The organism is Nocardia cyriacigeorgica, from assembly GCF_029868385.1.
Taxonomy (GTDB): Bacteria; Actinomycetota; Actinomycetes; order Mycobacteriales; family Mycobacteriaceae; genus Nocardia; species Nocardia cyriacigeorgica_F.
In genome coordinates this window covers 114,701-170,040 of sequence record NZ_JARWNX010000061.1, presented here as the reverse complement: position 1 = coordinate 170,040, position 55,340 = coordinate 114,701, and the positions used below count along the sequence as shown (strand labels likewise).

Below are 55,340 nucleotides of genomic sequence, written 5' to 3'. Positions count from 1 at the left end.
CCGTCGCGGCCGCGACGAGAGCGCAGACCAGCGCGAGGACCGTGCGGAATATGCCTGTCATGCCTTGCCTTTCCACGGGACGACGACGTCACCGACGACCTTCAGAATCGAATCGAGGACCAAGGCCGCGCACCCGATGACGATGATGCAGGCGATGGTCAACGGCGTATCGAGTTGCGTACCGGAGATATAGGCGAGCCCGCCGATGCCGGGAATGCCGTTGTTGAGTTCGGCGGCCACCACGGTGGTCCAGGCGAAGGCGGTGGCGATGCGGATCCCGCCGATCACCTCGGGCAAAGTCGCTGGCATCACCACCTGCGCGATGACCTGCACCCGACCGGCGCCCAGCGACCGCGCGGCATCGAGATAGTCCTGTTTCACCCCGGCCACACCGTTCAGCGTGGCAATGGCGATCGGTGGGAACGCCGCGAGGAACAGCAGCCAGATCTTCGACAGATCACCGATGCCGAACCATACGATCAGCAAACCGATATATCCCAGCGGCGGCAGGGAACGCAGAAAGTTCAGGATCGGCTCGGTGATCAGCCGCACCGGCGCCAGCATGCCCATCACGAACCCGACGAGTGGTCCGATCACGATGGCCGCCCCGACTCCGGCGCCGATGCGCTGCAAGCTGGCGACCAGATGCTCCCATAGGTAATAGTTCTGCTCACCGATCACGGTGCGATCGATCCCCGGCGCGATCTGGTGCCTGGTGTTGGCCCGTACGAACGCATCCCATACCGCGCGCGGCGACGGCAGATACAACGGGTCGACCAGCCCGCCCGCGGTGATCAGAATCCAGAGCGCGAGCACGAATGCGAGCGCGGTGACCCGTGTCAGCGCGGGACGCAACCGGCCACGGGCGTTCCGCCGCGCGGTCGGGACCGGATCTGTCAGCGCGGGCGCATCCGCCGTGTCGGTCGCCGCGGTCATCGGCCACCGCCTTCTCTCGGGCCAAGGTCGGCCACGACACTCTCCTCACCTCGGCCGTGCTGGGGTGATCGTGTGATCGGCCGGAGTGGCGAAGGTACCGAGACGTGCCAGCAGCGGGGAGAGTTCGGCGCGGCGTGATCGAAACTGCTGGCGCCGCGCGCCAGCACTCGACCAGGCGGCGGTGTCATCGATTGAACTCAGGCTGATCGTGACCCGCGACAGCGATCCGCCCGCGCTCCTACAGTGGCCTCACCATCCAGAGCGGCCGAGAGACCTGGCTCGACGAGACCGCAGCAACCCCCCGAACCCCTGGGTGCGGGTGCTACCGCCAGGACCGATGGAGGATCGAGCATTTCATGAGCACAGTCGCCGGGGTCGAGGCCGCCGACCCGGAACAGGCACGGATGGCCGAGCCCGATGACGATGCCCTGCCGGTGGCGCGGACCTGGCATCCGTTGCGCTGGGTGGTGGCCGCCGTCGCGTTGGTGCTGGTCGCGCAGTTCGTGCACGGGCTGGTCACCAATCCGGGTTGGGACTGGCCGACATTCGCCGACTATTTCACCGCCGACGCCGTCCTGAAAGCGCTGCGGGTGACCGTGGAACTGACCCTGTACGGGACGCTTGCCGGGTTCTTCCTCGGCATCTGGCTGGCGATCGGTCGACTGTCGCACAATCCGGTGCTGCAAGTGATCTCGTGGACCTACATCTGGGCGTTCCGCTCGATCCCACTGATCGTGCAGCTGCTGTTCTGGTTCAATATCGCCTACCTCTACCGCACCCTGACCCTCGGCATCCCGTTCGGTCCCGGCTTCATCAGCTTCGATGTCAACGGTGTGATCAGCGGATTCACCGCCGCGGTCATCGGATTGGCCCTGCATCAGGCTGCCTACGCGGCCGAGATCATCAGGGCGGGAATCATTTCCGTCGATCCCGGCCAGGTGGAGGCCGCCACATCGCTCGGACTCCCGTGGCACCGGCAGTTCTTCACGATCGTTGCGCCGCAGGCGATGCGCGGTATCCTGCCCAATGCGGTCAACGAGGTGATCAGCCTGTTCAAGGGCACCTCGATCGTATCGGTGATGGCGATCGCCGAGCTGTTCTATCAGGTGCAGGTGATCTTCGGCCGTAACGGCAGGGTGGTGCCGCTGCTGATGGTGGCGACGGTCTGGTACATCGTGCTCACCACGATTCTCACCGTCGCCCAGTACTACATCGAACGGCATTTCGCGAAGGGCAGTCAGCGAGAACTTCCCCCGACGCCGCTCCAACGCGTGCGCGGCACGATCGCCGAGATCACCAAGGAGCGCCGATGACCGAAACGGCAACCACCTCCGAATATGCCGTGGAACTACGCGGTATCCGCAAGGCCTATTCGGGCGTCGAGGTATTACGCGGTATCGATCTGGCGGTGCGGCCCGGCGAGGTCACCGTGATTCTCGGGCCGTCGGGATCGGGGAAATCCACCCTGCTGCGGGTGGTCAACCATCTGGAGAAGGTCGACGCGGGCACGGTGCGGGTGGGCGGTGAACTGGTCGGCTACCGGCGCAAGGGCGGCAAGCTGCACGAACTCCGGGAGCGGGAGATCCTGCGGCAGCGGTCCAGGATCGGTTTCGTCTTCCAGAACTTCAACCTGTTTCCGCATCTGACCGTGGCCGAGAATGTCGCACTGGCTCCGGTCGCGGCTCAGGGCAGGACCCGCGCCGAGGCGCGGACCCTCGCGCTGGAACTGCTCGATCGGGTCGGCCTGGCCGACAGAGCCGCCGCCTATCCACGTCAATTGTCGGGCGGCCAGCAGCAGCGAGTAGCGATCGCGCGGGCCCTGGCGCTGCGACCGAAGGTGATCCTCTTCGATGAACCCACCTCCGCCCTCGATCCCGAACTCGTCGGTGAGGTGCTCGACGTCATCCGAGGGCTCGCCCGCGACGGCGCCACCCTGGTGATCGTCACCCACGAAATGGGGTTCGCCCGCGAGATCGCCGACACCATCGTGCTGCTGGACGCGGGCCGCATCATCGAACAGGGCCCGCCGCACCAGGTCTTGGACAACCCCGTTCATCCCCGAACGAAAGCGTTTGTGGCACACGTTCGCTGAGTGCGCCATCGGTACCAGGAAGTAGAGGAATCACCCATGTCTGTCGCCCGAACCGGCCGCCGCGGCGTACTCGCCGCCGCGCTCACCGCTGTCGCGCTCCTGGTGGGCGCCTGCGGTGGCGGCGGCGATATCGATGACGAGGTGCGCACGGCCGACGGCCAGATCTTCGATCTGTCCCCGGAACAGTCGACGCGTGTCAGAACCGACAAAGTCGACGCGATCGCCGCCAAGGTGCCGCAGCCGATCCGGGACCGGGGCACGCTCGTGGTCACCGGTTCGGCCACCACCGGCCCGCCGCTGCGCTTCCACGCCACCGACGATCGGACCCTGGTCGGCTCCGAGGTCGACTTCGCCTATCTGGTCGCCGATATCCTCGGGCTACGAGTCGAACTCCAGGCCGCCGACTGGTCACAGAATTTCGTGCGCGTCGATTCCGGCGAGGTGGACGTATTCCTGTCCAACGTCACCGTCACCGAGGAACGCAAGGAGAAATACGACTTCGCCACCTACCGGCTCGACAATATCGCGTTGGAGGTTCACGAGGACGCCGACTGGGCGTTCACCGACCGGAAATCGTTGGCGGGCAAACGCATCGGCGTCGGCAGCGGCACCAATCAAGAACAGCTGCTGGTCGAATGGAACGACCGTAATGTCGCCGAGAGGCTACCGGCCATCGATATCGCCTACTACCAGCAGGCCACCGACTACTACCTGGCGCTGTCATCGCATCGGATCGACGGTTATCTCGGCCCGAATCCGGTGGCCGTGTACCACTCGGCCACCTCCGGTGACACCAAGATCGCCGCGACGCTGTCCGGTGCGGGCGAGGCGCTCCAGGCCGAGATCGCGGTGCTCACCAAGAAGGACAACGGCCTGATCGGTGCGATCCACGAGGCCTTGCAGCACGCCATCGGCAGCGGCACCTATCAGCAGGTGATCGCCCGCTGGGGGTTGCAGAGCGAGGCCGTACCGCAATCGCGGATCAACCCACCCGGACTGCCGAAGCAGCAGGGGTGAGCTGTGCGCCGTGTCTTCCAGGTCGAGCAGGATGATCCGCTGGCCGCGCCACTGCTCGCCGAGCTGGCGATCGAATACAGCACCCGCTACGGAGGTACCGCCGGTGCGGTACATCAGGATCTGCTGACCTATCCTGCCGCGGAGTTCGCCCCGCCGAGCGGTGCGCTGCTGGTCGTCGTCGAACACGGGGAACCGGTGGCCGGGGGCGCGTTCCGGCGCTACGACGCCGAGACCGCGGAACTGAAGCGCATCTGGACCGCGCGTGGGCACCGTCGGCGCGGACTCGGGCGTTTCGTCCTGACCGAACTGGAAGCCGAGATCACGCGGCGCGGCTACAGGCGCGTCTACCTCACCACCGGGCCACGCCAGCCCGAGGCCGTGGCGCTGTACGACGCGGCCGGTTACACCGCGCTGGAACGGACGGTTCGCCACGAGGCCGGATTGTTGCACCCGTTCGAGAAGTGGCTGACGGATGCGGCAGATGTGGGGACGGTATCCGGAGGCGAGGCCGAGGTGTACGCCTGAAACGAACTGTTGCGCCTCAATGGGTGAGCAGGACCTTGACGATCACCACGGTCGTCGCGACCACGGCCAGCAGGACCGCGGCGTAGATGGTCCCACGGGTCGGGCGCTGACCGTTGAGCCGCCCGATGACGAACACCACGCCACCGATGCGCAGCAGCACGGCCAGTTCCGCGACGATCTGCGAGGTGCGCGGCTCCAGCCACCCCAGCCATCCGGTCGCCAGGATGACGCACGGCAGGACCGCCGAACTGAGGATCGGCACGGAGTTACGCAGCTCGTGCAGCTGCTCCGACATGGTCAGCGTACTGCGCATACGCACGCTGCGTCCGACCGCTTCGGCGAACGCATGGGCGACGAAGGTGGATATCGTCGCCCCGAGCACCACCAGGATGCCCACGTACTTCTCCGCGGTGACGACCGGCACCAGCGCCGCGAGCACCAGCACATTGCCGTAGATATAGGCGCTGATGCGGCTGGCCGCATTGTCACGGTCCAGCGGCATACGGCGCGAGAACAAAGGGCCGTGCAACAGCGAATGCGGACCCTTGTCCATCACAGCTCCTCTCGGCAGGGCAGGACCAGATACTCGGATCGGCGGCGGCGCCGCGAGATCATCGGCCTCGCCGCCGGTTCGCCGACGACAACGCCAGCTCCCGCAGCCGCACCCAGTCCAGCGGCCGTCTGGCGGGGCGACGGCCCGGACGCTGACGCGGGACCCGCACCCGCAGCGCCTCGGGGATGATGGTGCACCGCACGGGCGTTCGGAGCATGAGCGCCTCGCCGTCGACGCCGACGGGAATCTCGGGTGCGTCGGCGTCGACGATCACCTCGCGCAGGGTGTGCCGGGTCAGGCCGCGCCGATGCGCGCGGCGTAGGAGACCGACCGCCTGCCGTGCACTGCTCACCGTGATGGTCAGAACGCCCAGAATGCCGCGATCCAATCGCGAGCGGTGCCCGAGGCCCGCGAGATCATGGGTTTCGTAGGGGCCGTTGCTCACCAGAACCGCCTGTGGCGCCGTGATCGTCGCCCCACCCAGGTGGGCGGCCAGCCCGGTGTCACGGTGGCCGTCGAGCATATCGGGGAGCATCCGCAGCACCGTGCGGGTCTTGTCCTGCCGGTACTCCGGGCGCTGCACCACCTGCGCGTAAACACCGAAGGAGGCGTTGTTGACGAAGGTGCGCCCGTTGACTTCGCCCAGGTCGACGCGCAGTTCGGTGCCGTCGGTGAGCGCGTCCAGACATCGGGACGGATCGGCGAGGTCCAGCCCGAGATCGGCGGCGAAATGGTTGCGGGTACCTGCGCTGATCACCAGGAAGGGCAGATCGTATTCGGCGGCGATACCCGCGACGAGCGCCTGCGTCCCGTCGCCACCCGCTACACCGAGGAGGTCGGCCCCGGCCGCCACCGCGTTCCGGGTCACCGCGTCGATATCGACCGTGCCGGGCCCTTCGAGCATGACCACCTCGGCGCCGAGTGCCTCGGCTCGGGCCTTCAGATCGAACCGCTCGACCTTCCCGCCACCCGAACGCGGATTCATCACCAGAAACGGCCGCCGCGGTGGCGGCGCGGGTATCTCCGGGATGGCCGTCTGCGCCCGGTCCGCGGCCAGTGCGGCCCGCGCGCAGACCACGGCGAGCACCGCCAGCCCGAACGCGAGTAGCACCACCCACAGCAGATGTGCGCGAACGAGGACGACGAGGACGACCAGCGGCGCCGTCACCACCACGCCGAGCGAAATCCACCGCGGCGCACCCCGGCTCGTCAGGAACCAGAACGCCGCCGCGATGCCGACGGCGAGCGCGCCGACGATCAGGAACAGCAACGCCACAGTGTGCAGCAGGCCCGCGAACACCACCGGAACCGCGACCGCTCCGAACGCGGCAAGGAATGCCGCCCGCGCCCACCAGCGCGCGCGGCCGTGCACGGATTCACCCGGACCGGACTCGTCGTGACGCGGCATTGCCCGTACCTCGCTGACCGAACTCAGGCGGACGAGTTCACCGGTGCGGCTCGAGAGGTCATCGGCCGATCGCGAGAAGAGGCCCGTCCGGTGCACATTCGCCGATCATTTCGCGGTGGTCTTACGCGGCCGCGCACGACGAGCGGGCTTGGCGCGCACCACGGTCTCCGTATCGGCGGGTGTGTCGGCGCCGGACGCGTCATCGCGCCAGCTGATCTCGATCTCTATCTCGGTTTCGTCACCATCGACCTCGATCTCGAGTTCCCAGCGCACCTCGTCGGCGACGACGATCGACAGCGAGTCGCCCTCGGCACCGAGTTCGACCTCGGAGCCGCCCGCGAGGGCATGCCCGAGCGCGATGAGCCGCTGCGACACTTCATCGCGGGTGAGCGCGGACGTTCTCTTCAGCTCCAATTTGGGCACGACGACTCCTGACCTCCGACGCGGTGGCTGCCACCGCGACTATCGCGATGTGGGCCTCAGCTCAGTGCTTTCGCCTTGAGTACGTCGAACTCGGCCTGGGTGATGGTGCCCGCGTCGAGCATGACCTTCGCGTCGGCGATCTGATCGGCGGGGGACTTACCGGCCACCTGCTGGATGTATCGGTCGGTGGCCTCCTTGGCCTCGGCCTGCGCTTCGAGTTGCCGTTCGGCCATACCGCGACCTCGGGCGATGAGGTAGACGAACACGGCGATGTAGGGCAGCACGATCAAGAAGATGATCCACAGGGTCTTGACGATTCCCGACATGCTGCGGTCACGGAAAAGGTCGGCGATGACGTGGAACAGGATGATCAGATAGGCGACGAACGCGAAAACGATCAGCGTGTACCACAGCAGTTCCCAAAATGAATCCAACATGGGGTGACCATCCTTCGATGCGGCAATCCATCATATGGGCTGCGGCGGTGCCGACCAGGTCGTATGCGCTGCTCACCCGGCCTACCTCCGCGTGGTCGAGTGTAGGATTTTCGCGCCGATGCGGTCTCACCCGCTGCGGGTGATACTGCGCCAGAATTCGTCGCGTTGCCGACGAAAAACCGGCCATTCCGCCGATATCACCCCTGCGTCGATATCAATCCGTGACCGTCCGGGCGGCCGTTGCCGTTTCGTGTGTTGATCTATCTCGGTCGTGCGACAGACGATGGATGAACGCGCCGGATCGGTCGCACATGTGCATCCGGCGCACCGTTCTCGCCGAGGGGTCAGCGCGTTCAGGAGGTGGCCGCGATGTCAGGGTGCCGCCGATGACCGAGGGGCCTGCGACCAGCGATCCCGCCGCGAAGCCGATGGGTAGCCAACGTGTGCTCGCGTTGCTGCTGGCGATGGCGATGTTCGTCCTCGTCGTCGACACATCCCTGATGAATGTCTCGATCTCGGCGGTGGTTCGCGATCTCGACACCACCGTGAGTGGAGTGCAGGCCGCGATCGCGCTCGAGGCGTTGGTGTCGGCGGCGTTCATCCTGATCGGCGGCAAGGTCGGTGATCTCATCGGCCGCAAGCACGCCTATGTGCTCGGCCTGCTCGGGTACGCGATCGGTGCGTCCGCGATGGCGGTGGCGCAGAGTCTGACCGCGATCATCATCTTCTGGGCGGTACTCGGCGGCATCGGCGCGTCACTGCTGCTTCCGGCCATGCAGTCGCTCATCCACGGCAATTTCGAAGGTGCGGCGCAGCAGAAGGTCTACGCGCTGGTCGGTGCGGCGGCCGCGATCGCCGCCGCCGTCGGCCCCCTGCTCGGCGGGTTCATCACCACCTATCTGTCCTGGCGCGTCGGATTCGTCCTCGAGGTGGTCGTCATCGCGATCGTGCTGTCCGGTATCCGGCTCGTCCGCGATGTGCCCTACGCCGGGCCCCGCGGCCTCGACGCGGTGGGCGCGGTGCTGTCGGTTCTCGGGATGGGCGGGATCGTGCTGGGCATTCTGGTGTGGCAGGAGGGCGGTGAATCGGTGGGTGCGCTCATGGCGGTCGGCGCGATCGCGCTCGGCGGTCTCGCCTACTGGCTGGTGCGGCGCAAACGGTCGGGCGAACCCGGTCTGCTGGACCCGGATCTGTTCCGCTCCAGGGCATTCCGGCTCGGCATTTCCGGGCAGATGCTTCAGCAGATCGCGCTCGGCGGCACGATGATCGCGCTGCCGATCTACTTGCAGATGGTGCTCGAATACAACGCGATGCAGGCGGGTCTTTCCCTCGCGCCGCTGTCGTTGAGCATGTTCGCGGTGGCGCTGCTCGCCGGCAAGAAGGCCGGTGATCGGCGGCCGAGCGGCATCATCCGGTGGGGATTCGTGCTCTTGACGATCGGGACGGCGGCGTTGATCCCGATCGTGCCCCTCGCCCAGTTCGGATGGGGTCTGCTGTTACCGCTGGTGATCGCGGGATCGGGCTTGGGGCTGTTGGTCTCGCAGCTCAACAACTACACGCTGGCCCCGATCGAAGAGGAGCGGATCAGCGAAGCCGCGGGCGTCAATTCGGCGGCGGGATCGTTCGGCTTGTCCTTCGGACTGGCGTTCGCCGGAGCGATCCTGCTGGCGACGCTGTCGTTCACCTTCACCACCATGGCGCAATCGAGCACGGTGCTCCCACCCGCCGAACAGCAGCAGGTGGCGCGGGTACTCGAAGACGACGCCGAGGTCATGAGCAACACCAGTCTCGAGCAATTGCTCGTCGATCAACCACCGGCGATCAAGGACGAGATCATCCGCATCAACACCGACGCCCGCCCGCCCGCCCTCCAGGTGGCGCTGTTGATTCCGCTGCTCGCCGGTCTCCTCGGTGTGCTCACCTCCGTTCGGATGGCGCGTGCTCCGGCGCGACAGCGGCCGGGTGACGAACCGGATGAGCCGCCCCCTTCGGGTATCTGATACGCCGATCGTCCCGTCCACCGGGACAGGGCGTACGCGAGACCCGGCCGGACCGGTTCAGTTGAACAGATCTGGACCGTGTCCCCGGATGCGGTTGTCCGACGGCGGATGGAGTGGACTGTGGGTGCGGAACGGATCGTGGTGGTCACCGGCGCGAGTCGCGGCGCGGGCAAGGGCATCGCCCTGGCACTCGGCGACACCGGTGCCAGGGTGTACGTCACCGGTAGGACGCGCACCGAAGGCGACGCACCGCTGCCGGGCACGGTATTCGCGACGGCCGAGGAGATCACCCGCCGCGGCGGGCACGGGGTGCCGGTGGTGCTCGACCACAGCGACGACTCACAGGTCGAGGACTTCTTCACCCGGCTGGGCGAGGAGCACGGACGTCTCGACATCCTGGTCAACAACGCGCTGACCGTACCGGATGGCCTGACCGACAAGGGCCCGTTCTGGGAGAAGCCGCTGGCGCTGCTGGATCTGCTCGAGGTCGGCATGCGCTCCAGCTACGTCTCCAGCTATTACGCCGCGCCGCTGCTGGTCGCCAATGGCTCGGGGCTGGTGGTGAACACCTCGTCGTTCGGCGGCGCCTGCTATATGCACGGCCCCGCCTACGGCGCGGGTAAGGCGGCGGTGGACAAGATGGCCCACGATATGGCCGTCGATTTCCGGCCGTACAACGTCGCGGTGGTCTCCATCTGGATGGGTCTGCTCAAGACCGAACGCACCCTCGCCGGTTTCGCCGCGAATCCCGGTGCCTACGAGGGTTTGGCCGCGACGGCCGAGTCGCCGGAATTCACCGGCCGCGTCATCGATGCCCTCACACGCGACCCGGAGTTGATGAAGCGCAGTGGGCAGGTGCTCATCGGCGCCGAGATCGCCCAGGAACTCGGCGTCGCCGACATCGAGGGGCAGCAGCCGCCGTCGCATCGGCCGTTCCTCGGCGATCCGCCGGCGTTCTCCGATGCGGTCATCGACTGATCCCGCGCCCTCGACCATCGGTAGGAGCATCATGAAATTCGGTCTGTCCCTGTTCACCAGCGATCGTGGAATCTCACCGGCCGACGCCGCGACCTCGGCCGAGGACAACGGGTTCGACACCTTCTACGTCCCCGAGCACACCCATATCCCGGTGGCGCGCACCTCCGACCATCCGGCCACCGGCGATGAGACCCTGCCCGACGACCGCTATATGCGCACCCTCGACCCGTGGGTCGCGCTCGGCGCGGCGGCGGCCGTCACCACTCGGATCGGGCTCGGTACCTCGGTCGCCCTTCCTCTCGAACACGACCCCATCACCCTCGCCAAGACGATCGCGACGCTCGACCACATGTCCGGCGGACGGGTCGTCTTCGGCGTCGGATACGGCTGGAACCTCGAAGAACTCGCCGATCACGGTGTGCCGCCGAACAAACGGCGCACCGTCCTGCGCGAATACCTCGAAGCCATGGGGGCACTGTGGACCAAGGAGGAGGCGGCCTACGACGGTGCGTACGTCCGGTTCGGCCCGAGCTGGGCCTGGCCGAAGCCGATCCAGCAGCCGCGCCCGCCGATCCTGGTGGGGGCGGGTGGTACCGAGAAGAATTTCGCGTGGATCGTGCGCTCGGCCGACGGCTGGATCACCACCCCCATCGAACAGCACATCGACGCAGGTATCCGGCGGTTGGAGAAGCTGTGGCGTGACGCGGGCCGCACCGGCGATCCGCGGGTCGTCGTGCTCGCCGATGAACCCGATCGCGAGAAACTCGCCCACTGGCGCGATATCGGGGTGGCGGAGGTGGTGTTCTCGCTGCCCGATGCGGACACCGATGAGGTCCGCGCCTTCATCGTGCGGCTCGCCGAACAACTCGACGGGCAGCGCTAGGCACGAGCCGACCTCCTGCGCTCCGGCCGATCTCGGGGGTCGGGCGGCGGTCCCGTTCCCGCACCGCCGAAGCTCCGCACTTGACCTTCACACTGTGACAAGGACTCGAATGGTCGACGAAGGAGGTGGTTGTCGTGAACACAACCAACCAGGAGGCCGCTCGCCTCGTCGACGCTCTCGCCGCTGCCGATGCCTCGGTCCGGCTGCGCACCGCGCTCTCGGCCGGTACGGCCGGGGATCCGGGCCTGGCGCCGGTCCTTGTCGCGCGGTGCGCGGTCGAACCGGACTTCTACGTCCGGGACATGCTGACCTGGGCGCTGTGCCGTCTCCCGGCCGAGGTCACGGTGCCGATGTTGCTCGCGGAACTGGGCTCCGGCACGCCGCAAGCCCGCAGTCAGGCGCTGCACACCCTGTCCAAGATCGGTGATGGCAGTGCCTGGCCCGCGGTGTCGGCACTGCTGCACGATGAGCACGACGAAGTCGCGCTCAGCGCGTGGCGGGCCGCCGCGGTGCTCGTTCCGGACGGAGCGGAGGGTGGCCTTGCCGAGGATCTGGCGACGGCGCTCGGCCGGGGTGACCACTCCATGCAGCGCAGTCTGAGCCGCGCCCTGGTGGCGCTGGGCGATTCCGTGGCCCCGGTGTTGGACACTGCGATGGCGCATCCCGATCCACGGGTGCGTGCACATGCGGAGGCCACCGAGCGGCTCCGCCTGGATCCAGACAGCGCGTTCACGGTGTCGGTCGAGCTGGCCAAGCGCGTCGCGGTGACCGGCCGAGACGCATAGCGGGAAGGGCGATGCGATGTTGATCGGTGAAGTCTCGCGGCGCTGCGGCGTCAGCACCCGGATGCTGCGCCACTACGACGCCTTGGGCCTGGTGACACCCTCGGTCCGTACCTCGGGCGGCTACCGCGAGTATTCCGCCGACGACATCCGTCGCCTCTTCCATGTCGAATCCCTGCGCACCCTCGGCCTGTCACTGAGCGAAACCAAACGCGCACTGGACGATCCAGGTTTCGCACCGGCCGATCTGGTGGGGCAGCTGATACGGCAGACGCGGGCGCGGATCGCCGCCGAGGAAGAACTGCTCGGAAGGCTCGAGCACATCGACGCGGCCGCCCCGGTGCAGTGGGGTGAGGTGATGAGCATCGTCACCCTGCTGCGGGCGCTGGAATCGGATTCGCTGGGCCGTCGCCAACAGGCGGTGCTGACCCATGACGAGGGTTCGCTACCCATCGATGCGCTGGTGGCGGCGGCGCTGTCGGAGGACGATCCGAACGTCGCGGGCGCGCTGCGCTGGGCGTTGGCGCGTGCGGCGGGCGAAGGCCTACCGGATCTGGCCGCCGGGCTGGATTCGCCGACGGTCGCGGTCCGGCGCCGCGCGACCGTCGCCATCGCGGCCGTGCCCACCGCGGAAGCGGCGGAGCTGCTGCGCAGAGCGCTCGACGACCATGACGTGACCGTGCGCGATCGCGCGGCGCTGGCCCTCGGGGCCCGCCGGGTGGGCGAGGCGATACCGGCACTGCTGGAGATGGTCGTCGAGGGCCGCTCCGATGTCGAAGCGGCCGAAACGCTCGGTGCGCTGGCCGAACCCGACGCCGCCGACGCCATCGTCGAAGCCCTGACCGAACGGCTCGGCGCCACCGACGACCCGCCGACGCGTCTGCGGATCACACAGGCGCTCGCCGAAATTCCCTGCGCCGCCGCACGAGAAACCCTGGCCGAGCTGACCGGCGATGCCGATCGGACGGTCGCGGGAACCGCCGCCGCGATTCTGCGGGAGTGACGGAGTCGGTGCCGCGCATCGTCGAGTTCGGCCATGAGCCGCGCGGCCACGTCCGGCTCCGAATCACAGCGGCTGGAGCGGACCGGGTGAATTCGGTTCACCCGAGGCGGCATTCCGGCAGTGACGATGGATGGTCGGGAAGAGTATGCCGACGCCCGGCCGCGTGCTGCTGTTCGGTCGGTGAACTCAGATCGCGGCCGGCTGGTCGGGGCGGGCGAGCACACAGGCGGTGCGGGTGAAGATCGACGGCATGCATTTGTTGCAGTGCGTGCACAGCGACGGCGTGTGCTCGTTCTCCTGGATGCGCAGCAGTAGATCGGGCTGGCGCAGCAGGGCGCGGGCCATCGCCACGAACTCGAACCCCTCGTCCATCGCCAGCCGCATCGTCTCGGCGGTGGTGATGCCGCCGAGCAGTACCAGCGGCATGGTCAGCTCGTAGCGGAACTGGCGGGCCATATCCAGCATGTACGCCTCGTGATAGGGGTATTCGCGCAGGAAGAAGCGCCCACCCAGACGCATGCCCCAGCTCATCGGGCCACTGAACGTCGCGGCGAAATCCTTGCGCGGGGCGTCGCCGTGGAACAGGTACATCGGATTCAGCAGGGAGCTGCCGATGGTGAGTTCCAGCGCGTCGAGGGTGCCGTCCTGCTCGAGCCAGCGCCCGATCTGCAAGCTCTCCTCCAGATGCAGACCGCCGACCACTCCGTCGTCCATACTCAGTTTCGCCAGCACCGCGATCCGGCCACCGACCGCCTCGCGCACCGCCTGCGCGACCTCGCGGGCCAGCCGCGCGCGATTGGCGAGACTGCCGCCGTAGCCGTCGCGGCGGTGATTCAGTAGCGGACTGAAGAACGCGCTGATCAGGTAGTTGTGCCCGAAATGCAGTTCGACGGCGTCGAATCCCGCCTCCTCGGCGGTGCGCGCCGCGTCGGCGAAGGCGCGCACCACCCGCTGCAATTCGGCCGCATCGGGCCGGACGGTGCGCGCCATCCCGAGCGGGCTGAACATCCGGCCAGGTGCGAGTGCGGGCAGCCGGTTCGACGCGGCGTTGGCGACCGGGCCCGCATGCCCGATCTGCGCGCTCGCGGCGGCGCCTTCGGCGTGGATGGCCTCGGTGAGCCGCCGCAGACCCGGCACTGCCTCCGGGCGCATCCAGATCTGGTGGCGATCGGTGCGTCCCTCCGGGGAGACGGCGCAGTAGGCCACGGTCGTCATGCCGACTCCGCCCGCGGCGGGGGCGCGGTGGTATTCGATCAAATCGTCGGTGACGAGTGCGTCGGGTGTGCGGCCCTCGAAGGTCGCGGCCTTGATCACGCGGTTGCGCAGTGTGATCGGCCCCAGCCGGGCGGGGGTGAATACCTTGTTCATCATGACTCCACGGGCGCGGACAAACCCGCGGTCACGAAGGCGTGCAGCGTCGTGACCGCGTGCGGGGACAGGACCCGGTCGTCGGCGAGCGGTGCGCCGAACTGACCGAGAATCAGGTCGAAGGCCAGCATCCAGCGCGTCCGCGCCTCGGGGCCCGCCAGGTCGGGATGCCGCCGGCGCAACAGGGCGACGAACGGATCGACGGTGAACCAGCGTGCGGTCCAACCGATATCGTGGCGGCCGAGCACGAGCCGTGACAGCAGCCGCAGGTGCAGCCGCCCGATCGGATCCTCGGCCAGCGTCACCAGCGGATCGATCACCGCCGAGACACATTCCGCGACGGAAGCGCCTCGGCCTTCGAGACCGTCCATCGACGATTCCCACAGCGGGCCGAGCCTGCTCTGGATCAGCGCGGCGACGAGCGCTTCCTTCGACCCGAAGTGGTAGTGCACGGCGGCCGGGTTCGCCTCCGCCGCGGCACAGACCGCGCGGATCGAGACCCGTTCGTACCCCGACTCGAGCAGCAAGCTCTCGGCGGCCGTCAACAACCGCTCCCGAGTGGTGTGTTCGGTCTGTCGCACACAGTCAGTAGAACACGATTCAATCAGTGATTCAATCGCTGATTCAACGCGACGGCGGCTCGTATCCCCGACGCCCGATCACGCCGTGTCGCCATCCGGGCATGCCACTGGCCGGAGCCGGCGGCACGGTGTGATCGTCTTGCGTCTCGAGCGTCCGCGACCTACCGCGCGGTGTTGTGTGCGGCAGGTCGGGTCGCGTCTGCGGCATCCTCGTCCGGACGGGCGGGCGGCAGTCCTCGTGGAACGGTGAACGTGGCGAGCACAGCCGCGATCGCGACGACGAAACAGGCGATGGTGTACCAGAGGTTGCCGATGGGATCGCCGTTGGCGGTGACCCCGTCCACGGCCCCGAAGTAGTCGGGCAGGGCCGTCGCCCAGAGCACCGCCATCACCGCTAGGTAGGCCGACGCGTACCACTGGACCAGGCCGTTGCGGTAGGCGCGGACCTGCGAGGTTCCCGCCCGCAGCGCCGACCACTGCCGGTACATCACCACCACCGCGACCACCGAGACCACGACCAGCTCTGCGGCGTAGAGGAATCCGCGCACGGTGTCGCTGCCCATCCCGAACACCGTCGCGGGCAGTGGCAGGACGAATGTGCCGACCGAGGCGAGCAGCCCGATCGCCACGGTGCGCCCCACCAGCTGCGGCCCGGTGAAATGCGTTCCGGCATCGACGTGGCGGCCGACGAAATACTGCACACACAGCGCCAGCGACATCGGCCACAGCGCGGCGAACACCACCACGCTGGGCAACGGCACCGAATCGAACATCGGCTGGTTGATCGGATTGTCCACCGACCATTCCCACCAGCGCAGTTGCGGGCCGATCTGGTCGAAGATCTCGTAGAAGGCGTGGTGCACGAACCCCACACAGGCCGCCCCGAGCAGCACTCCGTAGCGTCGGAAGATGCCGAGCATTCGGACGAGTTCGAAGGCGAGCGTCGCCATCAGCGGATAGATCGCGATGATGTAGAGCGGCAGCCTGCCCCACAGGAAGTCCACGGTGAACAGGTTGTGCGCGAACATCGTGTCGACGTGTTCGTCGATGCCGAACGCCGCGGGGAAGTACAGCGGCGGCTCGATCACGAACAGGTAGGCGGTGGCGCCGAACCAGAGCACCAGATTGGTCGGATCGCCATGCCTGCGCAGGCGCACGATCGCGTAGATCAACGCGAGCACCGAGCCGAGCACGATGGTCAGCTCGAGTACCGGCAGCGTCCAGTTCTCCAGTGCGGCGGGGTTGCGGAACCCGACCGTTCCGCCCGCTTCATCGCACGAAAAGCCCAGCCGCGCGGCAAGATCGGCGAATGTGGGGGTGCACAGATCGCTCACGAGTTCACCACCGATGCCGTCTGGTCGGCGGTGTACCAGCGGGTGCAGTCATAGCCCGCGTCGTAGCGCTCGAACCACCTACCGGCCAGCTCGGGCAGCTTCTCGTGCGTCGGATCATGGTTGGGCATCTGACTGCGCACCACCCCGGCGAGTGCGGTGAGCTGCTGCTGGCGCGAGAGCCCGTCGAAGGCGCGCGGCATGGGGCCCTTGGTCAGATACGGTGCGAAGAAGGTCAGCACCTTCTGTTTGGCGCGGTGCCTCGCGAACATCGACAGCGCGTCCACCTGCCGATCCGCCAGCGGGACATGCTGATTGAAGCCCGTGCAGGCGATGCGGATCACCTTCATCACATGCGCGAAGATCGATGGCGCCATCCGCATCCGGTACAGCTCGTCCCCGACAACGGCGTTGAAGAGGATCAACGCGGAGCTGCGGTGCTCCACCTCCTCGACGAAATGCCAGATGAACAGCGACGCGACCCGATCGTCACCGGGCCGGAACAGCGTGTCCTCGTTGTCGAGCATCAGCTTGAACACCGGCGTGAAGGTCGCTTCGAGGTCCGCGGTGTAGGCGAGCCGGTAGTTGTGCGAGGTCGCCTCGGTGAGCAGATCGAATTCGCCGATCACCGCGTCGAGGGTGTTCTGAAGTCCGGGATAGCGCCGGATGAGTGCCTTGACGTGCTGGCGGTGGGCGGTCGAATGGTGGCCTTCCTGACGCATGAACGCCGTGGCTTCCTCGGCGACCGCCGGATCGGTGAACACCGGCTTGAGCTGCATGATCAGCTTCACGATCATCTTCTCGAAGCCGACGGCCAGGAACGAGACCGCGTTCGACATGCTCGACCAGGCCGGGTTCTGCGGGTTCCACAGAAAGGGGACATCCGCGTCATCGAATCCGAAGTCCATTTTTCGGGGCTGCAAGTGGGTCACAGGGCGTACCTCGCGTCGGGGGAGTGGTTCGGTAGTGGGCCGCGGGAGGCGCACTGCGGGTAAACATACAACCAAGCAGATGTTTGTATGATGACTTTCGGGAGATCGGCCACGGCTTTCCGCGCGGTGGTAGTGTCCGCCCGGTGGCGCGCAGACGCGGGTGGGGCGGGACTCCGCCGAAAGACGATGAGGAGGCGCGTCAGCGCATCGTCGCCACCGCCGTCGAATTGATCGGCCGGACCAGCGCGGCGATCAGCATCGCCGACGTCGCCGAAGCGCTCGGCGTCATCCGCCAGACCGTCTACCGCTATTTCCCCAGCTCCGACGCGCTCATGACAGCGGCCGCGATCGCCTCCGTCGACGGCTTCCTCGATCGACTGACCGCACACGTCGCAGGCCTGCGTGATCCGGTCGAGGCGATGACCGAAGCCGTCGTCTACACCCTCACCGAAGTCCGCCGCACCCCCCACCTCGGCCTCATGCTGTCGACCTCCTACACGAACGTCGACCCCGACAGCCTGACCTCCGTCCAGGCCAAAACCTTCGGCATGACGATGATCCACCGCTTCGACGTCGACTGGAACGCCCACGGCTACGACGAAGCCGCCCTACAAGAACTCGTCGAATACGTTCTGCGAACAATGCATTCGTTCTTCGTCTCCCCAGGAAACCCACCCCGCACCGACGCCCAACTCCGCACCTACCTCCGCCGCTGGATGGGGACGGCCATCGCGGCCCAGCGTGAGTTCTCGGCACCGACCGCGTCGGGGGCCTGACGGGCTGTGTCGACCACATCGAATGGGCGCGGACACCGGACCTGCGGTCGACCGTGTCATCGAGTGGTGCCAGCACCGATGCTCGCCGGGCTCGAAGCGCACGTGACATTCTTCACGGCTACGACTCTGGCCGACTCGCGGCGGCAGATCGGGGATCGGGCGTCACCGGGCCGAGCGCCCGTACTGGAAGGGCCGACCCTGCCGAAACGCCACGGCACCGCGCAATAGCCGCGTATCGGTGCTGCGCCGCGCCATAATGCGGGAGGCGGTCGATCGCCGTCGCGACCGGACCAGGAAACCGGAGGACCTGATGGGCGGATCGAGTTCCAGTGGTCTACCCAGTCTGCGGACGGCGGATTGGGCTGATACTCGCGCCACGTTGCACATGTGGACGCAGATCGTCGGGAAGATCCGTCTTGCTCACGCGCCGCTGGTGAATCACTGGTGGCAGGTGACGTTGTATGTCAGCGCTCGCGGGCTCACCACCTCGGCGATTCCGTATGGGGATCGGATCTTCGATATCGAGTTCGATTTCGTCGACCATCGGCTGGTGATTCGCGCTGATAACGGAGCCGTTCGGGTGGTGGAACTCGCGCCGAAAACTGTCGCCGAGTTCTACGCGGAGACGATGCGGGCGCTCGACGAACTCGGTCTCGATACCCGAATCCAGGGGCGGCCCAACGAGGTCGATCCGTCTGTGCCGTTCGCCGACGATACCGAGCATCGTTCCTACGATCCGGCCGCGGCGCACGCGTTCTGGCGTCAGCTCGTCTTCGCGAACACTGTGCTGAACGAGTTCCGGGCCGGGTTCGTCGGCAAGGTCAGCCCGGTGCACTTCTTCTGGGGCGCCATGGATATCGCCTGCACTCGATTCTCGGGCCGGACGGCGCCGCAGCACGGCGGCGGCGCACCGCACTGTGCGGATTGGGTCATGGTGGAGGGGTATTCGCACGAACTCAGCAGCAGCGGCTTCTGGCCGGGCGGCGGCGCGGAGGGAGCCTTCTACTCGTACGCCTACCCGGAACCCAGCGGATTCACCGACTATCCGATGCGGGTGCCGGAAGCCCGGTTCGACCGGGATCTCGGCGAATTCGTCCTGCCGTACGAAGCGGTCCGTACGGCGCGCGACCCGCGCGCGACCCTGCTGACGTTCCTGCACGACACCTACGAGGCGGCCGCCGTGCCCGGCGACTGGGACCGGGCCGCACTGGAAGGCGACCCGCACCGCTGGTCGCAGGAACGGGCCGCGGCACGCTGGTCGCAGCGCTGACGACGCCTCGAGAGCCGGTCCGGGACCCCGCATGGCCGCCTGCACCAGCACGGTCACGACCGAGTTGGCGAGCAGACGCGTGAACGTATCCACCGGATCGCTGGAGCGTGCACCGCATCAGGATCGCGCTGATCGCAACCGGTTACCGGCATGCTGCCGGTGGCTAGGGTGTCGCCGGTGACCGTTGAATCGATTTCGTCCACCCGTCGGCAGCTGACCGTGCGTGCCGTCGACTGGGAGCATCCGGACGCGGTCCTGCTGCGCGCGGAGATGGCCGCGGAGGTGGGCCCGCGATACGCCGAACTGGCGAAAACGCTGTCCACCGAACCGAACGCGATCGACCCCACCACTGTGCTGACGACCTTGGTGGCGTACGCATTCGGTCCGGTGGGGCATGCGGCGCTGCGCTGGAATGCGGGCGAGCTGGAGGTCAAACGGATGTTCGTGCGGCCCGCGCACCGTGGTTCGGGCGTGGCGGACCTGTTGCTCAACGCCGCCGAAGAGGCCGCGCGGGCCAAGGGCGTGCCTCGGGTGATCTTGCAGACCGGGCATCTACAGCCGGAGGCCGTGCGCTTCTACGAGCGCAGCGGTTACCACCGAATTCCGATCTTTCCGCCGTATCACGTGCTGCCCCTGTCGAACTGCTTCGCCAAGAACCTCGGCTGAGCGGGGCAGGTGAGCACGGATCAGCGCTCGCTGGAACGGAATTCGTCCTCCAACGCGTCGAGGGTAGCGCGCAGATCCGCCGGGTCATTGTCCTTGAAGATCCCGTCGTAGCTGGATTCGGCCCGGATCGCGGCCTCCACCTCGGGATCGTGATAGAGCTGGGCCACCGTGCGTAGTGTGGGATCGTCGGCATCGACGGCACGTGCGGCGAAGATATTGATGTACTGCTTCAGCTCGGGGCGCTCCGGATCGTCGGTGTAGATCACCTGATCGCGGGTGAGCCCTGCCGGACCGGCGAAGGTGTCGTCGACGAAGGCGGCGTCCACACTGTCCAGCGATTGCGCGGTGAGCGTCGGGTCGATGGTGGTCACCCGCACCCGCGACGCCGCGGTATCGACATCGTCGAGAGTGGAATCCCAGGTCGCACCGCCCTTCAACACGATCAGCCCGGCCGCGGCCAACCCGAGCAGCGGGCGCACCTGATTGGCCGGATTGTTGCTGAGGGTGATCTCACCGCCGGGCGGGATATCGGCCACCGAATCGTGCTTCTTCGAATACAGCGTCAGCGGGAAGATCTCGGTCGCCGCGATGGGCACGAGATCATCGTTGTTGGAGACGTTGTAGTTCGCCAGATACCGCACATGCTGGAACTTGTTGAGATCGATACGGCCTTGGGACAGCGCCGGATTGGGCTGGTTGTAGTCGGAGAAATTGACCAGCTCCACGGTGATCCCGCGTTCGGCGGCCTTGGCGCGGAGCACTTCCCAATGCGGCAGCGCGATATCGTTCACACCGATCCGCACGACGGCCGGATCGTCATCACGGCCACAGGCCGGGACGGCGAGGGACAGCAGGATCGGGATGAGCACCAGGCGACGCAGGATTCGCATTTCCCGCAGCGTAGGCGCACCTCGCACAAGGCACGAGCATTCGATTCAATGAAATCGCAATCCCGCCCGTTCCGGGTGAGGGATGTTGCCGACGTGGAGGCGATCGGGGCGGTGAGATCGGATCGGCGTCGGTCAGGTGCGATGCATGAACGCCACCAGACAGCACTCCTTGGTATTCGCGCTGTCGACGCTCCGTTCGACCACGCTGACCAGCTGCCAACCCTGTGATTCGAGCAATTCGATCCCATTGAGCAGGTGGACAATCGGCTCGAAGAGGACCGACGTATTGTCGCCCATCTTGCGGAACTCCGTACGCGGCGGCGAGCTGAGAGCCAGGTTCCGGCGCGGATAGGATCGCAGATCCACCGCGCCGTTCAGTACGGCGATCACGTCGAAGACAGGTCCGGGTGCGGGAGCATTCACGCTTCCATCATCCTGAACGCCGGGCATTCTCGACACTCGATCGTGCGCTGTGCCCACCAGTTTCGACCCGGTCGTGCGCTGTGCACGCCAGTTTCGACCCGGTCGTGCGCTGTGCCCACCAATCTCGACCCGGTCGTGCGCTGTGCACGCCAACCTCAACCCGGTCGTGCGCTGGCCCCCGACCTCGACTCGATCGTGTCGATCTCACCGAAGAGTCGCACTGCCGTCCCATGGCACATGCGATCAGGCAGGCACGACCCCGACTCGTTGTGCGAGCTTGCCGAGGTCGCCGGTCGTGAGGTCGCGCCGAGCCTTGCGCATCATGTGGCCGACCAGCTCGCGCACCGGGGCCATGGTGCGGACATGCTGTGGTGCGGCGTGCTCGGCCCGCAGCAGCGCGTACAGCGAATGGCGGTAGTTGCGCTGCATCGCGTGCGCCCGGCCGACCTCCACGAAGTATTGAGCCTTGCGGCCCTCACTCGGCAGGTCACCAGGCGAGAGCGTCGGCGCGACGGCGAGCACCTGGCCGGGCTCCCGGCGCTCGATCGCGGCCGACATACGCCACAGCGCGACGTTCGCGGGACCGAATGACTCATTGCGGGCGACGGAGGTGTTCGGCCGGGCGTCGGCGAGCCTGCCCGCCTGTTCGGCTGCTTCGGCAAGGTACGGTTCCGGGTCGCCGCCCATCGTCGCTGTGACGATCGAACCTTGCAGGTGCAGCATTCCGTACGTTTCGATCTCGCCGATGGTTCGCACGTCGGCGGCGATCTTCTCGGCCGTCTCCGTCGTGGTGGCCAACGCGGCGGGTAACGCGCCGGGGCGCGAGAGCATGATCTGTCCTTTGCTGAACGCGGCGGCGGCGAGCGGCGCGACCCCGTCGACATGGCCAGCGGCCCGCTCGGCCTCCTGCGCCGCGATCCAGGCGAGGGCGTGGTATCCGCGTGCCCGCAGCGCCGACGCGACGCCGTAGGCGACGGTGCCGAAGACGTCATAGGCTCGCTCGACGCGACTGGCGTCGGCGTCGCGCACGTGGCGGTAGGCGTCGGTCAGCATCGGCGCGAGCATCGGTCCGATGGTGGCGTAGTCGCAATCGTTGCGGAGCTTGGTCACGGTGTGGGTGAGCGCGGCCAGTTCGTCGAGGGTGCGCGGCGGTGCAGTGTCGGTGATATTCCCGCGTGCCCACAGCACCGTTTCGAGGTCGGGTACCGCCGCGTGGAATCCAGCGGTGGAGGGGTCGAGCTTGTCCTGTTCGTGCCCGGTCAAATCACCGATGGTGACCCCGAGCGCCGACGCCAGCGCAAGCAACGTACGACGCGAATCAACGGGCCGTTCGCCGTTCTCGTACTTGGCGATTGCGCCACGGGACAACCCGGTCCGGTCCGCGAGTACCTGCTGTGAGATGCCACGCCGCGCCCGGATCGCACGGACCCGCTGGCCGATGTACCGGTCTTCGTGCTGGTCGCTCATATCGCTCCCTCGACAACCGTCGAAACACCAATGCTAGCGGGCATTCCGTGTCCTGCTCCGGGCTGTTTCAGGACCTGCGCCGCTTCAAGATTCTCTCCATGCCCACCGCTGGGTCGAAGTCGGGTGCTCGGGAGCCGACGCTGCACATTTTGAGTGTCATCACCGGCTTCTGTCGAACAGATGTCATCGCTGATCGGCGGTGCGGCCCATATCGAGTTCCTTCTGTCGGCGACTCTCGCAGTCACCGACTGTGATAACAGCCCTGCAACATCAAACCCGGCCACGTGTCTATACCCAGGCACGGCCTCGACTCGTAGCGCGAGCCTGCCGAGGTTGCCGGTCGTCAGGTCGCGCCGGGCCTTGCGCATCATGTGGCCGACGAGTTCGCGTACGTGGAGAACCATGCTCCGAACGTGCTGTGGTATCGATGCTGGTGGTGGTCGAGTTGCTGTCGGCAACGCGAGCCGAACCCGGCGTCGATGAGTACGAACTCAGCGATGACGAGGTTGCCGATTCCCCTGCCTGAAACTCGCGGCAGATAGGAAGGCAGGGCAATCGATTTCAGCGATCCTCGTCGGCATTCAGGGCTTCTTGTTGGCGCGGGTGTGGGCGGGTCGGCAGGAGCCGGTGTCGGCGATCTCGCTGAACTGGGCGCGGATGGCTGGCGGCCTCAGTTCAGTCGGAGTATTGCGGCGTCGGTGGCATTGAATCCGCAGGCTTTTCGATAGAAGTTGTTGAGATGTGGTTCGTAGTCGACGTGGAGCCATTCGATGTCGAGACTGCGGAGATCATCAACGAGAGTGGAGATCAGTTTGGTGCCGATGCCGTGGTGGTGCAGGTCGGGGGCGACCATGGTGTCGAGGAGGAACGCATGCCTTCCGCCGTCCCAAATTGCGTGAACGAATCCGGCCAGACGGTCATCGATGAATGCTCCGATCCAGGATCTGCTGTGCCGTTCGAGTCGTTCTCGCCAAGGAATCAGGGTGTAGTCGCCGCCGAAGGCTTCTGCGTGCAGTCGTGAGAGCACTTCGTCATCGACGGCGAATCGGATCCGCAAGTCGGTGGTCATGTCGACAACTCCTGTTCCCGAATATGTTGCCCAGCTGGGTTCGGTCATAGACTCTCAACACCGGTACACAGTAGAAGACAGCCTGCCGGTACGTTATGGGCCGAGTGACCTTGGGATGGCCTTGTCGACCGGTTGCCTGCGCGTACAGGAGTTGGCTTCACTGCCAAATTGCTGGTGTGGGTAAGGCTGCCGCTCACACTTCATGCGTCGCTGGCACGCAGCGCCAGCGCAGTGGTGATCAGCTGGCGCGCTTCCTCGCCGTGGACCGATTGCGCCGCCAGCAGCGTAAATGACTTCTCGTACAACGCGATTTCGGAGGGCCGAGTGATGGTCAACTCGGCGGTCACCGTTTCGACGAGCACCGTCTTTCGGTCGTGAATCACGAAGTTGGTGGCGGGAGAACGGTACTCGGCCATCCGGGGGAGGATCGCCATGGCCAGCCGGGGCAGACGCATCGCGCGCAGCAGGTGGCGGAGTTGCCCGGTCATCACTGTGTCGTCACCAATGCCGGGGTAACCAGCGGATGTCTTCGCCGATGGCTATGGCGTTGCCGGTCCGCGACACCAGCCACTCGATGTAGTCGCTGTGCGGCGTGGTGATGATTCGGGTTCGCTGAATCTGCACGCCGCGTGCCACGGTGGCCTGGACCAATGGAGCCCAAGGGTCGTAGCTCGCGCCTTCGGCCGCGCCGTAGTCGTCCTGGGTCTCCAAGTGGAACGCGTAGGCGTGCGCCTCACCGAACAACCGGGTGAAGGTGTCCGGCGTATCACGATGGATCATGCGTCGCGCCGTATCTGACGGCCGACGGGAACCTCCACGGCTGTCTCGTGCACAGGGAGCTGAATCTGTTCCAGTGCTTCGGTATCTGCGACCGGATCACCGGTCAGCAGGAAGGTGCCGTGGCCGGTGTCGCGCAGCAGTGCACCGAGGCAACTACACGGTTCCAGGTAGGTGAGCAGACCGTGGGGGATTTCGATCTGGTTGGCCTTGTTGGTGCGCCAGCCTTGGACGACGTAGCGCGGCGGGTTCGTTTCGGTCAGGAACAGGGTCGGGCTGTGCCCCACCTCGGAGTCGCCGCCGAGTCGGCGCAATCTCATGGTTCCGGCCTCCAATTTGCTCCGTCTCTCGTGGGTGGGCCCATCGTCACTGTTCATACACGACACGGTCAACGTTCTGAGCAAAGCTGAGCAAGAATCTGGTTCTGGTGAACTCCCCACTCATAGCGTGCACTTCACTCCCGCCGCCGGGTGGATACGCCCTCGGCGGTGGGTGTCCACCAACAACTCGGACATGGGCGGTGCATATGGCAGTCGGGCAGGCAACGGCGATCGGTCTGGTTCGGCGCGGGATACCTGGCAGTGAAACCGACCTCGCGACGCTGGCACTACGGCACGGCTACCCGGTGCTCGGCTTGGTCGGTCTGACGGTGTTGCTGTACTGGCCCGGACGCAACAGCTGGACGTCACCATCCGATGAAGTAACAAACCGGCCGGACGGCGGTGCACAGACCGAAAAGGAGACCAAAGTGAAGGAGTATCCAGATGGGCCGCAGTTCTCCCCTGTTCGCCGCCGCTCTGGTGGCTGTGGCTTTCGCCGCCGGATGTAGCTTGAACGGCGGTGACGACTCGGCGAACACCGCCGGTGCCACGCCGGACATCTCGGGCGACAACCCGCGTGGTGCGGTCGAGGTGGCGCTCGGCGATACAGCCGTGGTGCGAGACGCCGCCGGACAACTCCTGCTCGAGGTGTCGAACTCCCGGTTGGATCCAGCGGGATGCAAGCCGAACACCGCACAGCCGGAGCATCTCACGAAAACTGCGTTTCTCGCGACGATCGCGGTGGGCGGTGAGACGTCGGTCCATTGGTTGTGGTCTTCGGACTTCTACTATGTCAACGACAGCGGCAAAGTGGTCCACAACCGATCCACCAGCGACAGCGAGCCATGTTCGAGCAGCGTTCGCCATCAGCTCATAGATGTCGTTCGCCATCAGCTCATAGATGTACCGCCGAATTCATCGGCGGATGGCGCAACGACGCTGGATATTCCTGCTTCGACAACGATCGTTGGCTACCACAGCCAGCTCAGCGGGTCGGATATTCGGATCGAGTGGCGATTGCCGGAGCCGATGCCTGCGGCGACTCTCGCTGCGCCCGGGGTATCGGTGACCAGTTCGACGCAAGCGCCAGCTTCCACACCGGGACCGGCCGCCGATCCCACCATGCCGGGGAATCCCGTTGACCAACAGCCAAACCCGTATCCGAACTCGGTGGACTCATACGGGCGGCCATCGGGCAGCGGGGACAAGAAGCTGGTGGGTTGTGCTGACTGGAATCTCTACCAACCGGGTACTGGGATCTACGCCGACGGTTCGATGGACTACGCGCCCGAATGCCTCCAAGGCGGTTCGATGGCGCCCAGATAGGAGAAGCAAGAATGCCTCGCACCTGGCATCTCGAAGGTCGACGATCGGTTCGTCGTGGACGGCGCGCCATTACTACCCAGGTGGTATGCAATGAGTCCCGGCGGATCGGCTGACGAGCTGGGCGGCGTATCCAGTCGAAGGGCTGCGAACACCCCGGTGTCGCTCATGCTCGCGTCCGGGATTCCGGTGCACAGCCTCGCGGCGTGGCACGGACACGATCGGAGCACGGCGTTGCTGGTCTGGACCGACGCGCAGTCGGAGTATTCGAATGCACCGGGGCCGTTCTGTTCGGGTGAATGTTGAGGTAGAGGCCGTGCGCTGGCGTACTCAGCGTTCTGAGTACAGCTCCCCTGAGAGGGGCAATAGCCGCTGACCGGTCCGAAGTGGTCGACGGATGAAGTTCATCCGCTTCGGGTGAGGTCGTGCGCCCGCTCCGCTGTGAGGCTGTGGAGGCGGTCGGTTCGGCTTCGCTGCGCATCGCTCGTGTGGTCGGCAGTGCGGCGCGGGCCGTCGTCGTATAGCGCTCGCCTCCGTGTCGAAAGGGATCCGATGACCAGTCAGCAGGAAGCCTCGGCCAGCATCGAAGCCGGAAACGACAGCGCGTTGCGCTCGCTGCCGTTCGGCGACACCCAGGATTTCGCCGATGCCGAGCGGGGGTTCATCGCGGCGCTGTCGCCGGGTGTGGTGCGTAACGCCGACGGTGCGGTGGTGTGGGACAGCGACGCCTATTCCTTCCTGGACGACGAGTGCCCGCCGACGGTGAACCCGAGTCTGTGGCGGCAGTCGAAACTGGTGGCGATGCAAGGTTTGTACGAGGTCGGCGACGGTATCTACCAGATCCGTGGCCTCGATCTGTCGAATATGACGCTGATCGAAGGCGATACCGGTGTGATCGTCATCGATCCGTTGATCTCGGTGGAGACCGCCGCCGCCGGACTCGCCCTCTATCGCGAACATCGCGGTGACCGCCCGGTGACCGGCGTCATCTACTCGCACTCCCATATCGACCATTTCGGTGGCGTCAAAGGGGTGACGACCCAGGACGATGTCGATGCCGGAAAGTGCCCGATCATCGCGCCGGTCGGGTTCACCGAGCACGCGGTCGAAGAGAACGTGTACGCGGGTACGGCGATGGCAAGGCGTGCGGCGTACATGTACGGCGCCGCCCTGCCGCGCGGGCCGCTCGGCGCGATCGGTGCGGGCCTCGGCCCGACGACCTCGACCGGCCTGCCGACACTGATCCTGCCGACGGTCGACATCGATCACACCGGCCAGACCGTGACCGTCGACGGGGTCGCCATCGAATTCCAGATGACACCGGGCACCGAGGCCCCGTCGGAGATGAACTTCTATTTCCCGGACCGGCGGGCGCTGTGCATGGCCGAGAACGCGACCCACACCCTGCACAACCTGCTGACTCTGCGTGGCGCGCTGGTGCGCGACCCGCACGTGTGGTCGAAGTACCTCACCGAGGCGATCAACCGCTACGCACACCGCTCCGACGTGGTGTTCGCCTCCCATCACTGGCCGACCTGGGGCACCGACCGGCTCACCGAATTCTTGTCGGTGCAGCGCGACCTCTACGGCTACCTGCACGACCAGACGCTGCGGGCCTTGAACAAGGGCGCCACCGGCATCGAGATCGCCGAGGACATCCAGTTGCCTCCGGCCCTGGTGAACTCGTGGTCGACCCACGGCTACTACGGCTCGGTCAGTCATAACGTCAAGGCGATCTACCAGCGGTACATGGGCTGGTACGACGGTAATCCCGCCACCCTGTGGCAGCATCCGCCGGTCGCGTCCGCGATCCGGCATGTGGACTTCATGGGCGGTGCGGACACGGTCGTCGCCAATGCTCGCAAGTCTTACGACGAGGGCGACTTCCGCTGGGTCGCGCAGGTGCTCAACTACGTCATCTTCGCCGACCCGGACAATGCCGAAGCCAAAGCGCTACAGGCCGATACGCTCGAGCAACTCGGCTACGGCGCCGAGAACGGCACCTGGCGCAACTTCTTCCTGATGGGCGCCTACGAGTTGCGCAACGGTGGCGTCGGGACACCGCTGTCCAGTGCCTCATCCGATATCACCGACGCGTTGTCGGTCGAGCAGATCTTCGATGCGGTGGCCCTCCGTGTCGACGGTCCGCGGGCCTGGTCGGCGACGATCGTCATCGATTGGCGTCTCCAGGACTCCGGGACGGTGCATCGCACGCAGCTGCGCAACGGGCTGCTCGTCCACTTCGATGTCACCGATGATCTCCCGCCCGCCGACGCCACCTTCTCGCTGACCGAGGCGGACCTGCGTGCGGCGCTGGTGCAGGGGGAGGACCTCCAGCAGATGATCGGTGCGGGCCGAGTGCAGGTCGACGGTGACGTCGGCAAACTGGTCGAGCTGGTCGGCTACCTCGATGCCCCCGATCCGGATTTCGCCATCGTGACGCCCTGATCGCGCCCACATGGAAGGAATCTCCGATGCTGGGATTTCTGGCCCCCGCGGATCAGCGCCGGACACTGGACGAACTCACCGACAAGCTGGATCTGTCCGTCGGCGCGGTCACCGCGAAGCGGTCGGCCTTCTGGATCATGCTGGTGCTCTCCGCGGTCATCGCGATCTCGGGCGTCATCGGTGACTCGACCGCCACCGTGATCGGCGCCATGATCGTCGCGCCGCTGTCGGTGCCGATCCTCGGTATCGCGCTGGGTGTGGTCACCGGCCGCGCCGCGCTCGTCGGGCGCAGCCTGATCCTGGTGCTGGCGGGGATCCTGGTGGTGGTGGCGCTGGGTTTCGTGTTCGCGCAAGTACTGCCGAATCCGGTCAATGTGCTGTCGAATGCGCAGGTCCTCGGACGCACCTCACCGAAGCTGATGGACCTCACCGCCGCGTTGGCCACCGGGCTGGTGGCGGCCGTGGCGATCACCCGACGCGATGTCGGCGATGTGCTCCCCGGTGTGGCGATCGCGATCTCGCTGGTGCCGCCGCTCGGTGTGGTGGGCGTGTGTCTTGGTTCGCAGGCGCCCGCGCTCGCACTCGGCGCGTTCGTGCTGTTCGCCTCCAATGTTGTCGCGATGATCATCACCGTGACCGCGGTGCTGTTGATCGCCGGATACGCCGCGGAGGCCGAGGCATCGACCGCGCGCCGGGGCCGCGCGTACCTGGTACTCGGTGCCGCGCTGGTGCTCGTCGCGGTCCCGATGGTGGTCAATTCGCTGTCGACCCTGTGGGCCGGACAGATCGCCGATGCGACGCGCGACTGGCTCGGTGACGCACCGGGCGCGCAGGTCATCGACGTCACGGTCGAGGGCGATACCGCGACGATCTCGGTACTCGGTCCGCAACAGTTGCCGCCGGTCGCCGAGCTACAGGCAGCGGTGAACGATCTCGTGCCGTGGGATCCGAGAGTCGTCGTCGTCCACACGGTCGGGGCTCGGCTTCCGGAGTGATCGCGCAGGGCGCCGACGTCGACGATCGCGGCGCGAGACGCGATATGAGCGCGATCCGAACGCGGGCGACCGAGTGGGCGAGGCTGGCGGGCACAGTGCGACGCCGAGTGTTCCACGACGGCGGTGCAAGTCGCCGAGAATGTATTCGGCCGCGCTGTCGCGACGCCTCACCGAGCCGCGGCGTCTGACCGGTTGTCGGCAACGATCGTTGCCGACAACCGGTGGCAGTTCACGGAATCCGCGGGGGCGCAGCGTGTTCGACCTGCTCGGCGTCGCGCGCAACGACTTCTGGGCGCCGCGGAGCGAACCAGGTCCGGTAGAACATGATCGACAGTGCGGTGAGCGCGCCGAGGATCGCGATACCGAAGGGGACCGGGTAGTTCGCCATCGGCATGGCGAGGTAGCGGATGCACAGCAGCACGGCAGTGAACGTGGCGATTCCCATGGCGACCACCTGCACGCGGGCGCGGTCCCAACCCCGGTCGGGGTCGCGCAGGGCGGACTCGATCGTCAGGCAGAATGCGGCGCCCACCACGAGGTCGATGCCGTAGTGCGCCCCGAGGCCGAGCGTCGCGATCAGCGTGCACACCAGCCAGAAGGCACCGCCCCAGCGCAACCAGCCGGGCCCGCGTCGAGAGTGGATGAACAGCGCCAGCGCCCACGCCGTGTGCAGCGACGGCATGCAGTTGCGTGGTGTGATGCCGTCGAAGGGCATCGATTCGACCGAGGCGGGAATCGCCGGAACGAGATTCGGCCACACGTCGGCGAGTTCCATGCCGTTGCCCTGCGGTCCGAAAGCGAGGATGGGCCCGACCACTGGGAAGATCACGTAGAAGATGGGGCCGATGAGGCCGATCGCCAAGAACGTGCGCACCAGGTGGTGCCGCGGCCACGCACCCGTGGTGACGCCGCGCAACTGCCAGACGGCGACGACGATGGCCGCCACCGGAAGCTCGAAGTACACCCAGCGCACCACGCCCACCGGCACCGGACCGGCCAGGTCGAGCGCATGCCCGACGAGCCACGACGGATTACCGAGCGCGCGATCGGCCAGTTCCACATAGGGATCCAAGACCTGAGGGCAGGCCCAGGCCGTGATGTCCAACCAGATTTCGCCGACCTTCGTCGCCAGGATGAGCAGCGCTCCGAGCGCTATCGTGTGCAGCGCCGTCCACCGTCGCGCGCCACTCCACCGGAGGGCGGCGATCACCGCCAGCGCCGTCAGCACGATGGTCGGTCCGTTGCCGACGGTGAACGGCCGACCGTCGAATGTCCGAATCGCCACGAAGATCACGTCGATGGCGACTGCGGCAGCGAGGGCGCCCACCCGCACCCGGACGGTCACACCGATCAGCGCCAGCAGGAAGCCCGCCCACGGTGTCGTCGCCGACTTGGGTGTCCCGACGTAATCGCGAAAGAGGCTGGTCAATGGGCCGAGCGCGTGGATGTGAGCGGCCATGATCTGTCCCGCGACAAGCACAAGCACAGCGGCGGCAATACCGCCCCACACCAGGAAGGGTCGAAATCCACGCTCCCGGAGCCGCTCCACCCCCGAAGGCTCCGGGGGCGAGGTCGAACTGCCGTGCGTGTCGTGAATAAGCATTCGGACATCGTAAGTACATCGTGAACACGGCGTGACGGGGCACTTAACGCAGACCGACTCCGGTGATCGACTGCTCGAACCGCCTGGGCGCCATGAGCGATCGCTGCTGTGGCTCCTCGGCATCGCTGTATCAACGAGCGTGCGTGCACCGGTGGGACTTCGCTCCCGATGTGCCCTGGCGCGGCTCATGCACCCGGTGTCATCCACGAACCGGACCCACGACCCGTCCCGGCCGCCAGCTTCCTCATGGACAAATATGAAGGCTCCGCGACTGGCAGAGGCGGAGGTGATGTCGGTGGGCACCTATATCATCCTGTCTGCCGAAACATCGTTGTACGAGAAAGGGCTCGAACTCCTGGTCGAGTGGACGGCGGGCGGAAGCGAAGCGCGCCAACTGATCCGCAACAGCCCTCCTTCCACCGCACTGCCTCCGGTATGACCAGCTGACCGACGTCAGCGAACTACTCCCGGGTAGACAGGCGGCCTACACGACACCTGACGATTCGAACCGCGTGACCAGGACACGAAAGATTTGGTGAGCAAGCGAAGCGGCGCCTCGCTGACGCCCGAAACCTCAGAGGAATACACATGACACGATTGACCGGATTCGGAAATGTGGTCCTGCCCGCGCGGGATCTCGCCGCGAGCATCGAGGTGTGGGCCGCATTATTGGGTCAACAACCTGCCTTCCAGAGTGACGACTTCGCCGCGTTCTCCGGTGATGGTGTAGAGATCGGGCTGACCGCCGCGCCTTGGGTGGACCATCCGCTGGTCTTCTGGACGGTCGAGGACATCGAACAGACCCATCGCGCACTGATCGCCGCCGGGGCCACGGCGATGACCGAAATCGCCGACGGATCGCTGGCCGAGGTCGGCGCCGCCGAGGCTGCCGCGGGCGACAATATCGATCCGGCTACGGGCATCGTGGACATGCCGGGTGCTCGGCTGGCCGTCCTGAAGGCGGCCGATGGCAACCTGATCGCCATCACCCAGGAGGTACCGATGGACTGGTCGGCCGACCAGTCGTGAGTGGGCCATGTGCGAACCGGTTCAGCGGGTCGTCGCTCCGGTCGGTCGGCGGGGTCTGAATTCGGGGACGCGATCGGGAGCAACCGACTCCGTTCCAGTGTGGGCCGACCGCGCCACCGAATGCTCGTGCCGCTCAGCCCAACCGCGTGATCGGGCAGCTTCAGCGACACGCCTCACCGGAACCGGTCGAATCCGGTGGCCGAGTGGGCTCGGACGCTCTGTCGGTGAGGTCGTCGGATCGTCCCGCCGCGATGCGTGACCATTGAGCGGTAGGGCGGCCGTCGGTCCTGGTGTCCTCGACATGAGATTGCGGCCAGCCTTCCGGCGAGTCCTCCCATGGTTCCTGGCGGCCGTAGATGGTGAGGTCCATCAGGCGATAGTTGATATCGACCGCCTCGACGCCGCGCCGAGTGGTCCAGTAGGTCTCGAAGACGCGATCACCGCGCCGCAGGTAACAGACGACGTGCATCATACCGATCTGTCGGCCGACCAGGAGGGTGTCGAGTGACTGCTGCGCGGAGTACCAGGGCATCGTCCAGTTCATGAAGTCGTGGTAGCGGATGCTCTCCTCGTAGGGACCCTGACAGAACACGGCGTAGGTGATGTCTCGGGAATGGACGTAGGACAGCTCGTCGAGCTGGGTGTTGTTCCATGTGCAGCCTTCGCATTGCTCGGCCGCCGGACGTCCGGGGTACCACATGAAGTAGTACGCGATCAGCTGTTGGCGGCCCTCGAAGGTCTCGATCAGCGGGACCGGACCGTCCCGCCCGATCAGTGGGGTGCTCGCATCCACTTCGACCACGGGCAGTCGGCGGCGGGCGGCGGCGATCGCGTCACCGGCCCTGGTGTGCGCCTTCTCCCTGGTACGGAGTTCGGCCAAGCGAGCCTCGAAAGTGGCTCGATCGGCGCGGGTGGGTTCGGGTACGTTCTCGATGGTCATCGGACTCGGCTCCTTCGGTTGGATCATCGGGTACAGCGAGGCGTGGGGCGGGCGAAACCGACCGCTGCGGTGCTCACGCTCAGAACGGTCGGGACGCCGGTAGCGGTGAACGCGATGTGAACGCTGTCCAGACCGGAGCCGACGGCCGACACGGTGGGCACCGTCGCTCCGCCGCCCTCTCGGGTGGTCACCACCAGCCTTCGCGCTGTCTTCCCGTGCGGCGGCTGTCTGCGATCACGGCCGCTGTCGGGACGGTAGTGAGACCATGGGACGGCGGTGGGTGGCGGCGCGCCCGTGCAGGTAGATCGCGCGGGCGAGGGCGGCGACGGCAGCGGCGCAGAAGACGGTGCGGACCGCGTTGCCGATCACCCACGGGGCCTCGAACTGGTCCCGGAGGTGGGCGAGGTCGGTGATCCGGTCCGGGTCGCCCGCTCGGGTGATCTGCTCGTTGAGCGGGATGTGGAGCGCCCCGGTGATGGCGAGCACCACCACGTAGAGCGCGAGCGCCGCGATCACCCAGCGCAGCGCGGGCCCCCGGGAGAGGGATGCCTGTAGCGCGGTGGCGAGGATGGCGAGCAACAGCGCCGCGGTGAAACTGAGTGGGAATACCGGGTTTTCGTTGAACCGCTGCGTGATCATCACGAACGTGCGGTCGTCGACACCGGCCAGGGCGGGCATGACCGCGATCATGAACGTGAAGTTCAGGCCGGCGACGAGGGCCATGGTGACCAGCGTGGCGCCGAGCGTCAGCCCGACCCATCCGTGACCGGCCTTCCCGTGACCGGCCGAGACGGAGGGAGTTGGCATGGTGTGGTGTTGCGCGGGGTAGTGGCTGTCGTTCATCGCGGCCCTCCTTTCCATCCACTCTGATCGACAAGTCGTGGCGGAACCATGCCTGTGCGTCGATCATTTCTGTCTGTTCGTCCAGCGGGTCTGGACGTCTGTGCACGACGGCCGCACACTGACAATCATGCGAGGTGAGGACCTGTGGACCACCGGCGACCCGCTGGGTGAGGCCCTGCATTTCCTGCGCGTATCGGGCACCTTCTACTGCCGCTCCGAGCTGACCGAGCCATGGGGCCTGTACCTGCCGCCCGAACCGGAGTCCATGTGGTTCCACGTCGTGAACACCGGGCGCTGCTGGCTCGACATCGACGGTGAGGATCCCCGGCAGCTTCGGCCCGGCGATTTCGCGCTCGTCCCGCACGGCGAGGGACACCTGCTCCTCAGCGAGCCCGGTACCCCGGCACGGCGGGTCGACGAACTGGACTACGACTACGCCAGCGACCGCTACGCGATCCTGCGACACGGTGGTGGCGGCACACCGACGAATGTCGTCTGCGGCACAGTCCGTTTCGGGCACCCGGCGGCCCGCAGCCTCGTAGCGCTCCTGCCTCGCACCATCGTCATCGATGGCGCGCCGGGGTCGCCGTCGCCGGAGGCGGACTGGATGTACAGCACGCTGCGGCTGATTGCCGCCGAGGGCCGGCAGTTGCGTCCCGGCGGCGAGGCCGTGATCACCCGGCTCTCCGACATCCTGGTCATCCAGGCCATCCGCTCCTGGATCACCGGTACAGCACCCGGGCAGACCGGATGGCTCGGCGCACTACGAGATCCCCGCATCGGCCGGGCCATGTCGCTGGTGCACCGCGACCCGGCCCAGCCGTGGTCGGTCGCCGCCCTGGCCCGTGAGGTCGCCATGTCCCGGTCGGCCTTCTCCGCCCGGTTCACCGAACTGGTCGGTGAACCGGTGATGCAGTACGTCACCCGCTGGCGGATGCAGGTCGCCCTCGATTGGCTGCATCACGACGACGCCCCGATCGCCGAACTCGCCTCCCGGCTCGGCTACGAATCCGAAGCGGCGTTCAGCCGCGCATTCAAACGCACCACCGGCGTCGCCCCCGGTACGGTCCGCCGATCGCACGAAACACAGCCCTGACCCCGAGCCAGGTCGCTCGCGGCGGGAATCTCGATACGCCAGCACATCATCCACGCGAAGCCGTAGGTGCTCTCTCCCACCACCGCGGTCGAACGGAATCCGGCGTGGGCAACCGGCTATGCGCCCGTAAGCCCAGGTTCCGAACGAGATCAGCCTCCTCTGCCGTAGTCCGCCCGAGTGTGTGCTGCGGACTCGAGCGTCGCCGTGGCTATGCCCGTCCATGGTGCCCGGACGGAGGGGCGGTCATCAAGATTCGGCATCTGGCGACTGGAAGCTTGACCGTGAACGACGAGGACCGGCCGGCTGTTGGTCGGCCGGTCCTGGAATTCAGAGGATCTCGCACACCACGAGTAGGTGGATGCTTGCCATAAGTGGCAGACGGAAGGACAACGACCCGGGGTGCAGCTGGGCCCCGCCGGGGCGGGTGAGTCAGCGTTCGACCGCGTTCTTCACCTTGTCGGCGACGTCGCCGACCGCGTCCTTGACGTTCTCGGCTGCCTTCTTCGCCGAGGCCTCGAGCTGTTCGCCCTTGCCTTCCGACCGCAGCTCCTCGTCGCCGGTCGCGTCGCCAGCGGCTTCCTTGGCCTTGCCTCCCAGCTCGTCGGCCTTGTTGCTGATCTTGTCGTTGAGCGACATTGCTTATCCCTTCTCGTTATGGGTTCGCGTATCGAGCCCCGCGAACGATCCGGTCCAGCCGATACACACGGTACCCCCTTGTGGCAAACAGGCAGCGAACTCCACTGTGATCTCGTAAACGGCTCGGGCTCGGCAGTGAAGCTCCGCAATTCGTATTGATATCGCGAGCTATGCCTTCATCGGCGACGGTGACCAAGGCGCGTCGCGGGTGGTGAGCGGGTCCATCATCATGGATCCGTAGCCGCGACGGGCATGCTGCTCGGGGAGGTCGGCGCACCCCAGGCGTTACTTGGCGTGCCCCGTTGTATCGCGCACGTTCCATGAACGTGGTGCCGGTATCCGTTCAATCATGTCCGGCTCTATCGACCCGAGATTCGTGTTCGGGTCTCGCCGATCAAGTCGCGTTCACCGATCGAGACACTGCGACGCTGGGCATCGGGTGAGGCGGGGTGGAGGCCTCGAGTGGCCTGGTCAGGCGCCTATCCATGGCTGGACGAGGTTCCTCCGATCTTGCGCCACGCATCCGGATTATCCCCAAATTTGGGAAGCTTTCGAAGTCGAATTCGGTTCCGCTGGTGACTCGTGTGGCATCTGGTTCTATCTGAACGGCGCGAAAACTGCTGTGTCCTGTCGAGTTTCAGTGCATCTCGGAATTGGGTAATCGGACTGTCGGTCAGGTTGGGAATCTATTCGATCTTGATTTGAACCCGATGGTCGAGATGGCGTGCCGAAATCGATCTAGACTCCGAATCCTGCACAGCAGGCCGTGGGTCTGGTGCGGGATTTATGGACGAATCGGAGGATGGTAAATGACTGTCGGCGCCTTCTTCTATCCGAATGCCTCTGGGTATTCGGATAGAATCGAAAACCCGGATCCCTATCAGACCTACAACATCACCATCCGAAGTGGCCTGGTGGACAACCAGACGAATAGTACAGTTACCCTGTACTCGCTTCCGGACTGTCGCGGAGATTCTCAATATCTGAACTCGAACACCAGCGCCTATATTTCGACCAGCTTCGAAAGTTTCCGCTTCACTACATGATCCGCGGCAAGTGGCAGCGCTGGTAGCGGTCCGACGTGCCGAAGCCCGCGCTGGCCTGTATCGCCACTACCGGCGATCTCCCCGACGGCGGCCGGGCGGGCCGCGGTCGCGATTACTGTATGCCGCAGGGGCTTCGGAATTCGGGCACGTCACCAGTCCACGCCGCTACCATCGCGCCGCTCGTGGCTGGCTAGGCCATCAGCTCGGTGTGGGCGTGCTCCGGCGCCGTCGGGCAGATGTAGAGCTGCTGGTCGTAGCCGCTGCCGATGTGGACCGCAGTGTGGTTGAAGCCGATGAGTGGTTCGTTCGTCGGCTCCTCGTATGGGCGCCAGCTGCTGTCTTTGCCGGCTTCGGACGTGGCGATGGTCAGCAGGGCATCCATATCGCTGTCGCAGGTCGGGCAGAGCCGGGGGTGGGGGTCGGTGGCTCCCCAGCGAGGCCAGCCGCCGACTTTCCAGCCGGGTGCGACGGACAACTCGTTGGCGTAGAAGTCCGGCGGGTACGACGCGTACGCGCTGTCCACATCCGTGTCGGCTGCCTGCCACAGGCTCCAGTTTCCGATCTGTTGCTGGAGTTCTTTGCTCAGCTCCCTGTGGTCGGGGTATTCGGTGACCTGCTCCGGGTTGAGCATGCACGGCTCGGGCAGGTAGTTGTCGAACTGCATCGCGGACGGTTCGGGGGGCGTGGCGAGGATGTCGGTGACTGTGGCGGCCGACCGCCAGAACAGCGCGGTCTTGGGCATGATCGGGTGGTCGAAGGGGCACCACAGGACCTGGAGCAGGTCCGCGCCTTCAGGCGTGTGCAGATCGGGCACGTCGCGCGTGTGCAGCTGTGCGACCGGCAGCATCGCTATGGAGCCCTCATATGGGGCGATCGCCGGAGTGAGCGGGTAGTTCAGCGGGGGGCGGATTCGTTCGAGGGTTTCTTGTTCCTGCGGGGTCAGGGTCCTGCCGCGCGAGGCGGCACGGATCTGTCGTTCCAGCCTTACGTCGACTGGGGACAGGGTCGGGTTCATTCCGTCCACTACATGAGGTCCGTCGCAGTGCGGCCACGGCTCGTCGGCGGGCCAGAGCAGCGGTCCGCCGATGGAACTGTCCTGCGGTGAGGGCAACCCGGGGCGCGGGTGCAACCGGGTAGCCGTGCGTGCCAGCGGAGCCAGTTGAGGGAAGACGGTGGTGATGTCGAACGGTCGCGGCGGAGTGGACGGGGTGCTGGGCATAGCCGCGATCTTGCCAAACAGCACCGACAACGCGGGTCGACCCTCGATGGCGCAGTCGACAGCTCAGGCGAGAACTGCCGCTCGACCGAAGACGCTGTGCACACGCTGGACGAATCCGGTCGGCGTCGTCTTTCGGCTTCATGGCCATTCCCCCGCGGTTTCGGTATCGGCGAACTGCCCGAACTGAGCACAGCCCGACCAGGAGCTTGCTGGCCTCGTCGCCCGGTAGTGCCGGGGCTCGCGCGGCTCGAACCGGGCAGCGCGGACTTGTGAAAGATCAACGAGCCGAGGGCCTTTGACGCCATACGAACGCACGCACACCGGAATTACCGGGCGTGGAGAGCGGACCTCTTCAGTCGACTTGCGGGGTCCGGGTAGGGCTGGCAGACCGGCCGATACTGGCTTGAAGCTCCGTCAGCGCGATGAATGCCAGGTCGGTGCCGAGTTCGCTCGGCGTCGGGCCGGAGGCGTCGGGACGTCGGCGAGCCGATCGGCCCGTTGCAGGAGCACCTCTCTGTTCTTGTCGATGCAGAACGGTGGACCGTCGATCCCTGAGCTTGCCCGGCTACGGCCGGATCGATCCCCATCTGGTCCCGCTCTCCGGGTGGTCGGAGAATGAAGAAAGCCCCTCTGATGCAGTTCAGAGGAGCTTTCTTGAGTGTCGGGCTGACAGGATTTGAACCTGCGACCACTTGACCCCCAGTCAAGTGCGCTACCAAACTGCGCCACAGCCCGTTGCGCCCTGTTGTGGGCGCTCGAAGAGATTACCTCAGGGGGAGTCGGCAGTGCTAATCCGCTGGTCAGGGGGTTGTTTTTGCTGGGGGAATCAGGGGAGTCGGTGGGGTGCTTCGGGTCGGTGGAGTGCGGGACTCGTGAGGGGCGCTCGGTCGGTTACAGCTGGAGTATCCACCCTTCGGCGGTTGGGAGGCAGTTGGCGGTGACGCCGAGTTGGTGGCCCTGAGCGCTCGCCGCGTCCCAGCACTGATCTTCGGTGGGGTAGTGGGTGGGTTGTTGGGTCGGGCTGGTCGTTCCGTCGGCGAGAAGCGTTGCTTCGGCGGAAAAGCTTTGTGCGGCAGGGAGTGAGAGTGATGCTACGACGGCTGCACTCAATGCGATGGCGGTCGTCGTTATGAGTCGTCTGGGCGAGATGGTCGGTGCAGGCTGGCCCTTCGTGCGGCGGGTATGGGTGTCCAGCGGCTGGGTGATGTCGAGCAGGCGCGGACGGATCTGGGTGCGCGGCTTCGTGACCTCCGCCGTGGTGCGGGGTTCACCGGTCGTGAACTCGCCTGGGCGGCGGGTTGGGATCCGTCTCGGGTCAGCCGATATGAAAACGGCAGGCAGATGCCGTCGGAGGCTGATATCCGTCTGTGGTGCACGCTCACCGGCGCCACGGATCAGATCCCGGATCTGATCGCCTCGTTGCATCACATCGGGCTGTCCCAGCTCGAGTGGCGGCGGCTCAGTTCGAGGCGACTGCAACACCGGACCGGTCGCATCGAGGCGACGTCCCGGTTGATTCGTGGCTACGACTGTTTCCTGGTTCCGGGTCTGCTCCAGACTCGCGAATACGCCACCGCGGTGTTGCGGACCTGCATCGAGTTCGTCGGTTCCGCCGAGTCCGTCGACGACGCGGTGCAGCAGCGGATGGACCGTCAGCAGGCCCGTGCTGCGGCGCAAGGGGCGCCATCTGCACTTCATCATCGCCGAACAGGCGATGTACACCTCGATCGAAGACGATGCCACCATGGTGGGGCAGCTCGAGTATCTGGCGGAGTGCACCCGGATGCCGGGCCTGACATTCGGCATCATTCCGCGCACCGCCCCGCTGTGCGCGCCCACGGCGAGCTTTCTGATGTACGGCAACACTGAGGTCATCATCGAAACGATGTCGTCGAGTCTGTCGATCAGCCAGCCGGGTGAGATCGCTTTGTACGATCAGGGATTCCAGCGGCTCACCGGGCAGTCGTTGATCGGCGACCGCGCCCGCGAACTCATCCACCGCGCGCTCACCGACCGTGTGGGCGCCGACAATCGCAGTTGACCGGTCCACTGCCGATCGAAACACGGTGCGGTGACCTGCGGCGGTGCGGTTCGGCGGCATCGGGAGGAACGGCAGTTCACACAGTGCGGTCCGAGTTCAGGTCCTGAGGGGAGCAAGACCGACTTCCGCGCAACCATCGCGAAGCGTATCGAACCCGAATGCTCGACGGGGCCGACGACTCTCGATTCGGGGCGGATCCACCCCGCGGCGGCCCGTGCGGTGGCGCTCGCGACCACGACGTCCACCCGACCGAAATGCACTGCGGCGTTATCGATAGCGGCGCCGATCTCGACCCAGATCGGGTCGCGACGATCCTGTGGGCATCCCTCAACGGAGTGCTCTCACTGGCCTGGCGCACCGACAGTCTGCGTGTCGGCGAGGAGGGGTTGAACGCATTGTTCGCCACTTTCGCGGCGATGGTCGGTGACGGTCTGCGCACCCGACACCGATGACGCATACAGTAGGTGAACGGTAGGGCTCGGCCGTGAGTGGCTCGGCCGAGCCCTACCGCCTGTCAGGCAGTGCCTCTGGTTGTCGAAAGCCTACTGCTGGTCGAGATCGACCAGTTTGCAGACGCAGAGTTTCACGTTGTGCGCGAGCAGGCCGCCGAAGTACTGATTACAGAATTCGGCATAGCCGACCGGGTCACATTGATGTGCGTGCCATACGGAGTCGACCTCGAGATCTTCGGGCAGATAGTTCTCGGTCATGCCGCTGGCGCGGTACCGACGCAGCGATTCCTGATAGCGAACGACCCGATCATCGATCTGGGCTTCGGTCAATGCGGTGGCACCCGGCCAGAAGAGATGGCCCCACCGGAGGTTCTCCTTGACGTGCTCGGTATCGAATACCGCTGGAGGGGCGAAGTTTTGCTGCGTTTCGGTATTAGTCGTCATGGTCTGGTGCCTCATTTCGTGGAGAAATCACCATGTCGGCCGACAAGACTCCAGAACTGCTGGAGCACTTAGAGTTTCGACAGTGATGCCGATGGTGTCAAGCGTCACAGCTCCCAGGGCTGGTGGCAGTGTGGACGGTATCGCGGCCGGACGTCCTCGTTCCCTGGTTGCCCGTGTCGGGTGATCGCAGGTGGACCGTCACATCCGGGGAACGCACGGGTTCGGAAGCGCGGACAGGGTGGCCAGATCGCAGACTCCACCGGTGAGTATCTGGAAAGGAGTGATACCGAGAAGCACTATGACGCCGATGATGTCGCCGGTTCCGATCAGTTCCGCGGCCGAGCGCGCAGCGGCCGAACCGGAATCCACCGCCGCCGAACCGGTTCCGGCGTCGCCGGTCGCTCCAGATGAAGGAGTGGCCGTCGCGGTGGCTGCGGTGCAGACGAGGGTGGCCGCGGTGATCGAGGCGGCGGCGAAATGAAGCGTACGCATCGTTGCGCTCCTTTAGGGTCGGACCGGTAGTTGGTTGTGGAACTGGTTCGGGTACAACAGTTTCGATGAATATCTGCGACGACAGATAGGGACGTACCCGAATATCGTTTCGAGCCAAGTGGTCTGGCGTTTCCCCGCCGGGGCCCCCCTTGGCTCATCGCGGTGGCAGGCTCATATCGCGGTTCATCGTGGGAAGTTCGATACTGATCGGCATCCGCAGTTCGGCCAGGTAGATCAGCGCGGCCTTGCGAAGGAATTCATCGAGGAGCCAATAGGGGTCGGCCGCCGGTGGGACCGCGGTCAGCAAACCTTCGCGTACGGCGATGAACGGGCCCCAGCTGAAGCGGAGCAACGGATCCCACACCGGCTCTCTCGGAATGGACAGGCCGTCGGCGATCTTGTCGCCGAGCAGGAAACGGGTGAACGCACCGAGGACCGGTCTGCTCAGAATGGTGAGGTCGATATTGGCGCCGAGCCCGAGGAGACGGTCGGCCAGTTTCGCCCCTTCGGGTGTCGGCGCGATGATGGGGTCCAGGACTTGCGCCGCTTGTGAATTGGCTTCGGCCCAGGAATTGGGGATGTATTCGTCGCGGACGCCGAGCATATGCCCGGCCACCTGCCAGGAATGCAGGAATGCCTCCGATTCATGCGCCGGAATCGGCACCTGCCAAGAGACCAGGTGCTTCATGACGGTCGTCGGCAGACTGTGCCAGGTGACCATGATGTCGTTCTGGCTGATCGGAATGTCTTCCTCCGCCGAATGCACCCAATGCGGCGACTGCGGAAGCAGATGCCGCACCGCCGCATGCACCAGCCGGGTCTTGACGCAGGTGACGACCATCTCCCCATCGGGTGCGTAGGCGTTGTTGCTGCCGATGTCGTAGCCGAGTTTGGCGGTCTTGGAGATGCGATCTTTGAGGTCGTGTCCGCCTTTGGAGTAGTAGACCGCCCGCGCCTCCTTGGGAATGACGGTGCTCATCATGCCGCTGGCGAACCCGTACAGCACGCCGAGATACAGTCCGCGCTTCTTGTTGAACTCGATCGCGGTACCCAGCTTGCCCGGATCGGTCCATGGCGGCAGCTGCCGCGCGTACTCCATGAAATCTCGCAACTCCGCCGGTAGGCCGTCGGGCAGGGGTTGACCGTTCCTGGTCCAGGTCCGCAACAACTCGTTGACCCTGGGGACTTCACCCCTGTCGATCAGTCCGGCGACCAGCTCGTCGGCCTCGGGATCCCACACCGTCATCGGGTCGGCGCCGGACCCGGATCCGGCGACCGAACCGCCGGGGGACCAGGACCACGGCTCGGCGCGTGCTGGCGACACCATCGCGAAAGCGCCGAGCGCCCCGAGGATCCCGCCGGTTTTCAGCGCCTTACGCCTGTCGATTCCATCCATGACGTCACTCCTCATCGAGTACGAGCACGCCCGATCATGCGTAGCCGATCGTAATCCAGCTATCGAGGGGGCGGAATGAGTAGTAACTTAACAGACCTGGAGCGGTGGCGTCAGCGCTTTGGCGAATGTGGGCGTTGGGGTGTTGCCAGCCCGGCGAGAGCGTCGGCCGCCGGGATGTACTGCCGCGTCGTGCCTGATCTTGGTCGCGATTCAGCATCTTCATGCGTCCGTGGTCGGCGCAGGGTGTTACGCGCATAGGGGAGCCTATTGATGCAAGAACGTCTAGAAATATTCAGTAACTTATCTCGCAAGAGGGGCGCGTGTTCGAGGGTCGGCACATGCGGTCGTCTGGGCCGGGGCGGGTGCAGGCATCGTGATCTGTGAGGTCGGCGAAGGATGGCGATACCGGGATCAGCTCGGAATCAAGTCCAGTCGTGGGTCGACGCCGAAGTGCTCGGCCAGTTTCGTGATCGAGGCATGTGCGCCCTGGAGGCTCACCGAGAGGACGAACGGCTCGTCGTCGACCTCGATCACGTCACCGGAGAGGCGCTGCCACAGTGGGTTGGCTTCATAGGCGGCCTGCTGATCGCGCCCGGCGTCGCCCTCGGCTCCCGGCGGGGTGTAGGCCGACACCATGATGATGCCTGCGTCGGCCCTCAGGATCTGCTCCGCGGACAGTGGGGTGAAGATGACGTCGTTGCTGTCGGGCGCATCCTCGGGGCGCGGGATGGCCATATCCGTCATGATATTGCCGATGAAGGAGTTGCTGGAATACAGCCGTGCGGTGCCCTCACCGGTGAAGCGGACCAGCGAGTACGTGACGTCGGGGTCGGCGGCTCGTATCTGCTCACCCACCGCGGCCGCACGTTCTTCGTAGCCGGTGATCAACTCCTGGGCTCGTGTCTTCTTGCCGAGCGCTTCTCCGAGAAGCAGGATGTTCTGCTTCCAGGTCGGGCCGGTGGTCGAAGAGAACACGGTCGGCGCGATCTTGGACAGCTGATCGTAGAGCGGTTCGTGGCGCACCTTGGCGGAAATGATGAGGTCGGGCTCCAGCTCCAGGATCTGCTCCAGATCGGGTTCGGCCGTTGTGCCGACATTGACCGAAGCGGCGACCGTCTCGCCCAGATCGCCGAGATAGTCCGGGAATGGATGGTCCGGGTCGGCGCGGTACTGGACGTAGCCGGTGAGGGGTGCGTCGAGGAGCAGCGCGGCATCGGTGAAGCTGGGGTCGAGTGCGACAACGCTTTTCGGTGGCACCCCGACGGTGGTAGTGCCCATGGCATGCTCGACCCTGACCGGAGTGCCGCCATTTGCGACGCCTGCGTCCATTCCGCCGGAACCGCCGCATCCGCTGGCGAAGACGAGGCCGCATACCGTGAGGGGAATCAGTGCGTGGTGTGCAATCGATCGGGGCGATATTCCCCTCATGACGTGGCCTTTCTCGGAGCTGGGCCGTACTGCGATGAACCATCGGGGCGTTGAAGATACGCTGCCCGGCATGGCGCTGACCTTAGCAAGGGATTCTCGAGGCTCACCGCTGGTCATGGTCGCCGTACCGGTTGCCGCCGTGCTGGTGGCGGTCCTGGCGAGTGTCTGCGTCGGCAGTAGTCCGTCGACCTTGGTCGAGGTGTGGCATGCGGTTTTCACCCCGTCGGGGACCGATATGGATGTGACGATCCGCGAACTCCGGTGGCCGCGCACTCTGGTCGGCATCGTGGCCGGAGCGTGTCTGGGCGTGGCGGGAATTCTCACTCAGGGGCATACCCGCAACGCGATCGCGGAACCGGGTGTGCTCGGTATCAATCACGGTGCCGCACTTGCGATCGTCTCGGTGACGTTCTTCTTCGGCGGTCTGTCGGTGCATACCCAAGCCGGTCTGGCTTTTATCGGCGCGCTGACGGCCAGCGTGCTGGTCTTCGCCATCGGCACGGCCGCGCGAAACGGAGCGACGCCGGTGACCCTCGTGCTGTCCGGCGCGGCCGTCACCGCGCTGTGTGGCGGACTCGTCACCGGATTGGTGCTGCTCGACAGCGCCTCGTTGGACACCTTGCGTTTCTGGCAGGTCGGCTCATTGGCGGCGCGGACCGACGCGTTGGCGGCGGTCTGGCCTTTCGCTGCCGCGGGCCTGCTGCTCGCGGTGCTCAATATCAGTGCGCTCAATACGCTGGCGCTGGGCGAGGATGCGGCTCGATCGCTGGGGACTTCGATACCGGCCGCGCGGTGTGTCGGTATCGCCGCGATCACGCTGCTCGCCGGTTCCGCTGTCACCGTGGCCGGTCCGATCGCCTTCGCCGGACTACTGGTACCGCATATCACCAGAGCATTCGTCGGCGCCGACTATCGCCGCTCGGTACCGGCTGCCGCCGCATTCGGTATCGGCCTGGTATTGCTCGCCGATACCGTGGGCCGGGTCGTCGCCCGGCCGGGGGAGTTGTCGGTGGGGGTGGTTCTCGCCGTCATCGGCGCGCCGTTCTTCGTCTTCTTGGCGCGCCGTCGCCAGTTGGTGACCGTATGAGTGTCGAGGGCTCGAATCTGCTGGCTCCCGCGCGGGTCGTGCGGTGCGGGCCGGTCTCCGTGCGCGTCGTACCACGTGCGCTGGTGGTCGGGCTGCTATTGCTGCTGCTGGCCTCGGTTGCCGCTGTGGTGCACCTGTCGAACGGCGGTTCCACGCTCCCGCTGGACGTTGTCCTACGAACGCTGTTCGGTGACGATTCGAACCCCCGCCTGCATCTGGCCGTGACGGAGTTCCGGGCGCCGCGCACCGTCGGAGCCATTGTCGCGGGTTCGTGTCTGGCCGTGGCGGGGGCCTTCACACAGACTGTCGCGCGCAATCCCCTTGCCAGCCCCGACATTCTGGGCGTCACAGCAGGATCATCGCTCGGTGCTGTCGCTGTGCTGGTGCTTGCGGGTGGCGGCTCGGCCGGTCTGAGTCACTTCGCCGACGATGTCGGCCTGCCTGTCGCCGCATTCGCCGGAGGGGTGTCCGCCGGACTGTTGGTGTATCTGCTGGCGCTGTCGGGAACCCTCGACAGTTACCGTCTGGTGCTGGTTGGCCTCGGCATCAATGGGCTCGCGGTCAGCTTGACGACCTGGATGCTGACGCTCGGCGATGTCAGCAACGCCGCCCAGGCATTGACCTGGATGTCGGGTTCGCTCAACGGCAAGGACTGGTCGCTGGTCGCCCCGATGAGCCTGCTGGCCCTTGTCCTGTCGGCCGGGGCGTTGTTGCTCGCGCCGCGGCTGGTGCTGTTCAGCATGGACGATGATGTGGCAACAGGGCTCGGCGTGCCGATCGGCCGACTCAGGCTCTCCGCGCTCGGGCTGGCGGCAGTGCTGGCGTCGACCGGAGTGGTCATCGCCGGGCCCCTCGTATTCGTCGCCTTGGCCAGCCCGCAGATCGCGAGGCTGCTCACCGGCTCGGCTACTCCGCCGATCTTCACCTCGGGGTTGGTCGGTGCGGTCTTCGTCCTGACCGCCGATACCGTCGCCGCGAACGCGCTGACGGTGCCGTTACCGGTCGGTGTGGCGACCGCCGTACTCGGCGGACCGTATCTGATCTTTCTCGTCCTGCGGAATCAGAGGAGGCTCACGTGAGTGGTCCGGCCACGGCGCCCGCGCTACGTGCGGAAAACCTCACCCTCGGCTACAACGGCACCGATGTCGTCAGGGATATGACCCTGGATATCCCCTCCGGGGCGGTCACCTCGGTCATCGGCCCGAACGGGTGCGGTAAGTCCACACTGCTGCGCGGCCTCGGCCGATTGCTGCGTCCGACGTCCGGCCGAGTTCTGCTCGATGGCGTACCCATCGACGCTCAGCCCACCCGGACGGTCGCGCAGCGCATCAGCATCCTGCCCCAATCGCCGGTGGCTCCGCCCGGCCTCACGGTCGCCGACCTCGTATCGCGCGGGCGTCATCCGAGGCAACGATGGTACGAACAGTTCTCCGTACTCGACGAGGCATCGCTGCGGCAGTCCTTGAGCAGCACCGGCCTACTCGATCTGGCGAATGCCAGGCTCGAAGAGCTGTCCGGTGGGCAGCGCCAACGTGCCTGGATCTCCATGACGCTCGCCCAGGAAACCGACATCATGCTGCTGGACGAGCCGACCACGTACCTGGATCTGGCGCATCAGGTGGAACTGCTGGAACTGATCGTGCGGCTGAACCGGGAATGCGACCGGACCATCGTCATGGTGTTGCACGATATTTCGCTGGCCGCGCGCTACAGCGACCACCTCGTCGTGATGAAGGACGGCGCCATCGTGATTCAGGGCGCACCCGATGATGTGGTGCGGCCCGATGTGCTGCGTGATGTCTTCGGACTCGCCGCGCATGTGGTGACCGAACCGGCCGAGGGGCGTCCACACGTCATTCCGCTGGGCTCGGTAGCAACGTGACATGAGGTGGGCCGGGGCGGCTCCGCCGCGTTTCGGTCTCCCTCGGAGGTTGCCACACCGGTCGGGCCACGTTCACACCCGACGGCTGGCCTGCTGATAATCAGGCCAGATACCGCGTACTGGATATGGATAAAAGGTCCAGTTGCGATGATGCTGGGCGAATGATTCGTCGATTGGTCGCGTTGTACGCGGGGTTGTGGTTGTACGGGTTCTCCATGGCCGTGATGGTGCGGGCGGGCCTCGGATTGGATCCGTGGGATGTGTTCCATCAGGGCGTGACCGCGCATGTGTCGCTGAGTTTCGGTGTGGTGACGGCGATTACGGGACTCGTGGTGTTGTTGGCGTGGATTCCGTTGCGGCAGCGGCCCGGTCTGGGAACCGTGAGCAATGTCGTGGTGATCGCGGTGTCGGTGGATGTGGGGCTGTGGATGCTGCCGTCATGGGAGCCGCTGCCCGTGCGGATCGGAGCCATGGGGGCGGCGGTGCTGCTCAACGCGGTGGCGACGGTGCTCTACATCGGTGCGGGTATGGGACCGGGACCGCGCGACGGTCTGATGACGGGCCTGGTGCGGCGCACCGGCCTGTCGGTCCGATTGGTGCGGACGGCGATCGAGGTCGCGGTGCTGTCGACGGGATGGCTGCTCGGTGGTTCGGTCGGTATCGGCACCGTGGTGTACGCGTTCGGGATCGGACCGTTGATCCAGGTGCTGATACCGCTCGCCGATCGTTGGCTGCCGGGGTTCAGGGAGATCGGCGCGCAGGAACCGGAACCCGTGCCGTCGACGGTGTAATGGGTTGTGCGCGCACGAGGTTTATCGGCCGCCTACGATGGGCGAACGGGAGATCTCCGTGGATGGGAGAGCGTGATGAACGACAGTGCGGGCGTGGTGGATCCGAACACGCCGAGTATCGCGCGGGTGTACGACTACCTGCTCGGCGGTAAGGACAACTACCCGGTCGATCAGGAGATCGGCGATCACTTCAAGATCAACCTGCCCGGTTCGGTGGCCATCGCCTTCGGTAATCGGCAGGCGCTGGCGCGCGGGGTGCGCGATATCGCCCGCAGCGGGGTGAAGCAGTTCATCGACCTGGGCAGTGGGCTCCCCACGGCCGATAATGTGCACCAGATCGCGGCCCGCTACACCGACGGCGCGAAGGTGGTCTACGTCGACAACGATCCGATCGTCCTGGCGCACGGTCGCGCTCTGCTGGCCACCGACCGCAACACCACGGTCGTACAGGCGGATGTTCGTGAGCCCGAGCGCATTCGCGCCAACGAGGAGATCGCCCGACTGATCGATTTCGACGAACCGGTCGCGGTCGTGTTCAGCGCGATCCTGCACCATCTCAACGACGATGAGGATCCGATCGGCGTGGTGTCCTACTGGCGCGATCAGATCCCGTCCGGCAGCCAGGTTTTCATCTCGCATTTCCGCTCCGGCGGCAATGCGGAGACCGAAGCGGCCGAGCAGAAACTCCAGGCGACCTTCGGTCGCGGCCGCTGGCGCACCGACGACGAGATCCGTGCCCTGTTCGCCGATCTCGAGATCCTCGAACCCGGTATCGTCCCGGCCGTCAGCTGGCGGCCGGACACCCCGGACGAATCCGATACCTCGATCAGCACCATCGGCACACCAGAAAGAGAACTGACGGTATGGGATCAGCTGATCGCCGCCGGACTGGCCCGCAAACCATGAGTCGTTCGGCACTTCCTGCGACGGCGCGCCGACCTGGCACTTGTCCGAGCGGCGGGTCTGTGCTGATCATGATCAGGTGTTGATTTCTGATGGGGTGATCGGGCTGCGGCAGATCACGGTGGCCGACGCACCGGCGCATCTGGCGGGGGAGGACGTGGAGTCGGCCCGATGGCGTGACGGTGGACGATCCACGATCCACACCGTCACGGCGCATTTTCAGCGGTGCGTCGCCGAATGGGAGGCAGACGGCGCGAGCAAGACGTTCGCGGTGGTGCGCGCCGAGGACGGTGTGCTGGTCGGGACGCTGGACATCCAGATCGACCAGGACTATCTGGCCGCACGGCAGGCGAACGTGGCCTACGGCATCTATCCGCCGTTCCGCCGCCAAGGCCTCGCCGCCCGCGCGGTGGTGCTGGCCTGCCGATACATCGCCACGCACGATCTGGCCGATGAGGCGGTGCTGCGGATCGACCCGGCGAACAAGGCCTCGGTGGCGGTGGCGCACCGGGTCGGCTTCGGCTACCACCACACCACCACCGAGCCGGACGGCGGCACACTCGACTGGTTCCTCCAGGTGGTGTGAGACCGTCTCAGCGTCGCAGGGCCTTACGTGCCAGCCAGTTGCCCAGGAACTGCACGCCCTGTACACCCGCGATGATGATCAGGGTCGCCACCAGCGTCACCTGCCAATCGAAGCGCTGATACCCGTAGACCAGTGCGAAGTCGCCGAGCCCGCCGCCGCCGACGGTGCCCGCCATCGCCGACATATCGACGATGGCGATCACGATGAAGGTGTAGCCGAGGATGAGCGGTCCCAAGGCCTCGGGAATCAACAAGGTGAGAATGATCCGCAGCGGGCCCGCACCGAGGGCGCGCGCCGCCTCGATGATGCCGGGGTCCACGGTGACCAGGTTCTGCTCCACGATCCTGGCGATCGCGAACGAGGCCGCGACGATCATCACGAAGGCCGCCGCATCGGTCCCGATGGTGGTGCCGACCACCTCGAGCGTCACCGGCCCCAGCGCGGCGAGCAGGATGATGAACGGGATCGGCCGCACCACGTTGACGAGCACATTGAGCACCAGATTGATCGGTGCGTTGGCCAGCAGACCACTCTTGCGGGTGGTGTAGAGCGCGGTGCCGAGCAACAGCCCGAGCAGCCCGCCGACGATGAACGTGACGCCGACCAGGTAGATGGTCGTCCCGATCGATTCCAGCAGCACCGGCCGCAGTTTGTCCCAATCGGTATGCACTACCGAACCTTTCCCGCGGGCAGCCGTTCGAGTTCGGTGACCACCTTCGCCACCGCGTCGGCAGGGCCGTCCAGTGCGAGGGTGAGACTGCCGAACGTCTTGTCCTGTAGCGTGCTCACCCCGCCGTAGACGACTTCGAATCCGACACCGGTGTGCGCGGCCAGCGCCAGCGCCGATCCGATGCCGTGCCGGTCGTCGATGTCCACCGAGACCAGCCGCCCGCTGTGCAGAGCGCGCAACCGGGTCAATTCGTCGGCGCCGGGGCGATTGTGCAGCACCGTGTCGACGAAGGACCGCGTCGGTGCCGCCTGCGGATCGGCGAAGACGTCGAAGGTGTGTGCCAGCTCGACGATGCGTCCCTCGGCCAGCACCGCCACCCGGTCGGCCACCGACCGGATCACATCCATTTCGTGGGTGATCACCACGATGGTCACGCCGAGTTCCTTGTTGATGGTGCGCAGCAGTCGCAGCACCTCGCGGGTCGTTTCGGGATCGAGCGCCGAGGTGGACTCGTCGGCGAGCAGCAGCGACGGTGAGGTCGCCAGCGCCCGTGCGATGCCGACCCGCTGCTTCTGCCCACCGGACAACTGATCGGGATAGCTGCCGGACTTATCGGCCAGGCCCACGAAATCGAGCAGTTCGGCGACCCGCGCCTTGCGTTCGGCCCGCGGCCACCGGGCGACCTTCAGCGGATATTCGACATTGCCCGCCGCGGTACGCGAGGTGAACAGGTTGAACTGCTGGAAGACCATCCCGATATCCCGGCGCGCGCGTCTGACCTGCGACTCCGGCACGCCGGATATCGGTTCCCCGCCCACGAGCACCGTGCCCGAGGTGGGCTTTTCCAAGCCGTTGATCAACCGCACCAGGGTGCTCTTACCCGCACCCGAGTAGCCGATGACGCCGAAGATCTCACCGCGTTCGATCCGCAGATCGACACCGTCGAGGGCGAGCTGTCGCTGCTTGCCCGTACCGAACGCCTTGGTGACAGCGCGGAACTCGACCGCGGGGGCGTCGGCGCTCACTTGCCGTCGCGGATCGTCTGCTGGACCCGCGCCAGGATCTGCTCCAGTTCGGGGCCGGGGCGTAGCACCTCGAGGGAGGTGCCCTTGGAGGTCTCCGCGACTGCCTGCTGCACCTCGGGGCTGTGCCAGATCTCCACAAGTTTCAGGTACGTCGGGTTGGTCTTATCGGCGGCTCGGGTGACGAAAGCGTTGATGTAGGGCTCGGCGCCGGGGCTGGCGGGGTCGTCCTTGTACAGCGCCGACTTCGGGTCGATGCCGGCCCGTTCGAGGTAGGTGTTGTTGATGATGGAGCCGTCCACCGAGGCCAGCGACAGCGCGGTCTGCGCGGCGTCGACCGGGGTGACCTGCACTGTCGAGGCTCCGGCGTCGACATCGGCCGGGGTCGGCTGGCCGCCGCCGCCGGTGAGTTTCAGCAACCCGGCCGATTGCAGCACGAACAGTGCCCTCGCCTGGTTGGTCGGATCGTTGGGAATCGCGATCGAAGCGCCCTTCGGGATGGCGGTGAGCGCATCGTGCTTTTTGGAGTACAGCCCCAGCGGCACGATCTGGGTGGCGCCGATCGGGGTCAGGTCATCATCGTTGGCGACGTTGTACTGGCCGAGGAACTGGAGATGCTGGAACAGGTTCACATCGATCTGCCGCTGGGACAGCGCCGAGTTCGGCTGGCTGTAATCGGAGAAGGTGACGATGTCGAGGGTGATGCCCGCATCCTCCGCCTTCTCTTCGAAGACCTCCCAGGCGTGATCGTCTTCGGTGGTGCCGATCCGCACGACGTCGCCGGAGGAGCTGTCCGAACCGCAGGCGGTGACGCCGAATGCGATGGCCGCTAGCAGGACCGGGACCGCAAGTACCCGCTGGAATTTCACTCGTGCTCCCGGAGGCTCGTCGTCGGATGGAACCCGGACAGCCAACCCGCAGCGGGCAGGGCGCGGCAATCATTGCGATCGTGATGAGACAAATCGGCGTCCACGGCCCGCCGGACGTTTAGATTGCCGGGCGATCAGTCGGGCTCGGCGAGCGCGCGCAGGTGGTTCGCCGTATCGGGATCGGCGGGGAAGTACGCTTCCACCGCGATATCGTCGAGCGTGACGTCGAAGGCCGCGCCGAAGGTGGTGATGGTGTTGAACAGGCGCAGCACGGCGCCACGGTGTTCGAGTTCTATGGGGAGCGCGATATCGGCGGCATCGATGTGCGCGTGACCGGATTCACCGAAGGCGGCCAGTTCCCGATGGAGGCTGTACAGGTCCGCGTCACCGGTCTGCGCGGCCTGTCGGGCCAGGCGCGGGAGCAGGAAGCCGCGTACCCGGTCGAGATTGCGGAGCCGGTGCGCGAAGCCCTTGGGGTGCAGGCCCAGCCGCATCATATTGATCGGTTGTGCCAGTAGCTCCGGCGCAACGCCCGCGAAGAAGACCTCGGCCGCGTCATTGGCGAACAGCAGATTCCATCGGTGATCCACGGCCAGCGCAGGGTAGGGGGTATGGCTGTCGATGATGCGGCGCACCGCGGTCAGCGCCGCCGCCAGGTCCGGATCGTCGAGCGGCCGCTGCCGATAGGCGGGTGCGTGCCCCGCGGCGATGAGCAGCCGATTACGTTCCCGCAGCGGGATGTTCAATTGCTCGGCCAGCCGCAGCACCATGGTCGGACTCGGCACGGTGCGGCCGGTTTCGACGAAGCTGATATGTCTGCTCGAGACGCCTGCCCGCACCGACAGCTCGAGCTGGCTGAGTCCGCGCCGGACACGCCACTCCCGCAGCAGCTCACCGGCCCCGCGCTGATCATGCACCGGATCAGTATCGCCCGCAGCCTCGGACGTGACCATTACATGGCAGGTAATCGACAGCCTCCGGCCGCGGTGCGACGGTGGTGCCATGACCGACAACGACATCGCCCTGCGGAACAAACAACTGATCCTCGACGGGTTGGCGCGCTTCGCCACCGGTGATATCGAGGTGCTGCGCGAACTGCTGCACCCGGACTTCATCGAACACAGCCCCGGCAATCCGTCGGGCCGGGACGCATTCATCGATGTCATCGCCGACGCTCCGGTGGCCTCGGCGCGGCTCGACATCAAACGGGTCGTCGCGGACGCCGATCACGTGGTGGTGCACTACCACATGGTCGAGGCCGACCACCCGCGTGGCCTGGCTGTCACCGATATCTGGCGGCTGGTGGACGGCCTGATCACCGAGCACTGGGATGTGGTGCAGGCGGTGCCGGACGCGGCGGAGATTCCGCACGGCATGTTCTGAGGGTTGGTGGTGGGGTGCGTCATCGTCCCGCTCGGGGCCGCCAGGAGGGGCCGCCGAGTCGCCTATGGCCAGGTGGCCTCGCGATTGACTGTCGATGACGTGATGGGACAGGCTGCTCGATAGCGGCAGAGCGGTCCGAGGTGCGGGCATCATGCACCCCGACCATCGGTGACGCGTCCTTCGGTGAAAGGGGAAACCAGTGTCCGACAAGCAATCACATTCCGGAACCCGGCCCGCGGCCTGGTACGAGAACTGGACCGAAGGCGCGGAATCGCCCTGGCGGGACCGGCCCGAGCCCGCCGACGAGCACGAATACCCCACCCTGACCTACGTGCGCGATGGACGCATCGCGCGACTCACCTTCAACCGGCCGGACAAGGGCAACACCATCACCCCGGACACGCCACGTGATCTGGCCCATGCGGTGGAGCGCGCCGACCTCGACCCGCGGGTGCACGTCATTCTGCTCTCCGGGCGGGGCAAGGGCTTCTGCGGCGGCTACGACCTGGACATGTTCGCCGAACAGGGGTTCGCCACCGCAGACGGCGCCGACGAGGTCACCGGCACGGTCGTTGACCCGGTCGTCAACGCGATCAACCACAACCCGTGGGGCGTCTGGGATCCGATGATCGACTACGCGATGATGAGCCGCTTCAACAGAGGTTTCGCCAGTCTCCTGCACGCGAACAAACCGACCGTGGCCAAACTGCACGGTTTCGCCATCGCGGGCGGCACCGATATCGCCCTGTACGCCGATCAGATCATCTGCGCCGAGGACACCAAGATCGGCTATCCGCCCACCCGCACCTGGGGCGTGCCCGCCGGTGGCATGTGGGCGCATCGGCTCGGCGATCAGCGCGCCAAACGGCTACTGTTCACCGGCGACTGTCTCAGCGGTAAACAGGCCGAGGAGTGGGGGCTTGCCGTCGAATCCTGTCCCACCGACGAGCTGGACGAACGCACCGAAGCGCTGGTGCAGCGTATCGCGCGGATGCCGGTGAACCAGCTGATGATGGCGAAGCTCGCCTTGAATTCCGCGCTGAACGCCCAGGGTGTGGCCAACTCCTCGATGATCAGCACCGTATTCGACGGCATGTCCCGACACACCCGCGAGGGTTATGCGTTTCAGCTGCGGGCCGCCACCGTCGGCTTCCGGGAGGCGGTACGCGAGCGTGATGAGCCGTACGGCGATTACAAGCGCGCGCAGTTCGAGCGCTGAACACCGCACCGGGAACCTTCACCCGCCGGTTGTGGCAGCCGAACCGGCGTGCCACCCCGCTTCGATGAATTTCCGGCTCGGAGATCGTCCCTACAGATATGACCACACGTGTGCTCGAAACCGCCGAGGCCGATATCGCCTATGACGTGTACGGCCCATTGCCCACCGCCGACGGCCGCCCACCGTTGCTGATGATCGCCCAGCCCATGGATGCCAGCGGGTTCGTCGCGCTGGCCGGGCATTTCCCCGACCGCACGGTGGTCGCCTACGACCCACGCGGTATGGGCCGGAGCACCCGCAAGGACGGCCGGACCGACAACGCACCGCTCGTCCAGGCCGAAGACGTGCACGCGTTGATCGAGGCGCTCGGTGCGGGCCCGGTCGAACTGTTCGCCAGCAGCGGCGGCGCGATCACAGCGCTCGCGCTGGTCGCGGCGCATCCAGGGGATGTGGTCACGCTGGTCGGGCATGAACCGCCGCTGATCACGCTGCTGCCCGATGCGGCGGCGGCCGACCGCGCCAGGACCAGGACGCGTGATGCCTACGTCGCCGGCGGCTTCGGTGCCGGGATGGCCGAGTTCATCGCGATG

General features: G+C 66.1%; 60 protein-coding genes, 1 tRNA gene, 1 pseudogene and 1 riboswitch (2 of these 63 running past the window's edge). Of the genes and pseudogenes, 31 read left to right on the top strand and 31 right to left on the bottom strand.

What is annotated here, in order from left to right; all coding sequences use genetic code 11:
* Together QH168_RS22415 and QH168_RS22410 are read right to left on the bottom strand one after the other, a co-directional pair.
* A protein-coding gene (locus QH168_RS22415) for a taurine ABC transporter substrate-binding protein (protein ID WP_280236739.1) crosses the window boundary here: on the bottom strand, positions 1-61 show its 5' end (the start). Its footprint begins 1,001 nt before the window's first position; the window shows 61 of its 1,062 coding nt (coding positions 1-61); its start codon is at positions 59-61; its stop codon lies beyond the left edge, outside the window.
* On the bottom strand, positions 58-936 hold the full coding sequence (locus tag QH168_RS22410) for an ABC transporter permease (RefSeq protein WP_280236738.1): 879 nt from the start codon (positions 934-936) through the stop codon (positions 58-60). The genes QH168_RS22415 and QH168_RS22410 overlap by 4 nt, the downstream gene beginning before the upstream one ends.
* A gap of 249 nt (positions 937-1,185) precedes the next feature.
* A riboswitch (SAM riboswitch) is annotated at positions 1,186-1,280 on the top strand.
* 60 nt (positions 1,281-1,340) lie between these two features.
* Here QH168_RS22410 and QH168_RS22405 point away from each other — a divergent pair.
* The 4 genes from QH168_RS22405 to QH168_RS22390 are packed head-to-tail and all read left to right on the top strand — an operon-like array spanning position 1,341 to position 4,570.
* Entirely contained in the window at positions 1,341-2,249 is a 909-nt protein-coding gene (locus tag QH168_RS22405) for an amino acid ABC transporter permease (protein ID WP_280236828.1), read from the top strand.
* Positions 2,246-3,028, top strand: coding sequence for an amino acid ABC transporter ATP-binding protein (locus QH168_RS22400; RefSeq protein WP_280236737.1), 783 nt, complete (start codon positions 2,246-2,248; stop codon positions 3,026-3,028). The genes QH168_RS22405 and QH168_RS22400 overlap by 4 nt, the downstream gene beginning before the upstream one ends.
* A gap of 36 nt (positions 3,029-3,064) precedes the next feature.
* Positions 3,065-4,045, top strand: a complete 981-nt coding sequence (locus tag QH168_RS22395; RefSeq protein WP_280236736.1) for an ABC transporter substrate-binding protein — start codon at positions 3,065-3,067, stop codon at positions 4,043-4,045.
* A gap of 3 nt (positions 4,046-4,048) precedes the next feature.
* Complete coding sequence (locus QH168_RS22390) at positions 4,049-4,570, top strand: GNAT family N-acetyltransferase (protein WP_280236735.1); 522 nt, start codon at positions 4,049-4,051, stop codon at positions 4,568-4,570.
* Positions 4,571-4,586: 16 nt separating this feature from the next.
* Here the strand turns inward: QH168_RS22390 and QH168_RS22385 are convergent, their stop codons facing one another.
* The 4 genes from QH168_RS22385 to QH168_RS22370 form a co-directional block, all read right to left on the bottom strand.
* Positions 4,587-5,123, bottom strand: coding sequence for a hypothetical protein (locus QH168_RS22385; RefSeq protein ID WP_280236734.1), 537 nt, complete (start codon positions 5,121-5,123; stop codon positions 4,587-4,589).
* A 58-nt stretch (positions 5,124-5,181) separates the two neighbouring features.
* A complete protein-coding gene (locus tag QH168_RS22380; RefSeq protein WP_280236733.1) occupies positions 5,182-6,531 on the bottom strand; it encodes a diacylglycerol kinase family protein in 1,350 nt (449 codons plus the stop codon).
* Positions 6,532-6,636: 105 nt separating this feature from the next.
* On the bottom strand, positions 6,637-6,954 hold the full coding sequence (locus tag QH168_RS22375; protein WP_280236732.1) for an amphi-Trp domain-containing protein: 318 nt from the start codon (positions 6,952-6,954) through the stop codon (positions 6,637-6,639).
* A 56-nt stretch (positions 6,955-7,010) separates the two neighbouring features.
* On the bottom strand, positions 7,011-7,391 hold the full coding sequence (locus tag QH168_RS22370; protein ID WP_280236731.1) for an SHOCT domain-containing protein: 381 nt from the start codon (positions 7,389-7,391) through the stop codon (positions 7,011-7,013).
* 386 nt (positions 7,392-7,777) lie between these two features.
* On the opposite strand from QH168_RS22370, the gene QH168_RS22365 reads away from it, so the two are divergent.
* The 5 genes from QH168_RS22365 to QH168_RS22345 all read left to right on the top strand — a co-directional run bounded on the left by QH168_RS22365 (position 7,778) and on the right by QH168_RS22345 (position 13,037).
* On the top strand, positions 7,778-9,391 hold the full coding sequence (locus QH168_RS22365; RefSeq protein WP_280236730.1) for an MFS transporter: 1,614 nt from the start codon (positions 7,778-7,780) through the stop codon (positions 9,389-9,391).
* Between the two features lie 108 nt (positions 9,392-9,499).
* Positions 9,500-10,369, top strand: coding sequence for an SDR family NAD(P)-dependent oxidoreductase (locus tag QH168_RS22360; RefSeq protein ID WP_280236729.1), 870 nt, complete (start codon positions 9,500-9,502; stop codon positions 10,367-10,369).
* A gap of 31 nt (positions 10,370-10,400) precedes the next feature.
* Complete coding sequence (locus QH168_RS22355) at positions 10,401-11,252, top strand: LLM class F420-dependent oxidoreductase (RefSeq protein ID WP_280236728.1); 852 nt, start codon at positions 10,401-10,403, stop codon at positions 11,250-11,252.
* 125 nt (positions 11,253-11,377) lie between these two features.
* Positions 11,378-12,037, top strand: coding sequence for a HEAT repeat domain-containing protein (locus tag QH168_RS22350; RefSeq protein WP_280236727.1), 660 nt, complete (start codon positions 11,378-11,380; stop codon positions 12,035-12,037).
* A 16-nt stretch (positions 12,038-12,053) separates the two neighbouring features.
* Complete coding sequence (locus tag QH168_RS22345; RefSeq protein ID WP_280236726.1) at positions 12,054-13,037, top strand: MerR family DNA-binding transcriptional regulator; 984 nt, start codon at positions 12,054-12,056, stop codon at positions 13,035-13,037.
* Positions 13,038-13,223: 186 nt separating this feature from the next.
* Here QH168_RS22345 and QH168_RS22340 read toward each other — a convergent pair whose 3' ends face one another.
* The 4 genes from QH168_RS22340 to QH168_RS22325 all read right to left on the bottom strand — a co-directional run bounded on the left by QH168_RS22340 (position 13,224) and on the right by QH168_RS22325 (position 17,249).
* Positions 13,224-14,405, bottom strand: coding sequence for an NADH:flavin oxidoreductase (locus QH168_RS22340; RefSeq protein WP_280236725.1), 1,182 nt, complete (start codon positions 14,403-14,405; stop codon positions 13,224-13,226).
* The gene (locus QH168_RS22335) at positions 14,405-14,986 is read right to left on the bottom strand and encodes a TetR/AcrR family transcriptional regulator (protein WP_280236724.1); all 582 of its coding nucleotides are present in this window, start codon (positions 14,984-14,986) and stop codon (positions 14,405-14,407) included. Before QH168_RS22335 ends, QH168_RS22340 begins: the two co-directional genes overlap by 1 nt.
* Positions 14,987-15,147: 161 nt before the next feature.
* Positions 15,148-16,320, bottom strand: a complete 1,173-nt coding sequence (locus tag QH168_RS22330) for a hypothetical protein (RefSeq protein ID WP_280236723.1) — start codon at positions 16,318-16,320, stop codon at positions 15,148-15,150.
* Entirely contained in the window at positions 16,317-17,249 is a 933-nt protein-coding gene (locus QH168_RS22325; RefSeq protein ID WP_280236722.1) for a metal-dependent hydrolase, read from the bottom strand. Before QH168_RS22325 ends, QH168_RS22330 begins: the two co-directional genes overlap by 4 nt.
* Positions 17,250-17,392: 143 nt before the next feature.
* On the opposite strand from QH168_RS22325, the gene QH168_RS22320 reads away from it, so the two are divergent.
* The 3 genes from QH168_RS22320 to QH168_RS22310 all read left to right on the top strand — a co-directional run bounded on the left by QH168_RS22320 (position 17,393) and on the right by QH168_RS22310 (position 19,961).
* Entirely contained in the window at positions 17,393-18,025 is a 633-nt protein-coding gene (locus tag QH168_RS22320; RefSeq protein WP_280236721.1) for a TetR/AcrR family transcriptional regulator, read from the top strand.
* A 310-nt stretch (positions 18,026-18,335) separates the two neighbouring features.
* Positions 18,336-19,295, top strand: coding sequence for a DUF5996 family protein (locus tag QH168_RS22315; RefSeq protein WP_280236720.1), 960 nt, complete (start codon positions 18,336-18,338; stop codon positions 19,293-19,295).
* A 177-nt stretch (positions 19,296-19,472) separates the two neighbouring features.
* Positions 19,473-19,961 carry a GNAT family N-acetyltransferase gene (locus QH168_RS22310; protein ID WP_348537607.1) on the top strand — a complete coding sequence of 163 codons (489 nt, stop codon included), beginning with the start codon at positions 19,473-19,475 and terminating at the stop codon, positions 19,959-19,961.
* A gap of 20 nt (positions 19,962-19,981) precedes the next feature.
* Here QH168_RS22310 and QH168_RS22305 read toward each other — a convergent pair whose 3' ends face one another.
* From QH168_RS22305 to QH168_RS22275, 7 genes are all read right to left on the bottom strand, one after another.
* Positions 19,982-20,851, bottom strand: a complete 870-nt coding sequence (locus QH168_RS22305; RefSeq protein WP_280236719.1) for a MetQ/NlpA family ABC transporter substrate-binding protein — start codon at positions 20,849-20,851, stop codon at positions 19,982-19,984.
* A 132-nt stretch (positions 20,852-20,983) separates the two neighbouring features.
* Positions 20,984-21,274 (bottom strand): hypothetical protein, encoded by a 291-nt coding sequence (locus QH168_RS22300; protein WP_280236718.1) that lies wholly within the window; start codon positions 21,272-21,274, stop codon positions 20,984-20,986.
* 243 nt (positions 21,275-21,517) lie between these two features.
* Positions 21,518-22,741, bottom strand: a complete 1,224-nt coding sequence (locus QH168_RS22295; protein WP_280236717.1) for a helix-turn-helix domain-containing protein — start codon at positions 22,739-22,741, stop codon at positions 21,518-21,520.
* A 670-nt stretch (positions 22,742-23,411) separates the two neighbouring features.
* Positions 23,412-23,858 (bottom strand): GNAT family N-acetyltransferase, encoded by a 447-nt coding sequence (locus tag QH168_RS22290; protein WP_280236716.1) that lies wholly within the window; start codon positions 23,856-23,858, stop codon positions 23,412-23,414.
* A gap of 152 nt (positions 23,859-24,010) precedes the next feature.
* Positions 24,011-24,298, bottom strand: coding sequence for a Scr1 family TA system antitoxin-like transcriptional regulator (locus tag QH168_RS22285; protein WP_280236715.1), 288 nt, complete (start codon positions 24,296-24,298; stop codon positions 24,011-24,013).
* 10 nt (positions 24,299-24,308) lie between these two features.
* A complete protein-coding gene (locus QH168_RS22280) occupies positions 24,309-24,590 on the bottom strand; it encodes a DUF6879 family protein (RefSeq protein WP_280236714.1) in 282 nt (93 codons plus the stop codon).
* Positions 24,587-24,907 carry a hypothetical protein gene (locus QH168_RS22275; protein ID WP_280236713.1) on the bottom strand — a complete coding sequence of 107 codons (321 nt, stop codon included), beginning with the start codon at positions 24,905-24,907 and terminating at the stop codon, positions 24,587-24,589. Before QH168_RS22275 ends, QH168_RS22280 begins: the two co-directional genes overlap by 4 nt.
* A 444-nt stretch (positions 24,908-25,351) precedes the next feature.
* Between QH168_RS22275 and QH168_RS22270 the strand changes: the two genes are divergently transcribed.
* The 3 genes from QH168_RS22270 (at position 25,352) to QH168_RS22260 (ending at position 29,673) form a co-directional block, all read left to right on the top strand.
* Positions 25,352-26,233 carry an acyltransferase gene (locus QH168_RS22270; RefSeq protein ID WP_280236712.1) on the top strand — a complete coding sequence of 294 codons (882 nt, stop codon included), beginning with the start codon at positions 25,352-25,354 and terminating at the stop codon, positions 26,231-26,233.
* 549 nt (positions 26,234-26,782) lie between these two features.
* Positions 26,783-28,678, top strand: coding sequence for an alkyl/aryl-sulfatase (locus QH168_RS22265; RefSeq protein ID WP_280236711.1), 1,896 nt, complete (start codon positions 26,783-26,785; stop codon positions 28,676-28,678).
* 26 nt (positions 28,679-28,704) lie between these two features.
* Positions 28,705-29,673 (top strand): DUF389 domain-containing protein, encoded by a 969-nt coding sequence (locus tag QH168_RS22260; protein WP_280236710.1) that lies wholly within the window; start codon positions 28,705-28,707, stop codon positions 29,671-29,673.
* Positions 29,674-29,902: 229 nt separating this feature from the next.
* On the opposite strand, the gene QH168_RS22255 is transcribed toward QH168_RS22260, so the two are convergent.
* Positions 29,903-31,276, bottom strand: coding sequence for a phosphatase PAP2 family protein (locus QH168_RS22255; RefSeq protein WP_280236709.1), 1,374 nt, complete (start codon positions 31,274-31,276; stop codon positions 29,903-29,905).
* A gap of 295 nt (positions 31,277-31,571) precedes the next feature.
* Here QH168_RS22255 and QH168_RS22250 point away from each other — a divergent pair, with 295 nt between their 5' ends.
* Complete coding sequence (locus tag QH168_RS22250; protein WP_280236708.1) at positions 31,572-31,715, top strand: hypothetical protein; 144 nt, start codon at positions 31,572-31,574, stop codon at positions 31,713-31,715.
* A gap of 149 nt (positions 31,716-31,864) precedes the next feature.
* Positions 31,865-32,305 (top strand): VOC family protein, encoded by a 441-nt coding sequence (locus QH168_RS22245; RefSeq protein ID WP_280236707.1) that lies wholly within the window; start codon positions 31,865-31,867, stop codon positions 32,303-32,305.
* Between the two features lie 160 nt (positions 32,306-32,465).
* Here the strand turns inward: QH168_RS22245 and QH168_RS22240 are convergent, their stop codons facing one another.
* The gene (locus QH168_RS22240; RefSeq protein ID WP_280236706.1) at positions 32,466-33,245 is read right to left on the bottom strand and encodes a DUF899 family protein; all 780 of its coding nucleotides are present in this window, start codon (positions 33,243-33,245) and stop codon (positions 32,466-32,468) included.
* Positions 33,246-33,479: 234 nt separating this feature from the next.
* A complete protein-coding gene (locus QH168_RS22235) occupies positions 33,480-34,088 on the bottom strand; it encodes a DUF1772 domain-containing protein (RefSeq protein ID WP_280236705.1) in 609 nt (202 codons plus the stop codon).
* Between the two features lie 127 nt (positions 34,089-34,215).
* Between QH168_RS22235 and QH168_RS22230 the strand changes: the two genes are divergently transcribed.
* Positions 34,216-35,184 carry an AraC family transcriptional regulator gene (locus QH168_RS22230; protein ID WP_280236704.1) on the top strand — a complete coding sequence of 323 codons (969 nt, stop codon included), beginning with the start codon at positions 34,216-34,218 and terminating at the stop codon, positions 35,182-35,184.
* Positions 35,185-35,613: 429 nt separating this feature from the next.
* On the opposite strand, the gene QH168_RS22225 is transcribed toward QH168_RS22230, so the two are convergent.
* Entirely contained in the window at positions 35,614-35,820 is a 207-nt protein-coding gene (locus tag QH168_RS22225) for a CsbD family protein (RefSeq protein ID WP_280236703.1), read from the bottom strand.
* Between the two features lie 809 nt (positions 35,821-36,629).
* On the opposite strand from QH168_RS22225, the gene QH168_RS22220 reads away from it, so the two are divergent.
* The gene (locus tag QH168_RS22220) at positions 36,630-36,866 is read left to right on the top strand and encodes a hypothetical protein (RefSeq protein ID WP_280236702.1); all 237 of its coding nucleotides are present in this window, start codon (positions 36,630-36,632) and stop codon (positions 36,864-36,866) included.
* A 190-nt stretch (positions 36,867-37,056) separates the two neighbouring features.
* On the opposite strand, the gene QH168_RS22215 is transcribed toward QH168_RS22220, so the two are convergent.
* Together QH168_RS22215 and QH168_RS22210 are read right to left on the bottom strand one after the other, a co-directional pair.
* Entirely contained in the window at positions 37,057-37,881 is an 825-nt protein-coding gene (locus QH168_RS22215; protein WP_280236701.1) for a hypothetical protein, read from the bottom strand.
* An 865-nt stretch (positions 37,882-38,746) separates the two neighbouring features.
* Positions 38,747-38,820, bottom strand: a tRNA-Pro gene (locus tag QH168_RS22210).
* A gap of 447 nt (positions 38,821-39,267) precedes the next feature.
* On the opposite strand from QH168_RS22210, the pseudogene QH168_RS27755 reads away from it, so the two are divergent.
* From QH168_RS27755 to QH168_RS22195, 3 genes and pseudogenes are all read left to right on the top strand, one after another.
* Positions 39,268-39,693 (top strand): annotated as a pseudogene (locus tag QH168_RS27755) (Scr1 family TA system antitoxin-like transcriptional regulator); the annotation flags it as partial.
* A gap of 55 nt (positions 39,694-39,748) precedes the next feature.
* On the top strand, positions 39,749-40,126 hold the full coding sequence (locus tag QH168_RS22200; RefSeq protein WP_280236699.1) for a Scr1 family TA system antitoxin-like transcriptional regulator: 378 nt from the start codon (positions 39,749-39,751) through the stop codon (positions 40,124-40,126).
* A gap of 254 nt (positions 40,127-40,380) precedes the next feature.
* Positions 40,381-40,578, top strand: coding sequence for a hypothetical protein (locus tag QH168_RS22195; RefSeq protein WP_280236698.1), 198 nt, complete (start codon positions 40,381-40,383; stop codon positions 40,576-40,578).
* A gap of 90 nt (positions 40,579-40,668) precedes the next feature.
* Here QH168_RS22195 and QH168_RS22190 read toward each other — a convergent pair whose 3' ends face one another.
* From QH168_RS22190 to QH168_RS22175, 4 genes are all read right to left on the bottom strand, one after another.
* Positions 40,669-41,022, bottom strand: coding sequence for a hypothetical protein (locus QH168_RS22190; RefSeq protein WP_280236697.1), 354 nt, complete (start codon positions 41,020-41,022; stop codon positions 40,669-40,671).
* Positions 41,023-41,220: 198 nt separating this feature from the next.
* Complete coding sequence (locus QH168_RS22185; RefSeq protein ID WP_280236696.1) at positions 41,221-41,514, bottom strand: hypothetical protein; 294 nt, start codon at positions 41,512-41,514, stop codon at positions 41,221-41,223.
* A gap of 154 nt (positions 41,515-41,668) precedes the next feature.
* Positions 41,669-42,910: an oxygenase MpaB family protein gene (locus QH168_RS22180; RefSeq protein ID WP_280236695.1), complete on the bottom strand. Its 1,242-nt coding sequence runs from the start codon at positions 42,908-42,910 to the stop codon at positions 41,669-41,671.
* 411 nt (positions 42,911-43,321) lie between these two features.
* On the bottom strand, positions 43,322-44,188 hold the full coding sequence (locus tag QH168_RS22175) for an iron-siderophore ABC transporter substrate-binding protein (protein ID WP_280236694.1): 867 nt from the start codon (positions 44,186-44,188) through the stop codon (positions 43,322-43,324).
* A 220-nt stretch (positions 44,189-44,408) separates the two neighbouring features.
* Here QH168_RS22175 and QH168_RS22170 point away from each other — a divergent pair, with 220 nt between their 5' ends.
* The 6 genes from QH168_RS22170 to QH168_RS22145 all read left to right on the top strand — a co-directional run bounded on the left by QH168_RS22170 (position 44,409) and on the right by QH168_RS22145 (position 49,587).
* Complete coding sequence (locus QH168_RS22170; protein ID WP_280236693.1) at positions 44,409-45,425, top strand: FecCD family ABC transporter permease; 1,017 nt, start codon at positions 44,409-44,411, stop codon at positions 45,423-45,425.
* The gene (locus QH168_RS22165; protein ID WP_280236692.1) at positions 45,422-46,504 is read left to right on the top strand and encodes a FecCD family ABC transporter permease; all 1,083 of its coding nucleotides are present in this window, start codon (positions 45,422-45,424) and stop codon (positions 46,502-46,504) included. Before QH168_RS22170 ends, QH168_RS22165 begins: the two co-directional genes overlap by 4 nt.
* Positions 46,501-47,307 carry an ABC transporter ATP-binding protein gene (locus QH168_RS22160; protein ID WP_280236691.1) on the top strand — a complete coding sequence of 269 codons (807 nt, stop codon included), beginning with the start codon at positions 46,501-46,503 and terminating at the stop codon, positions 47,305-47,307. The genes QH168_RS22165 and QH168_RS22160 overlap by 4 nt, the downstream gene beginning before the upstream one ends.
* A 161-nt stretch (positions 47,308-47,468) precedes the next feature.
* Positions 47,469-48,098, top strand: a complete 630-nt coding sequence (locus QH168_RS22155; protein WP_280236690.1) for a YczE/YyaS/YitT family protein — start codon at positions 47,469-47,471, stop codon at positions 48,096-48,098.
* 75 nt (positions 48,099-48,173) lie between these two features.
* On the top strand, positions 48,174-49,004 hold the full coding sequence (locus tag QH168_RS22150; RefSeq protein ID WP_280236689.1) for an SAM-dependent methyltransferase: 831 nt from the start codon (positions 48,174-48,176) through the stop codon (positions 49,002-49,004).
* Between the two features lie 76 nt (positions 49,005-49,080).
* Positions 49,081-49,587, top strand: coding sequence for a GNAT family N-acetyltransferase (locus QH168_RS22145; protein ID WP_280236688.1), 507 nt, complete (start codon positions 49,081-49,083; stop codon positions 49,585-49,587).
* Between the two features lie 7 nt (positions 49,588-49,594).
* On the opposite strand, the gene QH168_RS22140 is transcribed toward QH168_RS22145, so the two are convergent.
* The 4 genes from QH168_RS22140 to QH168_RS22125 form a co-directional block, all read right to left on the bottom strand.
* Positions 49,595-50,257, bottom strand: a complete 663-nt coding sequence (locus tag QH168_RS22140; RefSeq protein ID WP_280236687.1) for a methionine ABC transporter permease — start codon at positions 50,255-50,257, stop codon at positions 49,595-49,597.
* Positions 50,257-51,282, bottom strand: a complete 1,026-nt coding sequence (locus QH168_RS22135) for a methionine ABC transporter ATP-binding protein (protein ID WP_280236686.1) — start codon at positions 51,280-51,282, stop codon at positions 50,257-50,259. Before QH168_RS22135 ends, QH168_RS22140 begins: the two co-directional genes overlap by 1 nt.
* A complete protein-coding gene (locus QH168_RS22130; protein WP_280236685.1) occupies positions 51,279-52,148 on the bottom strand; it encodes a MetQ/NlpA family ABC transporter substrate-binding protein in 870 nt (289 codons plus the stop codon). Before QH168_RS22130 ends, QH168_RS22135 begins: the two co-directional genes overlap by 4 nt.
* 134 nt (positions 52,149-52,282) lie before the next feature.
* Positions 52,283-53,101 (bottom strand): helix-turn-helix domain-containing protein, encoded by an 819-nt coding sequence (locus tag QH168_RS22125; RefSeq protein ID WP_280236684.1) that lies wholly within the window; start codon positions 53,099-53,101, stop codon positions 52,283-52,285.
* 49 nt (positions 53,102-53,150) lie between these two features.
* Between QH168_RS22125 and QH168_RS22120 the strand changes: the two genes are divergently transcribed.
* The 3 genes from QH168_RS22120 to QH168_RS22110 all read left to right on the top strand — a co-directional run.
* On the top strand, positions 53,151-53,531 hold the full coding sequence (locus QH168_RS22120) for a nuclear transport factor 2 family protein (RefSeq protein ID WP_280236683.1): 381 nt from the start codon (positions 53,151-53,153) through the stop codon (positions 53,529-53,531).
* A 199-nt stretch (positions 53,532-53,730) separates the two neighbouring features.
* Positions 53,731-54,750 (top strand): crotonase/enoyl-CoA hydratase family protein, encoded by a 1,020-nt coding sequence (locus QH168_RS22115; RefSeq protein WP_280236682.1) that lies wholly within the window; start codon positions 53,731-53,733, stop codon positions 54,748-54,750.
* A gap of 98 nt (positions 54,751-54,848) precedes the next feature.
* Positions 54,849-55,340, top strand: the 5' portion of a protein-coding gene (locus QH168_RS22110) for an alpha/beta fold hydrolase (RefSeq protein WP_280236681.1). Its footprint extends 378 nt past the window's final position; only the first 492 of its 870 coding nucleotides appear in the window; the start codon lies at positions 54,849-54,851; its stop codon lies off the right edge, out of view.

What these genes read in the sequence shown, in the direction of transcription:
- QH168_RS22215 (WP_280236701.1), bottom strand. Translation starts at nt 37,881, where the DNA reads ATGAACCCGACCCTGTCCCCAGTCGACGTAAGGCTGGAACGACAGATC.
- QH168_RS22225 (WP_280236703.1), bottom strand. Translation starts at nt 35,820, where the DNA reads ATGTCGCTCAACGACAAGATCAGCAACAAGGCCGACGAGCTGGGAGGC.
- QH168_RS22260 (WP_280236710.1), top strand. Translation starts at nt 28,705, where the DNA reads ATGCTGGGATTTCTGGCCCCCGCGGATCAGCGCCGGACACTGGACGAA.
- QH168_RS22385 (WP_280236734.1), bottom strand. Translation starts at nt 5,123, where the DNA reads ATGGACAAGGGTCCGCATTCGCTGTTGCACGGCCCTTTGTTCTCGCGC.
- QH168_RS22285 (WP_280236715.1), bottom strand. Translation starts at nt 24,298, where the DNA reads ATGACCGGGCAACTCCGCCACCTGCTGCGCGCGATGCGTCTGCCCCGG.
- QH168_RS22235 (WP_280236705.1), bottom strand. Translation starts at nt 34,088, where the DNA reads ATGAACGACAGCCACTACCCCGCGCAACACCACACCATGCCAACTCCC.
- QH168_RS22240 (WP_280236706.1), bottom strand. Translation starts at nt 33,245, where the DNA reads ATGACCATCGAGAACGTACCCGAACCCACCCGCGCCGATCGAGCCACT.
- QH168_RS22410 (WP_280236738.1), bottom strand. Translation starts at nt 936, where the DNA reads ATGACCGCGGCGACCGACACGGCGGATGCGCCCGCGCTGACAGATCCG.
- QH168_RS22280 (WP_280236714.1), bottom strand. Translation starts at nt 24,590, where the DNA reads ATGATCCATCGTGATACGCCGGACACCTTCACCCGGTTGTTCGGTGAG.
- QH168_RS22370 (WP_280236731.1), bottom strand. Translation starts at nt 7,391, where the DNA reads ATGTTGGATTCATTTTGGGAACTGCTGTGGTACACGCTGATCGTTTTC.
- QH168_RS22395 (WP_280236736.1), top strand. Translation starts at nt 3,065, where the DNA reads ATGTCTGTCGCCCGAACCGGCCGCCGCGGCGTACTCGCCGCCGCGCTC.
- QH168_RS22355 (WP_280236728.1), top strand. Translation starts at nt 10,401, where the DNA reads ATGAAATTCGGTCTGTCCCTGTTCACCAGCGATCGTGGAATCTCACCG.
- QH168_RS22170 (WP_280236693.1), top strand. Translation starts at nt 44,409, where the DNA reads ATGGCGCTGACCTTAGCAAGGGATTCTCGAGGCTCACCGCTGGTCATG.
- QH168_RS22150 (WP_280236689.1), top strand. Translation starts at nt 48,174, where the DNA reads ATGAACGACAGTGCGGGCGTGGTGGATCCGAACACGCCGAGTATCGCG.
- QH168_RS22265 (WP_280236711.1), top strand. Translation starts at nt 26,783, where the DNA reads ATGACCAGTCAGCAGGAAGCCTCGGCCAGCATCGAAGCCGGAAACGAC.
- QH168_RS22220 (WP_280236702.1), top strand. Translation starts at nt 36,630, where the DNA reads ATGACTGTCGGCGCCTTCTTCTATCCGAATGCCTCTGGGTATTCGGAT.
- QH168_RS22245 (WP_280236707.1), top strand. Translation starts at nt 31,865, where the DNA reads ATGACACGATTGACCGGATTCGGAAATGTGGTCCTGCCCGCGCGGGAT.
- QH168_RS22180 (WP_280236695.1), bottom strand. Translation starts at nt 42,910, where the DNA reads ATGGATGGAATCGACAGGCGTAAGGCGCTGAAAACCGGCGGGATCCTC.
- QH168_RS22120 (WP_280236683.1), top strand. Translation starts at nt 53,151, where the DNA reads ATGACCGACAACGACATCGCCCTGCGGAACAAACAACTGATCCTCGAC.
- QH168_RS22290 (WP_280236716.1), bottom strand. Translation starts at nt 23,858, where the DNA reads ATGACCGAACCCAGCTGGGCAACATATTCGGGAACAGGAGTTGTCGAC.
- QH168_RS22195 (WP_280236698.1), top strand. Translation starts at nt 40,381, where the DNA reads ATGCACTGCGGCGTTATCGATAGCGGCGCCGATCTCGACCCAGATCGG.
- QH168_RS22185 (WP_280236696.1), bottom strand. Translation starts at nt 41,514, where the DNA reads ATGCGTACGCTTCATTTCGCCGCCGCCTCGATCACCGCGGCCACCCTC.
- QH168_RS22165 (WP_280236692.1), top strand. Translation starts at nt 45,422, where the DNA reads ATGAGTGTCGAGGGCTCGAATCTGCTGGCTCCCGCGCGGGTCGTGCGG.
- QH168_RS22190 (WP_280236697.1), bottom strand. Translation starts at nt 41,022, where the DNA reads ATGACGACTAATACCGAAACGCAGCAAAACTTCGCCCCTCCAGCGGTA.
- QH168_RS22315 (WP_280236720.1), top strand. Translation starts at nt 18,336, where the DNA reads ATGGGCGGATCGAGTTCCAGTGGTCTACCCAGTCTGCGGACGGCGGAT.
- QH168_RS22155 (WP_280236690.1), top strand. Translation starts at nt 47,469, where the DNA reads ATGATTCGTCGATTGGTCGCGTTGTACGCGGGGTTGTGGTTGTACGGG.
- QH168_RS22270 (WP_280236712.1), top strand. Translation starts at nt 25,352, where the DNA reads ATGGGCCGCAGTTCTCCCCTGTTCGCCGCCGCTCTGGTGGCTGTGGCT.
- QH168_RS22360 (WP_280236729.1), top strand. Translation starts at nt 9,500, where the DNA reads ATGGAGTGGACTGTGGGTGCGGAACGGATCGTGGTGGTCACCGGCGCG.
- QH168_RS22125 (WP_280236684.1), bottom strand. Translation starts at nt 53,101, where the DNA reads ATGGTCACGTCCGAGGCTGCGGGCGATACTGATCCGGTGCATGATCAG.
- QH168_RS22275 (WP_280236713.1), bottom strand. Translation starts at nt 24,907, where the DNA reads ATGAGATTGCGCCGACTCGGCGGCGACTCCGAGGTGGGGCACAGCCCG.
- QH168_RS22405 (WP_280236828.1), top strand. Translation starts at nt 1,341, where the DNA reads ATGGCCGAGCCCGATGACGATGCCCTGCCGGTGGCGCGGACCTGGCAT.
- QH168_RS22175 (WP_280236694.1), bottom strand. Translation starts at nt 44,188, where the DNA reads ATGGGCACTACCACCGTCGGGGTGCCACCGAAAAGCGTTGTCGCACTC.
- QH168_RS22365 (WP_280236730.1), top strand. Translation starts at nt 7,778, where the DNA reads ATGACCGAGGGGCCTGCGACCAGCGATCCCGCCGCGAAGCCGATGGGT.
- QH168_RS22305 (WP_280236719.1), bottom strand. Translation starts at nt 20,851, where the DNA reads ATGCGAATCCTGCGTCGCCTGGTGCTCATCCCGATCCTGCTGTCCCTC.
- QH168_RS22380 (WP_280236733.1), bottom strand. Translation starts at nt 6,531, where the DNA reads ATGCCGCGTCACGACGAGTCCGGTCCGGGTGAATCCGTGCACGGCCGC.
- QH168_RS22255 (WP_280236709.1), bottom strand. Translation starts at nt 31,276, where the DNA reads ATGCTTATTCACGACACGCACGGCAGTTCGACCTCGCCCCCGGAGCCT.
- QH168_RS22345 (WP_280236726.1), top strand. Translation starts at nt 12,054, where the DNA reads ATGTTGATCGGTGAAGTCTCGCGGCGCTGCGGCGTCAGCACCCGGATG.
- QH168_RS22400 (WP_280236737.1), top strand. Translation starts at nt 2,246, where the DNA reads ATGACCGAAACGGCAACCACCTCCGAATATGCCGTGGAACTACGCGGT.
- QH168_RS22230 (WP_280236704.1), top strand. Translation starts at nt 34,216, where the DNA reads ATGCGAGGTGAGGACCTGTGGACCACCGGCGACCCGCTGGGTGAGGCC.
- QH168_RS22295 (WP_280236717.1), bottom strand. Translation starts at nt 22,741, where the DNA reads ATGAGCGACCAGCACGAAGACCGGTACATCGGCCAGCGGGTCCGTGCG.
- QH168_RS22340 (WP_280236725.1), bottom strand. Translation starts at nt 14,405, where the DNA reads ATGAACAAGGTATTCACCCCCGCCCGGCTGGGGCCGATCACACTGCGC.